Annotated in this window: 37 protein-coding genes and 8 pseudogenes; 21 read left to right on the top strand and 24 right to left on the bottom strand. The window is 44.3% G+C overall.

Annotated features, from left to right (window positions below; translation table 11 throughout):
- Positions 1-331 precede the first annotated feature (331 nt).
- Positions 332-1,513, top strand: coding sequence for an acetyl-CoA C-acetyltransferase (locus JCM19039_RS18320; RefSeq protein ID WP_304413214.1), 1,182 nt, complete (start codon positions 332-334; stop codon positions 1,511-1,513).
- Positions 1,514-1,551: 38 nt separating this feature from the next.
- On the opposite strand, the gene JCM19039_RS18325 is transcribed toward JCM19039_RS18320, so the two are convergent.
- Positions 1,552-2,349, bottom strand: coding sequence for a sulfite exporter TauE/SafE family protein (locus tag JCM19039_RS18325; RefSeq protein WP_042429951.1), 798 nt, complete (start codon positions 2,347-2,349; stop codon positions 1,552-1,554).
- Positions 2,350-2,402: 53 nt separating this feature from the next.
- Complete coding sequence (locus tag JCM19039_RS18330; RefSeq protein ID WP_042429954.1) at positions 2,403-2,897, bottom strand: hypothetical protein; 495 nt, start codon at positions 2,895-2,897, stop codon at positions 2,403-2,405.
- Between the two features lie 205 nt (positions 2,898-3,102).
- Between JCM19039_RS18330 and JCM19039_RS18335 the strand changes: the two genes are divergently transcribed.
- Positions 3,103-3,318 carry a hypothetical protein gene (locus JCM19039_RS18335; RefSeq protein WP_042429958.1) on the top strand — a complete coding sequence of 72 codons (216 nt, stop codon included), beginning with the start codon at positions 3,103-3,105 and terminating at the stop codon, positions 3,316-3,318.
- A 37-nt stretch (positions 3,319-3,355) separates the two neighbouring features.
- On the opposite strand, the gene JCM19039_RS18340 is transcribed toward JCM19039_RS18335, so the two are convergent.
- From JCM19039_RS18340 to manA, 4 genes are all read right to left on the bottom strand, one after another.
- Entirely contained in the window at positions 3,356-5,287 is a 1,932-nt protein-coding gene (locus tag JCM19039_RS18340; protein WP_042429960.1) for a PTS fructose transporter subunit IIABC, read from the bottom strand.
- A 91-nt stretch (positions 5,288-5,378) separates the two neighbouring features.
- Positions 5,379-5,807, bottom strand: a complete 429-nt coding sequence (locus JCM19039_RS18345) for a PTS sugar transporter subunit IIA (protein ID WP_081834612.1) — start codon at positions 5,805-5,807, stop codon at positions 5,379-5,381.
- Positions 5,783-7,249, bottom strand: a complete 1,467-nt coding sequence (locus JCM19039_RS18350) for a transcription antiterminator (protein ID WP_042429966.1) — start codon at positions 7,247-7,249, stop codon at positions 5,783-5,785. Before JCM19039_RS18350 ends, JCM19039_RS18345 begins: the two co-directional genes overlap by 25 nt.
- A gap of 11 nt (positions 7,250-7,260) precedes the next feature.
- Positions 7,261-8,220 carry a mannose-6-phosphate isomerase, class I gene (gene manA / locus JCM19039_RS18355; protein ID WP_042429969.1) on the bottom strand — a complete coding sequence of 320 codons (960 nt, stop codon included), beginning with the start codon at positions 8,218-8,220 and terminating at the stop codon, positions 7,261-7,263.
- 146 nt (positions 8,221-8,366) lie between these two features.
- Here manA and JCM19039_RS18360 point away from each other — a divergent pair, with 146 nt between their 5' ends.
- The 3 genes from JCM19039_RS18360 (at position 8,367) to JCM19039_RS18370 (ending at position 11,325) form a co-directional block, all read left to right on the top strand.
- A complete protein-coding gene (locus tag JCM19039_RS18360; RefSeq protein WP_042429973.1) occupies positions 8,367-9,227 on the top strand; it encodes an ROK family protein in 861 nt (286 codons plus the stop codon).
- Between the two features lie 15 nt (positions 9,228-9,242).
- Positions 9,243-10,001, top strand: coding sequence for an SDR family NAD(P)-dependent oxidoreductase (locus JCM19039_RS18365; protein ID WP_042429976.1), 759 nt, complete (start codon positions 9,243-9,245; stop codon positions 9,999-10,001).
- Between the two features lie 133 nt (positions 10,002-10,134).
- Entirely contained in the window at positions 10,135-11,325 is a 1,191-nt protein-coding gene (locus JCM19039_RS18370; protein ID WP_042429979.1) for an iron-containing alcohol dehydrogenase, read from the top strand.
- A 42-nt stretch (positions 11,326-11,367) separates the two neighbouring features.
- On the opposite strand, the gene JCM19039_RS18375 is transcribed toward JCM19039_RS18370, so the two are convergent.
- Both JCM19039_RS18375 and rbsK read right to left on the bottom strand, forming a co-directional pair.
- A complete protein-coding gene (locus JCM19039_RS18375) occupies positions 11,368-12,117 on the bottom strand; it encodes a C40 family peptidase (RefSeq protein ID WP_052398935.1) in 750 nt (249 codons plus the stop codon).
- Positions 12,118-12,270: 153 nt separating this feature from the next.
- On the bottom strand, positions 12,271-13,146 hold the full coding sequence (gene rbsK, locus JCM19039_RS18380; protein ID WP_042429981.1) for a ribokinase: 876 nt from the start codon (positions 13,144-13,146) through the stop codon (positions 12,271-12,273).
- Positions 13,147-13,222: 76 nt separating this feature from the next.
- On the opposite strand from rbsK, the gene JCM19039_RS18385 reads away from it, so the two are divergent.
- On the top strand, positions 13,223-13,828 hold the full coding sequence (locus JCM19039_RS18385) for a hypothetical protein (protein ID WP_042429984.1): 606 nt from the start codon (positions 13,223-13,225) through the stop codon (positions 13,826-13,828).
- Positions 13,829-15,314: 1,486 nt separating this feature from the next.
- Here JCM19039_RS18385 and JCM19039_RS18390 read toward each other — a convergent pair.
- From JCM19039_RS18390 to JCM19039_RS18420, 7 genes and pseudogenes are all read right to left on the bottom strand, one after another.
- Entirely contained in the window at positions 15,315-16,487 is a 1,173-nt protein-coding gene (locus tag JCM19039_RS18390; protein WP_081834613.1) for a M20 family metallopeptidase, read from the bottom strand.
- Between the two features lies 1 nt (position 16,488).
- Positions 16,489-17,847 carry a M20/M25/M40 family metallo-hydrolase gene (locus JCM19039_RS18395; RefSeq protein WP_042429988.1) on the bottom strand — a complete coding sequence of 453 codons (1,359 nt, stop codon included), beginning with the start codon at positions 17,845-17,847 and terminating at the stop codon, positions 16,489-16,491.
- Between the two features lie 12 nt (positions 17,848-17,859).
- Positions 17,860-18,854, bottom strand: a pseudogene (locus tag JCM19039_RS18400) (ABC transporter ATP-binding protein).
- Entirely contained in the window at positions 18,847-19,839 is a 993-nt protein-coding gene (locus tag JCM19039_RS18405) for an ABC transporter ATP-binding protein (protein ID WP_042429992.1), read from the bottom strand. Before JCM19039_RS18405 ends, JCM19039_RS18400 begins: the two are co-directional and overlap by 8 nt.
- 18 nt (positions 19,840-19,857) lie before the next feature.
- Complete coding sequence (locus tag JCM19039_RS18410) at positions 19,858-20,775, bottom strand: ABC transporter permease (protein WP_042429995.1); 918 nt, start codon at positions 20,773-20,775, stop codon at positions 19,858-19,860.
- 21 nt (positions 20,776-20,796) lie between these two features.
- Positions 20,797-21,713 (bottom strand): annotated as a pseudogene (locus tag JCM19039_RS18415) (ABC transporter permease).
- Positions 21,714-21,874: 161 nt separating this feature from the next.
- Positions 21,875-23,374: an ABC transporter substrate-binding protein gene (locus JCM19039_RS18420; RefSeq protein WP_238545138.1), complete on the bottom strand. Its 1,500-nt coding sequence runs from the start codon at positions 23,372-23,374 to the stop codon at positions 21,875-21,877.
- Between the two features lie 293 nt (positions 23,375-23,667).
- Between JCM19039_RS18420 and JCM19039_RS18425 the strand changes: the two genes are divergently transcribed.
- Positions 23,668-24,804, top strand: coding sequence for a M20 family metallopeptidase (locus JCM19039_RS18425; RefSeq protein ID WP_042429998.1), 1,137 nt, complete (start codon positions 23,668-23,670; stop codon positions 24,802-24,804).
- A 1,259-nt stretch (positions 24,805-26,063) separates the two neighbouring features.
- Here JCM19039_RS18425 and JCM19039_RS18430 read toward each other — a convergent pair.
- Entirely contained in the window at positions 26,064-26,390 is a 327-nt protein-coding gene (locus JCM19039_RS18430) for a spore coat protein (protein ID WP_042430002.1), read from the bottom strand.
- Positions 26,387-26,647 (bottom strand): hypothetical protein, encoded by a 261-nt coding sequence (locus tag JCM19039_RS18435; RefSeq protein WP_373976062.1) that lies wholly within the window; start codon positions 26,645-26,647, stop codon positions 26,387-26,389. Before JCM19039_RS18435 ends, JCM19039_RS18430 begins: the two co-directional genes overlap by 4 nt.
- Before the next feature lie 236 nt (positions 26,648-26,883).
- On the opposite strand from JCM19039_RS18435, the pseudogene JCM19039_RS18440 reads away from it, so the two are divergent.
- From JCM19039_RS18440 to gcvH, 5 genes and pseudogenes are all read left to right on the top strand, one after another.
- Positions 26,884-29,262 (top strand): annotated as a pseudogene (locus JCM19039_RS18440) (3-hydroxyacyl-CoA dehydrogenase/enoyl-CoA hydratase family protein).
- A gap of 13 nt (positions 29,263-29,275) precedes the next feature.
- Positions 29,276-30,453: pseudogene (locus JCM19039_RS18445) on the top strand (acetyl-CoA C-acetyltransferase).
- A 17-nt stretch (positions 30,454-30,470) separates the two neighbouring features.
- Positions 30,471-32,254, top strand: a pseudogene (locus JCM19039_RS18450) (acyl-CoA dehydrogenase family protein).
- Positions 32,255-32,390: 136 nt separating this feature from the next.
- Positions 32,391-32,786: an arsenate reductase family protein gene (locus JCM19039_RS18455; protein ID WP_042430005.1), complete on the top strand. Its 396-nt coding sequence runs from the start codon at positions 32,391-32,393 to the stop codon at positions 32,784-32,786.
- Positions 32,787-32,830: 44 nt separating this feature from the next.
- Positions 32,831-33,215, top strand: a pseudogene (gene gcvH / locus JCM19039_RS18460) (glycine cleavage system protein GcvH).
- Positions 33,216-33,249: 34 nt separating this feature from the next.
- On the opposite strand, the gene JCM19039_RS24600 reads toward gcvH, so the two are convergent.
- On the bottom strand, positions 33,250-33,423 hold the full coding sequence (locus tag JCM19039_RS24600) for a hypothetical protein (protein ID WP_193744290.1): 174 nt from the start codon (positions 33,421-33,423) through the stop codon (positions 33,250-33,252).
- Positions 33,424-33,643: 220 nt separating this feature from the next.
- Here JCM19039_RS24600 and JCM19039_RS18465 point away from each other — a divergent pair, with 220 nt between their 5' ends.
- Positions 33,644-34,003 (top strand): hypothetical protein, encoded by a 360-nt coding sequence (locus JCM19039_RS18465; protein WP_042430008.1) that lies wholly within the window; start codon positions 33,644-33,646, stop codon positions 34,001-34,003.
- The gene (locus JCM19039_RS18470; protein WP_042430011.1) at positions 34,000-35,451 is read left to right on the top strand and encodes a hypothetical protein; all 1,452 of its coding nucleotides are present in this window, start codon (positions 34,000-34,002) and stop codon (positions 35,449-35,451) included. Before JCM19039_RS18465 ends, JCM19039_RS18470 begins: the two co-directional genes overlap by 4 nt.
- 287 nt (positions 35,452-35,738) lie before the next feature.
- Here JCM19039_RS18470 and JCM19039_RS18475 read toward each other — a convergent pair whose 3' ends face one another.
- Positions 35,739-37,127, bottom strand: coding sequence for a YfcC family protein (locus tag JCM19039_RS18475; RefSeq protein WP_042430014.1), 1,389 nt, complete (start codon positions 37,125-37,127; stop codon positions 35,739-35,741).
- Between the two features lie 84 nt (positions 37,128-37,211).
- Between JCM19039_RS18475 and JCM19039_RS18480 the strand changes: the two genes are divergently transcribed.
- The 6 genes from JCM19039_RS18480 (at position 37,212) to JCM19039_RS18505 (ending at position 42,154) form a co-directional block, all read left to right on the top strand.
- Positions 37,212-37,679, top strand: a complete 468-nt coding sequence (locus JCM19039_RS18480) for a GNAT family N-acetyltransferase (protein WP_042430017.1) — start codon at positions 37,212-37,214, stop codon at positions 37,677-37,679.
- Positions 37,680-37,734: 55 nt separating this feature from the next.
- On the top strand, positions 37,735-37,899 hold the full coding sequence (locus tag JCM19039_RS24605; RefSeq protein ID WP_193744291.1) for a hypothetical protein: 165 nt from the start codon (positions 37,735-37,737) through the stop codon (positions 37,897-37,899).
- Positions 37,900-38,799: 900 nt separating this feature from the next.
- Complete coding sequence (locus JCM19039_RS18490; protein ID WP_042430023.1) at positions 38,800-39,390, top strand: cysteine hydrolase family protein; 591 nt, start codon at positions 38,800-38,802, stop codon at positions 39,388-39,390.
- Positions 39,341-39,823, top strand: coding sequence for an NUDIX domain-containing protein (locus tag JCM19039_RS18495; protein ID WP_152550277.1), 483 nt, complete (start codon positions 39,341-39,343; stop codon positions 39,821-39,823). Before JCM19039_RS18490 ends, JCM19039_RS18495 begins: the two co-directional genes overlap by 50 nt.
- A gap of 110 nt (positions 39,824-39,933) precedes the next feature.
- The gene (locus tag JCM19039_RS18500; RefSeq protein ID WP_081834615.1) at positions 39,934-41,520 is read left to right on the top strand and encodes a flotillin family protein; all 1,587 of its coding nucleotides are present in this window, start codon (positions 39,934-39,936) and stop codon (positions 41,518-41,520) included.
- Between the two features lie 76 nt (positions 41,521-41,596).
- Positions 41,597-42,154, top strand: coding sequence for a nucleotidyltransferase family protein (locus tag JCM19039_RS18505; RefSeq protein WP_042430028.1), 558 nt, complete (start codon positions 41,597-41,599; stop codon positions 42,152-42,154).
- Positions 42,155-42,418: 264 nt separating this feature from the next.
- Here the strand turns inward: JCM19039_RS18505 and lsrB are convergent.
- The 5 genes and pseudogenes from lsrB to JCM19039_RS18525 all read right to left on the bottom strand — a co-directional run bounded on the left by lsrB (position 42,419) and on the right by JCM19039_RS18525 (position 46,954).
- A pseudogene (gene lsrB, locus JCM19039_RS18510) lies at positions 42,419-43,470 on the bottom strand (autoinducer 2 ABC transporter substrate-binding protein LsrB).
- Positions 43,467-44,452, bottom strand: a pseudogene (locus JCM19039_RS18515) (ABC transporter permease). Before JCM19039_RS18515 ends, lsrB begins: the two co-directional pseudogenes overlap by 4 nt.
- 5 nt (positions 44,453-44,457) lie before the next feature.
- On the bottom strand, positions 44,458-45,411 hold the full coding sequence (locus JCM19039_RS18520; protein ID WP_042430039.1) for an ABC transporter permease: 954 nt from the start codon (positions 45,409-45,411) through the stop codon (positions 44,458-44,460).
- A gap of 53 nt (positions 45,412-45,464) precedes the next feature.
- Positions 45,465-45,713 (bottom strand): hypothetical protein, encoded by a 249-nt coding sequence (locus tag JCM19039_RS25955; protein WP_238545139.1) that lies wholly within the window; start codon positions 45,711-45,713, stop codon positions 45,465-45,467.
- Positions 45,714-45,715: 2 nt separating this feature from the next.
- The gene (locus JCM19039_RS18525) at positions 45,716-46,954 is read right to left on the bottom strand and encodes a sugar ABC transporter ATP-binding protein (RefSeq protein ID WP_238545140.1); all 1,239 of its coding nucleotides are present in this window, start codon (positions 46,952-46,954) and stop codon (positions 45,716-45,718) included.
- Positions 46,955-47,156: 202 nt separating this feature from the next.
- Here JCM19039_RS18525 and JCM19039_RS18530 point away from each other — a divergent pair.
- Positions 47,157-47,613, top strand: a 457-nt coding sequence (locus JCM19039_RS18530) for a sugar-binding domain-containing protein (RefSeq protein WP_304413215.1), incomplete at its 3' end; no start/stop codon positions are given.

Consider the following 47,613-nt stretch of genomic DNA (forward strand, 5'->3'; position numbering starts at 1 on the left):
TAGCCAGGAGACAAAAACGTGAACCGATGTTGCACTTATAGTTCGGACTGCAAGCATCCGCCTGCAGTGGAAAGCAACAACAAACTGCGCAATTAGGAAAATCTTAAGTTCATTCTATATAGATCGAGTTCGGTCGTTCGCGTTCACGAGTAACTTAGAGTGTGAGAAGCGATTTTTTCAGTGAGCTACATAATCGCTTTGATGGGACGGTGATATCCGAGAAAGGTTAAGAGTATCTAGAAAAGTATGCTACGTACATTTTTGAACTGATCTTTTTATATTATGATAAAATTATATCAATTCCGATATCTTTATTAGTAAATAAGGAGTGATGATCATGAATGACGTGTATATCGTAGATGCAAAAAGAACGGCTATTGCCACATTTTTGGGAACGTTAAAAGGACAATCAGCGGTTGATATCGCTGTGCCTGTTGCAGAATCGATACTAAAATCAACAGGAATCCCTTATGATGCAGTTGATGAAGTAATTGTTGGCAATGTGTTTAAAGCGGGCCTAAAGGGCAACCCTGCAAGGCAAATCGGTGTGCGCTCGGGGCTGAGTGTGGAAACGCCAGCAATGACCATTGATAAACAATGTGCTTCTGGGCTGAGGGCGCTGACGCTCGGTGCGACGCAAATTGCTGTTGGAGAAGCGGGACTCGTGTTAGCCGGCGGAACGGAGAGCATGACACGTGTTCCAAGACTGTTATTTGGTTCAAGAGATGGTCAGAAAATGGGCGACACGAAGCTCGTCGATGCGCTTACATACGACGGCTTGCACTGTGCGATGGAAAACTATCATATGGGTGTGACTGCTGAGAATCTCGTCGACCAGTACCGGATTTCACGTGAAGAGCAAGACGAGTTTGCGCTAAACAGTCAGAATAAAGCGCTAGCTGCTATTCAAGCAGGCAAGTTTGAAAAAGAGATTGTTCCGCTCGCGGTCCAACAGAGAAAAGAAACCCGCACATTTCACGTAGATGAAGGTCCTCGGGATACGACGCTCGAAAAGCTGTCGAGCTTATCACCGGTTTTTAAACAGGGAGGGTCAGTTACTGCAGGTAACGCCTCAGGCTTGAATGATGGAGCGGCGCTAACACTGCTTGCGTCTAAAGAAGCTGTCGAGCGTTACGGACTCACTCCGTTAGCGAAGATCACGTCGTATGCCAGTGCGGCTGTCGACCCAGCAATTATGGGAATTGGACCTGTACCAGCGACAAAGCGAGCATTGGAAAAAACGAAATTGAGCTTAGAAGACATTGATTTGTTCGAACTGAACGAGGCGTTTGCGGCACAGGTGATCGCTGTGAACCGTGAGCTTAAAATTCCTGATGAGAAGATTAACGTCAACGGTGGAGCGGTTGCACTGGGCCACCCTGTAGGCTGTTCGGGCGCAAGAATTGTCGTCTCTTTACTTCACGAGCTTCATCGGCAAAAGAAGTCACATGGGTTAGCTAGCCTTTGCGTCGGAGGTGGGCAAGGGGTTACCATCGTCGTGGAAGCTGTTTGATATCGAGCAGTGCTTGCTAAAAAACGGCAGGCACGCTTTTATCCGAAAATCATCATCATGACAACGAGCACTAACAGAAGTAAGTATATTTTGGAGAATAGACCATCTGGAAGTTTTTGCGCGATGATTCTCCCTAAAGGAACTCCTGCAAATCCACCAAGCGTGAAGCCGAGGAGCGCAGGCAAGTAAATAAAGCCGATCGTACTGCCAGGCATGCCTTCAGCTTGTAATCCTGTAATGAGGTACGTAATTGAACCTACAATGGCAATGGGTAAACCTAGCGGGGTTGCGAGTGCAACGGCGTGTAGCATTCGTAGCCCCCGCTTTCGTAGGTAGGGGATGGTCATTAAGCTGCCACCAATACCTAACAGTGTGGAAACAAAACCGATAACGATGCCGCTAATGGCGCCGGTGGATTTCTTCGGATAGGTGAAAGCATGTTCTGTAAAGGCATTTGTAAACGTCCGCTTTGCGACGTTTGAAATGATCACATAAATAAGAAATGCGATAAATACATAGCGTAATCCGTCACTCGGCACGTAACTGGCAATGACACCGCCAACGAATGCCCCCATTGAGATCGTCAACACGAAAAACCGAAAAATCGGCCATTTAACATTGTTTTGACGAGAATGATTAAGTGTTGAATTCAAGGAATTGATAATCATTACCGCGAGAGACGTTCCGATGGCTGTGTGCATGAGGTAAGATGCAGGGATTGATTCAGGTAATAATGCAAACAAAATCGGTACAACAATGAGTCCACCACCTAAACCAAACAGGCTAGAAAGCACCCCAATGAGTACGCCAATAATCGTAAAAATTAAAATGGACACCGGCCCCACTCCTTCCTACCCGAACGTTACAATACCCCTTGATTGTAACACGCCTATGATGAATAGCGATGGAGAATGAGCGGCTCACCTTGTGAGCGAACGAAACAAAAGTCGCGAGACAAAAGGTGATTCATATGTTGAGAGTCGTAGGACGAGTTGCGAAAAAAAACTTTTGCTGTCACGTATAAATGCTTCACGTTCATCCATTGAAAGTAGTGGACGATCTTTTTTAGAAATAACTCTCTCATCGTTAAGCTGTCAAAGCTCGTTTCGATATACATTTCTTCTACAACTGCGAAGTTTCCCCATTCCTTCACCCCATCATCTATTTGTGACAACACCTTCAATACTGAGGAAACATCTTTAGAAATTCCTTTAGAAGGCAATTTAGACATGCTCGTTTCATTGAACAAATAATACTGACAAGAGCCAATGGTAATCATTTCTTCAGCTCCGATGTCAAAATATTGCAATGTCAAATAGCCAATCATGTAATTGTCTTGAGGGTGAAGTGACATGGATCCGCTAATTTCAAGGTAATGGTCCATATTTGTCATCCTTCCCAATTTGGTACTGCCTGGACAGGCATAGATTACCTAGTTGTAAGAAAATACGATAAAACAATGCAAATGGATGCATCAATCGCACAAATTAAGCATTAAGACCTATTTTTCCGACAGTAATCGTCAGTACACTTCGGGGTGAGTTCGTGCATAGTTTAGCATCAAGGGGGCGTTTATCTGAGACATTCCAATGACTTTTTTTAATGATTTAAGACGCTCGTTAAAAACTTTTGAACGTGATTTTAATCATCGGTTCTCTGGAATGAACAAGAGAATTGATGAAGCAGACCGTCGCTTTCAACAAATCGATGAGCAGTTCGAAAAGGATACAGATGAACGATTTAAGCGAATAAATCGAGGGTTCGAACGGTCAACGGATTCTTGGTCAGATGAGTATAGGAACTAAAAGAACAAGCCGAGGTGAGTCCTCGGCTTGTTCTTTTTTAGCGTATTTCATCTAAGTGCTCGTAGATGTCGTCCATTGATGTTGCTTTGGACAAGTCTTCTCTGAATTCATCGTCCATTAGTTTTCGTGAGAGTAGTTGCAGGATTTTAAGATGGTCATCGCCTTCTCTTTCTTTTGGAACAGCAATCATAAAGATGAGTGTTGCATGCTCACCATCAAGACTGTTCCAATCGACACCGTCTCGTTGAATTCCAAAGGCAACAGCAGGTTCTTTTACGTGATCAGACTTTCCGTGTGGGATCGCAATCTGCATGCCTAACCCCGTTGATCCTTCAGCTTCACGATCAAGGATCACTTGTCTGAATGCTCCTACGTCAGTAATGACATCCTCTTCATGCAGTTTGTGGATGAGTTCATCAATGATCCCATCGCGTGTGTTGCTTTGGAGCGTAGGTACAATTAAATCTTTGTTGATCAGGTCTGTGAGTTTTTCGAAAGAGACCGTCGAAGGCTGAGCAGGTGCAATTTGTTCCTTCGCTTGATCATTAGACGCACTCCCAGCAGGGGCTGACCCGGTGTTCTCTGTTACGGTTTTCTTTATGAGGTTCACAAGTATAGCTGTAATGACAGAACCGATCAATATTGCCACAAAGAACATAATCACACCTTCGATTGCACCGAGCACACCGACGATCGGACCGCCGTGGGCAACGCTGCCGCCAACATCAGCAGCCATTGCAATCGCTGCTCCGGCCATCGAACCAATCATGATGGTAGGAATGACCCGAAATGGGTCTCTCGCAGCGAAAGGAATTGCACCTTCTGTAATTCCGAACAATCCCATCGTAAATGAGGCTTTTCCAGTTTCCCTCTCGGACTGGTCGTATTTTTTGCGGTTGATAAATGTTGCGAGACCGAGTCCGATCGGTGGGATTGCAATTGCAGTTGCTACAGCTCCCATAATGGCCAAGTTTCCTTCGGTAATCATCGCAGCACCGAATAAAAAGGCAACTTTATTGACCGGCCCCCCCATGTCAAAGGAAATCATTGCTCCAAGAATTAAGGCGAGTAATATGGCATTCGTTCCTTCTAATCCTTCTAGCCATTGGGTCAAACTATCAAAGACGAAGGCAACAGGCTCTCCGATGACAAAGACGAAGAGAAGTCCGACGATGAGTGAGGACAGAACAGGGATAAAAATAATCGGCATTACTGGCTGCACCGCTTTAGGTACAGGAATCTTCTTAATTAAGAGGGCAACATAGCCGGCGAGAAAACCGGCAATAATCCCACCGATAAACCCTGCTTCTGCTTCACTGCCGTAGATGGAACCGTCAGCTGCAAGCAAACCGCCGATCATTCCTGGCGCGAGTCCAGGCCGGTCGGCGATGCTCATTGCGATAAAACCGGCAAGAATTGGAACCATAAACGTAAAGGCACTTGCTCCGATGGCTTCGATAATGCTCCAGACGGAGTCTTCTGGAACAGCCATTCCATCTTCGGTAGGCACGCCACCTAGTGAGATGGATATGGCAATGAGTAACCCGCCGACGACGATAAACGGAATCATAAATGAAACACCGTTCATAAGGTGGCGGTAAATCGGGTTTTGTTGCTTGTCTTCATTCTTTGTTTCTTGTCCATTACCGGTTTGGATTGTCTTGGCATTACCTTGTAGAATTTGCTCGATAAGTTCTTTCGGTCGATGCACACCGTCTTGTACACCGACTTCCACGTAGGGGAGGCCTTGAAAACGGTCTTTCTCAATCGTTTTATCCGCTGCGAAGATAACGCCTTCTGCATTTTGAATATCGGAAGACGTGAGCACGTTTTCCGCACCGACAGAGCCTTGTGTTTCAACTTTAATTTCTACGCCGAGCTCAGCGGCTGCTTTTTGTAAGTTCTCAGCCGCCATGTATGTGTGGGCGATGCCAGTGGGGCATGCCGTTACAGCAACAATTTTCTTCATGTTTTCTCCCTCCTTGTTCCAATCATACTACTTCGTAAGAGGGAGAATGTAAGCGTTTTTTTACCGGAATGGTGTGCACTTACGGAAACTATTAAAGTAATTCAAAAATGGAAGAAGCATTTGTCATGACGGTAAATCGGTGAATACGGTCAGGGTGGTCACTCAATTGCGAGATCTCTCGGAACAACTGCTTCATGTCTTCACCGTATTGAAGATCAGCGGCGATCAAGAGAACGATACGGACTTGGTTGCCGTCCCAATCAATGGGTTCGGGTAAGATGCCCATTTTCACAGTAGGTGTAAACACGTGATCGGGACTTCCGTGAGGGATGGCGATGCCGCCGCCGATATATGTAGACGACCGCTGTTCTCGAGCGAATGTACTCTCCATGTAAACGGTATTAACTCTGTCCGTGTCTATGAGTGGTTGTACAAGGTCTTCTATTACTTGAAAACGATGAGTGGAAGATAAAAAATGGATATTATCGGCACTGCCTAACAACGTTTTGAGTGCAGACACTTCGGCTTTTGCGTGTTGACGATTGCCTGAGTTAGCATGTCATGCTCATGAGCTTTTAAAAATGGAGATACGACAATGACAGGTTTTTCAGCAGAGTTTATCGGTACGGTTGAGACAATCAGGTCGACTTCCGCGTACCGGATGTGCTCTGGCTCTGAATATGTTGAAACAATGGTGACAGAATGATTTAACTGTTTAATTTTTGCTTCTAATAGTTTGCTCATGCCGCGACCCTCTGGACATACAATCGTGATACGCACAGGGTCTTCAACCCGATCGTCCAAGTGCTCAAGCGCAACTTGGAAATGAATCGTTAAATACGCGACTTCATCATGATGCCAATTGAGGGACAGGTCTAATCGTTCTAGCGATTGCAAGATCATCTCAAACAAATACGGGTATTGTTTACGCACATCAAACACTAGCGGATTGTGCATACGGAAATTTTGCTGAATGCGGATTAAGCTTCCTTCTAAGTGGAGTGCAAGAGAACGAAATAGATTCTGGTCATTTCTGAATGGATACCCGGTTCGTTCGGTTACATCATCCATTAATTGGTTTGTAAATCGTAAGGTTGAATCACTCAAAGTGAGTGTTAGAAAGCTGTGCTCTGAAGAAGACTCATTCAATTCAATACGAGCACTTTGGAAATGGTAAAACAAATAGCGCTTCTCGGCACTTTTCCACCGAATGTTGAATAAAGATTCTAACTGGTGGATAAGGTCGTTCATGTAATCGGGGTAACAATTGTCATGTTTACCCATCATTATGAAGAATTTCTGTTTCATTCGTTTCTCTGATAAAAGAATATGAACGATGATCGAAGTTCTGGCTCGGTAGGTGAGCGTCCAATTCCGCTCTTTCTCAATAGACCGAATGACTCGTTCGACAGCGGCCCAGTCAAATGGGGAGAACCAGTCTCGAATCTGGCCCGAAGCCTGAAATGATCGATGGAACAGCTCGGCAAGAAAGGAGCGGTGATCTTTTTCTTCACCGGTGATGACAATGCCGACATTCGGTTTTCGTTCCAACCCGATGCCGAACTTCTGCATTTGAACGGCAACACCTGTTAAATCTTCACGAATAACGGAGCGGCTCACATAAAAATGGTCGGCAAGTTGTGTAACGGTCAGCGAATCACGCGTTGATACTAACATTCTCGCAAGTTCATCGTGACGGTTTGTTTGCTTAGGGGCTCGTTCAGATGAGAGTAACTCTCGTAAGCGATCGGCTTCTTCATCGGTTTGATCGAGGTACACGCCCTTACTCTGTTTTCTAACGACGCGTCCGAGCTGATGCGATTGAAAATATTCATCGATAGCCGACCACTCATTACGGACGGTTTTATCCGAGCAATTGATCGTCTCGGCAATTGCCTGAATGGATACAGGGCCGTTCTGGACGAATAGATAGAGAACAATGGCCACTTGTCTTGAAGTCATAGTGTCGCTCCTTAGTTTGGATGGCTACAAATGATCGTCATATCCCCGTCCATCACAATATTTCTCAAATCATTCGGTAGAAGAAAGTGGTCACCAGCCGCAAGAGAAAATGCTTGTTGATTCGTGTGACACGTTCCTTCCCCCTGGACGACCGTTGCGAGCAGATAAGATCCTGGGCGTTCAAATTGAAATTCTCCTCTGACCGATAATTCGTAAACGGAGAAGGATGGCGCTTGGACAAGTCGGTTGATAATGCCTCCAGCAGATGCAGAAATGGTCGTGTTATCTCGGCCTATCGCTTGTTTATCGGGTGTGTTCGTTACTTGAATGGCTTTGTCTAAATGTAATTCGCGTTTCTTGCCATCGGATTCAACTCGGTCAAAGTCATACACACGGTACGTCGTGTCGGAACTTTGCTGTGTCTCGAGAATGATAATCCCCTTGCCGATGGCGTGAATCGTGCCGCTCGGAACGTAGACGAAGTCTCCTTTTTGAACAGGCACTTTTTTCAATAAACCATGCCAGTCTTCTTCAGCAACTTTCTTCTGAAATTCTTCCGTTGTTTCGGCGTGATGACCGAGGATAAGTTCTGAACCAGGACGAGCATCGACGACGTACCAGCATTCTGTTTTTCCGTAGGCTTCATCGTTTTCGAGTTGTTTTGCTTCATCATCATTCGGGTGAACTTGCACAGACAGATCATCTGTAGCATCTAAGAGTTTAACGAGCAGTGGGAACTCCTCGCTCGTTAAGGATTCACCAAATAAGGCAGGTTCATCTCGGTATAAATCGCGAAGTGTCACGTTGTCATACCGCCCTCCCTTGACGATGCTCTCTCCATTTCGGTGCGCGGAAATTCCCCAGCACTCCCCTGTGCGTTCATAAGGGAGCGTATACCCGAAAGACTGCAAGTTGTTTCCTCCCCAAACACGGTATTTAAATACAGGTGTAAAAAATATTGGTTCATTCATGAGTTGGTCACTCCTCTGTTTAACAATCTATGTAGAAACTATCATATTTGTTTGGCAATTGCCTAATAGAAAACGTCCGAGTTGTTCTTGGAATCTCTGTTTGATATATTAAAACTCAAGGAACACGACGGCGGAGAGTGATGTGAATGGTTCGTATTGGTGGGTTAGAAGCAGGAGGAACGAAGATGGTCTGTGCGGTGGCAGACGCAAAAGGTCAGATTGTTGCACGGGAGACATATCCGACAAAAACACCGGAGGAGACACTTCCACAACTCGTTCAATTTTTCAAAGAGCAACAGATTGATGCGCTCGGAATTGGTTCATTTGGGCCCGTACATCTTCAAGACGACAATTACGGTGTGATCGGAAATACACCAAAAATTCCATGGATTGGAGTGTCGCTCTATCGAGTGTTTGCTGATGAATTGAACATTCCGGTCAAGATCACTACAGATGTGAACGCAGCCGCCTACGCTGAGCATCAAGAAGGAGCAGCCAAAGGGTTAGATAGTTGTCTATACATCACGGTAGGGACCGGAATTGGTGCAGGAGCGATTATGAACGGAAACGTTATGCAAGGGTTTTCTCACCCTGAAATGGGACATATTCAAGTGAAGAGAAACGTTGAAGATAATTTTGAGGGGATTTGTCCTTACCATAAAGATTGTCTTGAAGGTATGGCTTCTGGCCCTGCAATTGAAGCGAGATGGGGGAAAAAAGGGTCGGACTTGTCCGAAAGAGCAGATGTGTGGTCATTACAAAGTGATTACCTCGGACAAGCGCTCGCGCAATACACGTTCATGCTCATGCCAGAAAAGATTATCATCGGTGGCGGCGTGATGAACCAACCGGAAATTATGCCGAAGGTTCGTCAAGCGTTTCTTCGGCATTTAGGAGGGTATGTGGATATTCCTTCGGTGGCGTCGTTTATCGTTTCCCCTGGATTAAAAGGAGAGTCGGGGGCAAGAGGGGCAATTCTATTAGGAAACGAAGCGTATAACGAATAACGGAGGGATCCGAACATGTCGAGATTGGAAGGGCTAGCCGCCATCGTTACGGGAGCAGCGAGCGGCATCGGGCTAGGGACTGCCAGATTGTTTGCAGAAGAAGGGGCAAATGTTGTTCTAGCCGATATTGACGAGCAGCTACTGAAACAGGAAGTAGACAATTTGCAAAGCGAAGGATTGTCCGTCACACGGTCCACGTTAGATGTGACAAAAAAAGAAGCGTGGGCACACGCGGTGCAGTATGCGCTTAATACGTATCATCAAATCGATATTTTGGTCAACAATGCCGGTATTCATCGCCCGGATAAGCTGTTGGACACAGAGCTAGACGTGTGGCATAACGTAATGGATACGAATGCGACGAGTGTATTTCTCGGGATGCAGCAGACGATTCCACATATGCAACAATTAGGAAAAGGGTCAATCATTAACATCGTTTCAGTGGCGGCATTGACCGGCAGTGGTGCAGCTGCTGGAAACGGGACAGCGTACAGTGCTTCAAAAGGAGCTGTCCGTGCGCTAACGACACACGCCGCCAACCACTTTGCCAAAGATCAGATTCGTGTGAATGCGATTTTCCCAGGTCCTATAAAAACACCGATTATGGGAGAGCGCCAAAAAACGATCGCTGAACGGAATAAAGACGTTGTTCCTCTTCCACCTTACTACGGGGAAGCCCGAGATATTGCTTATGGTGCACTATATTTTGCTTCTGATGAGTCACGGTTTGTGACCGGAGATGAACTTGTGATTGACGGTGGTTCTGTTCGTTAAAAAAGAAGTCACTTTGCTACAACACTAGCGAAGTGGCTTGATTTTATTTAGGGATATGCTACAATGTTAAAATATTGATTTTTCAAACAATTAATAATTGAAAGCGCTTTACAAAGTAGTGAGGAGGAAAAGTATGCACACGATGCAGTTTCCAAAGGAACTTGTGTATGGCCAGGACTCGTTACAACAAGTAGGGCTTTTATCTAAGAAACTAGGAAATCGCGCATTGATCATTAGTGATGAAGTCATGAGAGAGTTAGGTGTCGTCGCTGAAGTTTCAGAATTATTATACGATCAAAACGTAGACTCGGTTGTGTATCTTGGGATTGTTGGTGAGCCTAAAGATACGTATGTGACAGATGCCTTACAACTTATTCGACAGCAACAGTGTGACCATATCGTTGCGGTTGGTGGGGGCAGTTGCATTGATACGGCGAAAGCTGCAGCTGTTGTGCATACGAACGGTGGTCAAATTCGTGACTATATGAATCAAGCGAAAATGGCTGTAGAGCCTGGACTTCCTTTGATTGCTGTTCCTACGACTGGGGGAACAGGTTCGGAAGTGACCGATGCTACGGTCATTACCGATGTTTCCGATGAAATGAAAATGATGATTAAGCAACCGGCATTTATGCCAGAAGTTGCGATCGTCGATCCGCGCCTAACGCTCACGACCTCTCCAGAGATTACAGCAGCAGTGGGTATTGATTCAGTTACGCATGCACTTGAAGCCTATTTATCAAAAGATGCCCATCCGTTTACTGATCAACTAGCCGTAAATGCATTATCGCTTTTGTTAGATAACCTTCGGGACGTCTATCACCACGGCGACCGTTATGAAGCGCGCCATCAGGTGATGTATGCAGCGATGCTTGCAGGTATGGCATTCTCCAACGCTTCTCTTTGTCTTGTGCACGGCATGTCTAGACCGATTGGCGCGAAATTCCATGTTCCTCACGGCATTTCAAATGCGATGTTACTTCCAGTTGTAGTAGAATATACGATGCCAGCGTGTGAACAACGACTATATGAGCTTGCCTGTAAGGTTAGTCCAGAAAGAAACAGCCTATCCCAAACAGATGGGGCGAAAGCACTCGTGAAAGATCTGTTGCGGTTATGCCAAGATTTAAATATCGGAAATTTTCAATCATACGGAATTTCTGAAGAAGATTACATGGGAGTGAGGGAGAGGATGGCAGAAGAAGCGCTATTGAGTGGCAGTCCAGGCAATAACCCGAGAGTTCCAGATAAAAAGGAAATCGTCACCCTCTACGAGCGAGCGTATGCTTATCAATACTTTGCATTGGAAGAAATAAACCGCTGAAGCCATTTGGCTTCAGCGGTTTATATTACATTGAGCGATAACCTAAGAAATGGTTTGGTAGTAGTTACTACTCAAGTTGTCTATACGAACTCCGCTAGAGCTTGCGTGAATAAATTCGTTGCCGCCAATGTAGATACCGGCATGTGTTGCCGTGTTAGACGTGTTATACGTTCCTTGGAAAAACACGAGGTCTCCAACAGCTGGAGCGGACACTGGCGTGCCTGCGTCATAGATCGCTTGTGTTGTTCTAGGTAATGATTGACCGTTTTGCGCGAATACGTAGTTTAAAAACCCACTACAATCAAATCCAGCTGGCGTCGTTCCGCCCCAAGAGTATGGAGTTCCTATTAACCCTTGTGCCGTGCCAATGACACCTGATGTACTCGATTCGGTTGAAGTAGACGTTTCCGTTGACACACTTTTCACTTCTGAACGACCTGTCAGCGCTTGGAACGTATTTGGCCCTGCAATGCCGTCGACAGAAAGACCTTGTGCTTGTTGGAAGCTCCGAACCGCTTCTTCAGTAATCGGTCCAAAAATACCATCGGCGTTTACGTGAGAATGACCGGAGTCTTGTAAAGCAGACTGAAGGTCTACTACTGATTGTCCACGATCTCCAATTTGGACAATGCCTGTAGCGCTCGCTTCCACAGCTACAGTTTCAACGGCTGCCGTGTCTCCTGCAGGAGCAGAAGCAGAAGCCGTTTCAGTGAACATAGAAGGTGAAAAAGCGAACAAACTAGCAGCAAAGCTAGTCGTAACGACAAATTTTGTTAGACGAGTATAACGCATGAATTAAACATCCTTTTTCTATGTATTTCCGTGACGAGGTAAATAAGCAACACCCTCATCATAAGGAAGATAGATTGCGAAAGAATGTCGGTTTCATGACATACGGATTACAATAATATTCCAATTTTAGTCAAAATATGACACAAAGTGACATTACTTTGTGCCTAGTCGCTCCCAAACCTGCGTGGCTGTTGGCATTCCTGCTTGCGCTCCGGTCTTTTCAATCGATAACGAGGCGGCAGCGTTCGCAAACGCGATACACTCTCGTAATGTCTGTTCAGTGTTTAGTGCAACAGCAAAGGCACCATTAAACGTATCACCTGCACCCGTACTATCCACCCCGTTTGTTCGGAAGCTAGACACGATAATCCGTTCGTTTCCATCGTGATACATTGCCCCATCTTTTCCCTTTGTGACGATGAGTTTATTCGGGTATTTTTCAACAGCTTCCTCAGCCGTTAGATCAAACAACGCTTTGCATTCCAACTCATTTGGCGTTAAATAATCAACACAATCAATCATCTTTTCGGACAGTCGTTGTGCTGGGGCAGGGTTTAAAATCGTCGTCGTCTTTTCTTCCCAAGCAACACGTACGACTTCTTCAACGAAAGGGAGAGGAACTTCAAGCTGAAGAAGGAGAGTCGTAGCGTTTTTAATCACACTTCGATAAGCTTCAGCGTCAGTTGCCGCCCAAGTAAAATTCGCTCCTGGGGCGACAATGATCGAATTGTCATTGTTTTGGACGGTAATCGACGCGATGCCTGTATGTTCTTCAACAGCACGAACGTTGTCCACGTTTACAAATTCTTGATGCAATTGTTCATATAAAGCGCGGCCGAACTCATCTTTGCCGATGCGTGCGACGAGTTGAACGTGTTCGCCAAGTCGTGCAACGGCTGTTGCTTGATTGGCCCCTTTTCCGCCAGGAGAGGTGGCGAACCGTTCGCCTAGAACGGTCTCGCCAATTGCGGGTTGTTGCTTTGTAGACGTAATCAAATCCATATTCACACTGCCAATAACGGTAATCATTATCCGTACCCCTTTTGAATGTTAAAGTCATGATTCCTTCTTTACCTGAATAGAAGAGAGTAGAGGAGTGGATCATTTGAAGAGATTCAGTTTTTTGTTTGTCTTACTCATACTTACGAGCTGTTCTTTTTCCTCACAAGCGGTTCGTGTGACAGAAAGAGATGTGATTGATTTTGAACAGCTCAACTTTTCGATGTATTTACCGACCGATGCGGTTACATTAAAATATGAAATGCACTATGAAGGGTCCAATGATCGAACGTTGAAAGAACGTAAAATCGAGCCGACAACAAGTATGCATTATACAATTACACAATCTGTGAATCAAGAAATGACGAGTCGCGGACAGTATGAATTGACGAAAGACTCGCTGCAAGGCAAGCGAACATTAAGGTCCGAAAAGGATGCTCCGCACACGTTACTTAAGTCTGAACCATGGGAAGATGAATTTTTTACATTTGAAGTAGACAAACATTTTTATGAAGTGAACATAAAAAACCAAAACTACGAAAAGTGTGTTGCCCAAGTACAGTCCAACGATACACATGTTGAAGTAGGCAGAACCTATTTCTGTCCAGGAGTCGGAGAAGTGTTCAGTGAAGTGAGATTAGAAGAATCCAAACCTAATTATATTACAGAGCTAGTTGATGTCGTGAGTTTTGGAGCGGAGAAAGGCAAGTAGATGGTGAAGGTAGTAGGGTGGGGCGTCCAGAGTGAGGGAAATGGACGTGTGATAAACGTTAAATTTTTCTGAATGGGACTGTCTTTCTAAGGGAGGCAAAACCAGTTGAAGTTCTCTCGGGTTTAACAATACCATTTTGTAAAACGTTTGTTTTCTATCTATAGATGATAATCGGGGATATGAGGGAATCTTATAACTGTTTTTTTAGCTGTTTCCAAAGTGCCTTGATTGCGAACCTAATCACCCACCCGTGCCCGGTTTGGCTGCGCTTTGTTCCCAATCGATGGCCGTCTAATTCCAAACAGGCGTTTATGAAAACAGATCAAGCACTTTAATGAGAATAACCGACAATCTATTTCCAAAGACTTGGACTATTCTCTCAAACACTTACACACTTTGCCTCACTCACGATGAGTGGGTCCAAAATCGTGAGAAATTCTGTAATCCAGCATATTTTAACAGTACTTAGTTGTTTTTAGCACGATCTAGATCATGATTCTCCTATAAATTCCCAGAAATGAGCAGCCATCGCCACCGCAGGTGCTTAAAACTGTGAAAAAACGATCTAGATCATCATGAAAACGATCTATATAAGTTGAACGAAAGAAATTCACTGAATCGGATGACCGAGAAGGGTCTTTGCGGGTGAGTGCTTGCATATTGTCTGTTGAAATTCATCTCGTTGCACTTCGACAACTTCGTTGCCGATCGTTGTTCGTCACTGCAAGGGTTGCGGGCAACACGAAAAACGTTTGCCGAAGGGTAAAAAGTCGTGACCGAGGCTCACTACTTGGCACAAGCATGTGATTGCCGGTCACGTATGTGACAATCCAGCCCTCAAACCGGGCACTTTCGGCACGCAACTGTCACAAATCGCACGATTTGTGACAGTTGACACCGTTTATGTGCGCATTCACGTTTAAAATCATGATTTTTCTTTCTCAAGTGTCACATTAATGAATATATGGGGCATTTGGACTTCTTTCCACACACCGTAGCCAGGAGGCAGAAACGTGTACCGATGTTGCCCTTGTACTCTGGAGTGTCAAGAAAACACGGTGGGCGTCTTTTGACCACCGATGTTGCCCTTATGCTGTGGAGTGTAAAGAAAACACGGTGGCTGTCTTTTAGCCACCGATGTTGCCCTTGTACTCCGGAGTGCAAGCATCCTCCTGCAGTGGAAGGCAACAACAAACTGCGCAATTAGGAAAATGTTAAGTTCATTCTATATAGATCGCAAAGTATCTGGAATAAACCATCGTTTTAACGCGATCTAGATCGTTCCGGGAGTGATCTAGATTGCCAATCTCCTAAAAAATCCCACACGATAAGCAAATCGCCGTTTGTGTGAGCAAACACCAATTCAACCGCTGTAGAGAGAGGTTGCACACTCAAACTTCTTCGTATGCTTGGATGTTTTGAGTTCTCGCTAGCATGGATTACCTAGCTAGATGCGAAAGCATGATCCTTCCACCATTACGCACGTTTAATGGGCAGCTAAATAACGATACGCCCATTCAGTGAGCAGGGCACTGCCGAGTGGCAAGGCATCCTCGTCGATATTGAAATCGGGGGAATGAAGAGAAGCATCAATGTTTTTGCTTTTGTTGCCAACACCGAGGCGAAACATCGTGCCTGGAATTTGCTCGGTATAATATGAGAAATCTTCTCCGCCCATGGACGGTTTTCCGTAATGAAGCGCTCCAGAACCGAGCACATTCTCGACCGATTGTTCAAGGACCGGGATGAGCTGTGGGTCGTTGTATACGGAAGGAAACCCGCGTCGGTAATCCATCTCATATTGCGCGTCAAATGCTTCGGTGATTCCTTTAACAATTCTGTGCATTTCCGACTCAACGAGGTCACGGGCGGAAGGTTCTAACGTTCGCACGGTACCACCAAAGACGACTTCGTTCGGAATGACGTTGTCTGCAGAGCCTCCGTGAATACGGGTAATTGACAAGACAGCAGAGGACAATGGGTCGACATGCCGGCTAACAATTTGTTGTAGCGAAGAGATGACCTCTGCCGTTATCGTGATTGGGTCCGTTGCAAGGTAAGGGTGGGCGGCGTGTCCACCCTTACCAATAATCTTTACAGAAAATACATCGACAGCTCCGGAGCTAAGTCCTTTTGTAACCGATGCCGTACCAATCTCATTTTTGGCATACACGTGTGTACCGGCAATCGCTTCAACTTTCGGGTTGTCGAGTGCCCCGTCTTGAATCATGCGCTCTGCCCCACGTAACCCTTCTTCTGCAGGTTGAAATAGCAACTTTACATTTCCGCGTTCAGGTGGCTCGTCTGCGAGAAGTTTCGCGGCCCCGAGCAACATTGCTGTATGCGCATCATGACCGCACATATGGGCGATGCCATCATGCTTAGAGCGATAGTCCAACTGCTCATTGGCTTCTTGCATCGGAAGTGCGTCCATGTCTGCGCGCAAGCCGACGGTCGGGCCGTTTGACTTTCCTGGAATGAATACAGTGAGCCCCGTCTTTGCAAGTCGCGTCGCGCTCAATCCAAACGATTGTAGCTGCTTCTCTACATAATTGCGCGTCTCAAACTCTTCAAAACCAAGCTCTGGATGTTGATGGAACTGTCTTCGCCACGTGATGAGTTCTCGTTTTATTGCTTCTGCGCGTGTACGTGTAGTCATGTTATTCCTCCGGATCGTTTGCGAATTCATGCACAATGGTTGCCATCATCTTAATGCCATCAATGTAGTCTTGGATGGCAATGTTCTCGTTTGGTGCATGATTTCTTGAGTTTTCATTGCCAACGCCGAGTGACACTGCTGGAATTCCTTGTTTTTGACAGATGTCATACATTGGACCGGTGCCTGGTGTGTTGCGAAGAACGACGGGTTTTTCACTGTATACTCGTTCGACATTGTTTACGATCGTTGAGACGAGTGGGTCACTCGGATCCGTCTTCGCAGGGTGGCATCCGGATAATTTCGTCACGTTGATGTCAGAAAACCCATTTTTATTCAAATGATTCTTCAGCAAATCAAGAATTTCATTCGGATCTTGGTCACCAACGAGTCGAAAATCTAGCTTTACTTTTGCTTTAGACGGAAGAACCGTTTTTGAGCCTTCCCCGGTATACCCTGACTCGATACCACAGATTGTACATGTCGGTTGGAATAACAACTTTTCTTTCAAACTCATACCAGATAAGCCTAGCAAGAAGCCGTCAAGGTCAAGAGCGGAGAGGGTAGCATCTTCTTCATAGTTCATGTCTTCGAGAATTTTCTTTTCAATCGGTGTTGGTGCATGCACACGGTCGTAAAAACCATCAATGAGGATTTCTTCTTGCGCATTTTTCAACGTGCTTAATGCCCATATTAATTTCCATGCTGGGTTCTCGATAACTGCGGCATTTGCCGAATGTAAATCGGTGTTTGCCCCTGTTGCTTCTAGTTCTACGTAGAGCATCCCTTTCACACCTAGAGAGACTTGCAACTGCCCGTTCGGATTTTTGTAGCCGAATTCCCAAATGCAACCATCGGACGCAAGTTTGTCCGGATAACGATCCGCGAATTCTTCGAGATGAACACTCCCGATTTCTTCCTCACCTTCAAAGATGAATTTCACATTCACAGGCGGTTTGCCATACACGTTCGTGTAGGCATGTACCGCACAAATTCTCGCCATCAAATTTCCTTTGTTGTCAGCGACCCCTCGTGCATACATTTTGCCATCGCGAATATCTGCAGAGAAAGGATCACTTTCCCACAACTCAATGGGGTCTTCTGGTTGGACGTCGTAATGATTGTAGAAAGAGAGCGTCTTTTCTGCACCGGTGTCTAGTTCACCAAAAACGACGGGAAAGCCACTCGTCTCCAATTGTTCTGATACGGCACCTGTCTTCTTTCGTAAGTAATCTTCAACCATAGTAGCGGTCGTCTCCATCCCACGGTTTTGGGCAGCGACGCTCGGTTGCCTACATAAATCGCGTAACCATTCAATGTACTCCTCACGATGATCGTCGATATACTGATACACTTCTTTCATATTATGAGCCTCCTAGTCTTTGTTTCGGACGGGAAAGTGACAAGCGACATAATGCCCAGCTTCTTTTTCTTCAAATTCTGGAATCTCGACTTTACATTTCTCCGCGGCCATAGGACAGCGAGTATGGAATCTGCAACCAGTTGGAAGGTTGATTGGACTTGGGATATCCCTTTAATTTCTGGCCGTTCGTGTTTCTTTCTTCTCGTTGGGTCAGCGATAGGGACGGCTTCTAGCAGTCCGATTGTGTACGGATGCATCGGCTGATCAAACAGCTGTTTCTTTGTCGTCATCTCTACAATTTTTCCAAGGTACATCACAGCGACACGGTCGCTGAAATGTTTAACTGCAGGCAGTCCGTGTGCGATAAATACAAACGTTAAGTCCATGTCTTTTTGCAGCTTTTTTAAAAGATTTAAGATTTGTGCTTGAATGGATACATCAAGTGCGGAGACGGGCTCGTCACAAACGATAATCTTCGGCTTTAAAGCAATGGCACGAGCAATACCGATTCGTTGTCTCTGACCGCCACTGAACTCGTGGGGAAAGCGATACGCTTGCGCTTCACTTAGTCCGACTTTTTCCATTAAATCAAGCACTTCGGATTTTAATTGTTTCGCTGAATACGAGTGATGAGTACGTAATGGTTCTGCAATGATGTCAAAAACTTTCATACGTGGATTAAGCGACGAGAACGGGTCTTGAAAGATCATTTGCATATCTTTTCGCTTTTCACGTAACGCCTTTGATGAAAGCTTACTAAAATCTTCACCATCGAAGAAGATTTCACCAGACGTTGGGGTGAGTAGACGCATGATCGCGTTGCCTGTTGTTGATTTCCCACAACCTGATTCTCCAACAATGCCAAGTGTTTCCCCGCGATTCACGAAAAAGCTTATGTCGTCAACCGCTTTTAATTGCTCGCTCTTTTGCCCGAACAGTCCTTTCTTAATGGTGAAATATTTCTTCAAGTTGTTCACTTCTAAGATTTTGTCTTCTGCGTTAGGCATTGGCAACCCCCTCACTTTCCTCCGCAAATAACCAGCAACGTACTTGCCCGTCTTCTTCGTCGAGCAGATGGGGTTCTTTTTGAGTGCAAATGTCCATCACTTGCGGACAGCGGGGAGCAAAACGACAACCCGTCGGCATTTCTAACGGATTCGGCACGACACCTGCGATGGATTCGAGCTCATCTTTTTCTTCATGTATTTTCGGGGTGCTATCAAGCAGCCCTTTCGTATACGGGTGCTTTGGCTTCGCAAAAATGCTGTACACATCAGCCATTTCAACGACTTGACCAGCATACATGACGACCACTTTATCAACCATTTCCGCAACGACCCCGAGGTCATGCGTAATAAAAAGGATCGACGTACCGAAGTTATTTGTCACTTCTCTCATGAGCTGCAAGATTTGTGACTGAATGGTCACATCAAGAGCCGTTGTCGGTTCATCGGCAATTAATAGCTTTGGATCACAAGAGAGTGCCATCGCAATCATCACTCGTTGGCGCATTCCGCCGCTCAGTGAATGTGGATAAGAATTGTAAATGTCACGAGCACGAGGAATTTCCACACGCTCGAGCATTTCAATCGCTTTTTCTTTTGCTTCACTTTTGGACATCTTTTTATGCAAGATGAGCATTTCAGAAAGTTGATTGCCGATTTTAAAAACAGGGTTTAATGAAGTAAGTGGTTCTTGAAAGATCATTGCGATGTCGTTGCCGCGAATTCGCCGCATTTTTCTTTCAGATTCTTTCACGAGGTCAGTGCCTTCAAATTCAATCTTCCCTCCGGCAATTTCACCAGGGTCTTCAATCAATTTCATAATGGACAGTGATGTAACGCTTTTCCCAGAGCCAGATTCACCGACGAGTGCAACGGTCTCTCCTTGTTTAATCGTAAAGGAAACCCCATCAACAGAAGGAACGATACCGTTTTCGGTATGAAAATGAGTACGCAAATCTTGGACTGTAAGTAAGGGCTGTTGTTCCATTTCTATCACCTTTCTTTCCTACCTTTTTGCTACTGATCGAGGGTCCAATACGTCTCGAAGCCAATCTCCTACGAAGATGACAGCAAGGACAGTAATGGTGATGGCAATGCCAGGGAAAGTCGCAAGCCACCAGCTCGTCGCAAGATAGTCTCTACCATCTGCTAAAATGCCGCCCCATGATACTTGTGGTGGTTGAATGCCCAAACCGAGGAAGCTAAGGGATGTTTCGAGTATGATCGTTGTCGCCACCGTAAGTGTTGATATGACGATAAACGAAGACATCACATTCGGTAAAAGGTGTCGGACGATAATTTTCCCTTTTCGCACCCCAATGGAAGTTGCAGCTTTTATAAATTCTCTCTCTTTTAATGTTAAGACTTCACCACGAATCAGTCTTGCATAATTCACCCAGTTTGTGACGCCGAGTACAACGATCAATGTCAACATGCCTGGACTAAATATACTCAAGATGACGAGGGCAAATAGAATATTAGGAATGGATAAAAATGAATCAACAATTCTCATAAACACATTGTCAATGAATCCACCGTAGTAGCCAGCGATTAAACCAACCGTTACGCCGATAAATCCTGCAACAACAACAGAACTAATGCCAACGAGTAAAGACACTTGAGCTCCATAAAATAACCGTGTAAGAATATCTCGTCCAAGGTGGTCGGTACCGAGAATATAAGTCATCGTCCCGCCTTCAAGCCAGACCGGAGGTTGGAGCCGATCGACGGCATTCACAGCGTCTGGCGCGTGTGGAGATAGAAGGGGGGCGAGTAGTGCAATGAGCGTAATAATCAGTAGCGTGAACACGCCCACGGTACCGGTCTTGCTTTTAAAGAGAAGGAATTTCCATCGTTTAAATGATTTTGAAAATCCGCTTGTCGGTTTTTTATCTATTTGGTTTGTTGCTTCTGATGTTTGCATTCGTGGACACCTCCTTCATGTCTAGTCATATTTCACACGCGGATCAAACAGTCGATAAAGAATATCTGCTACTAAGTTCATGAGAATAACAATGAGTGCAATAATGAACACACTCGCTTGGACGATCGCCATGTCACGCGTGTTGACAGCTTGAATAATGAGTTGTCCGATGCCTGGCCAAGCAAATACGGTTTCAGTAATGAGCGTACCACCTACAAGCGTAGACGTTTGTAAAAACGTGATCGTAATGACAGGAATAAGCGTATTTTTAAATGCATGTTTGAAAATAACGACTCGATTTTTCAGACCTTTGCTTTTGGCTGTTCGAATATAGTCTTGGTTAAGCGTGTCTAACATGCTCGAACGAATAAGACGAGTCATCTCTGCGAATATTCCGGTTCCAAGCGTGATCGCAGGCAAGATCAAATGGCTCATTGAATCCCGACCTGACACTGGCAACACACCGAGAGTGACGGAAAAGAAAAGAATGAGCATAATGCCTAGCCAGAAGTTTGGCATCGCTTTACCGAGTGCAGCAATTCCTGTTGCAACAAGGTCAATCGGGGAGTTTTTAACGGTAGCAGACCAAACACCGAGCGGGATGGCAATGATAATGGCAAAAGCGATGGCTGCGAGTGCGAGCTCGAATGTTGCGGGAAGTCGCTCAAGAACGATGCTCATGGCATCGCCACCGTAGTGGTAAGACGTCCCGAAGTCTCCTTGTAACATGCCCCACACGTAGTTTCCGTACTGAACGATAAACGGTTGATCCAGCCTAATGCTTCTCGGAGTACTTGTCGATCTTCTTCAGTTGCATCTTCTGGTAGCATCAACGAAACTGGATCTCCAGCTACATAGACGAGAAAGAATACAATGAAAGAGATGATGAACAGAACAGGAATGATCTGCAGGATCCTCCAAAATAAATACCGTGTCATCGGCTTCACCTCTTTTAGTATGTAGTAAATGAAGCACAAGGGAATACACACACCCTTGTGCTCTTCTTCGGTCAGGCAATTTTAGTTTCGTGTAATCGTATCTACGTAGAACATCTCATCAAACGTTGGGGTGTAATTTAGTCGATCGTTCACACCAACGTTTATGGACTCTTGATGAAGGTAAATATCAGGCGATCTTCAGCAATGATTTCTTGCACGCGCTGATGTTGCTCTGCTCGTTCATCTAAGTCCATATTTTGTCTAGCAGCGTCAAGTAGTTCGTCCACTTCGGCGTTCACATAATCATGTTCGCCTTCAGACTCGGTGGAGTAGTAGCGATCAAGTGCGTTATCAGCATCTGCCATTGAGTTTCCAAAGCCAATCATGAAGCTGTCATCGTGTGAACCGCTCTGTCTTAAATCAACGAAGTTGCTCCATTCCATAAATTCTAAGTTCACGTTCACGTTAATCGCTGCAAGCATTCCAGCGACAAGTTCTGCGACTTCAGTGTCTTGGAGGTAGCGTCCTCTTGGAGAGTGGAGAGTCATATCAAACCCATCTTCATAACCTGCTTCGGCCATGAGTTCTAGTGCTCGGTCGATGTCATACACATTCGTTTCGTAAAGGTCCTCATTGGCCCCATTATTTCCTGGTGTCACCCGCGTTCTCGTAGCGGTTCCAGCATCCATTAAAATGCTTTCAATAATGGCTTCGTTATCAATCGCAAGGTCAATGGCTTCTCTGACAAGCGGGTCAGAAGTTGGGTACCCTTCTGTATTTCGAAGCATGAGCATGAGTACACGGTTGGAAGATTCTGACATTAGCGATACGCCGTCTGCATCTTCTATTCTTTCCCATTCACTAGGGGGTACGTTTACCGCAATATCAACACCACCGGTTAAAAGTTCAGCGACACGCGTTGAGTTTTCTGGAATAATTCGGAATGTTAACGTATCCCATTCTTCGTTTTGGCCATCCCAATAATCTTCATAAGCTTCAAACACGACACGGTCGTCACGGGCCCACTCAACGAATTGGAATTCTCCAGTACCGACCGGGTTCTCTAGGAAATGATCCCAACCATTTTCTTCGATATAGTCACTTGGCAATATGCCAGACCCAATTCTCGAAAGTCGGTTAAGTAGAATCGGCTCTGGCTCAGCCGTAATTACGTTGAAATTTAGCTCGTCGATCACTTCAACTTCTTCAATGACGTTGTAGAGAGAATGTTCTTGAAGAGACTCATCGGTTGCCACTCGCTCCAATGTGTATTTCACATCCTCTGATGTTAGCGGGTCGCCGTTGTGAAAAGTAACCCCTTCACGCAAAGTGAAAGACCACGTATAATCATCGACGAGTTCGTAATCTTCTGCTAATTTAGGGATGAATTCTTCATTCTCATGATCATTTTGAACGAGGTAGTCAAACATGTTTACGTGAACAGCCTCGGTAGAAGTGTTGTTATGGTCATGAATGTCAAATGTGACAATGTCTGTACCAAGTGCGATCGTTAAGTCTCGACTATCTTCATCCACATCCATTTCAATATCTTCATCAATCTCACTTGAAGCGGCTTCATCTCCATCCCCACCATTACCACACGCAGCCATACTCAAAAGTGCAACAGGAGCAAACGCAACCATCCATGCATGTTTTTTCAATGTAATCCCCCCTAATAATTGTAAGAAAATCATAGAGCATTAATATTCACTAATAGCAGTGGGTTCTTTCGTCTCTGTAGTAATGAATGATGATTCTTTTCCCCTTGAGAAACACCGAATTTCGTTAGAATTTGCTGAAAATTCTTGCCAATACCCCCTCTAGTAAATCAAGTCTATACACTTTATTACGATTGTGTAATACTATATTAAAGTTAAAATATTCATTTTGCAATATTATATTTAGAAAATTATAATATCGCAGTAAGGAAATCTTACATATGGAGTGATTTTACATGAAAGCGTATATTCATTCACAAATTGAATTGATGATTGAGCAGTTAGAAACACTTGTGAACATTGACAGCGGTTCCCATGACAAAGAAGGAATTGACCGTGTCGGTAATCTTTTACAAGACTGGTTTAGCGAACTAGGATACCGTATTGAAGTGTTTGACGATGAGCAATACGGAAATAGTTTTTTGCTCTCCTATCCTGACGCAACACCTGACGTATTACTACTTGCGCATATGGATACTGTGTTTGCGAAAGGGACGGTTGCTGCCCGGCCATTTGGCATTTCTGGAGACCGGGCCTATGGACCTGGAGTCATTGATATGAAAGGCAGCCATATTTCCATGTTGTATGCATTAAAAGCGTTACTTGAGCATGGGGGAGAACAGGCGGTTAAACATACACAAATTTTATTTACGAGTGACGAAGAAATTGGTGCGCCTTCTTCGAGAAATATTATTGAACGCGTAGCCGAAGGGAAAAAGGCTGTTCTTGTGATGGAGCCGGCTAGAAAGGATGGATCACTCGTGACATTTCGTCGCGGAGGAGGTCGCTTCGTTTTAAATATCAAAGGAATCGCTGCGCATTCAGGCATCAATCCTGAAGAAGGAAGCAGTGCGATTGAAGCATTGGCGAGAAAAACGACTGAGCTTCATGCACTTTCCGACCATGAGAACGGTGTGAGTGTGAATGTCGGTATCATTTCAGGGGGGACGACAGTCAATACAGTCGCCGAGCACGCCCATGCAGAAATTGATTTACGAATTTCGAGCGCCGAGCAAGGTCCCGTACTCACGGACCAAATAACAGCAATCTGTAATAAACAGTCTTTAGATGGAACGAAAGCGACGGTCACAGGTGGGATTGGTAGACCGCCGATGGAACGTAATGAAAAGACCGTTCAATTGTTAACGCTCATCCAACAAGCGGGTGAAGAGATCGGATTACAAGTAACCGAGGTAGGGACAGGCGGAAGTTCTGATGCTTCTTTTACGAGTGCGATGGGGATCCCGACGATTGATGGTATGGGACCTGTTGGTGGAGGGGCCCATAGTAGTGAAGAGTATTTAGAGCTACCTACCTTGCCCGAGCGAACACATTTACTCGCTGAAGTGCTGCTGCGGTTGGCGAAAAAATAAAAAGACTATAGTACTGACCATCACCTTGCTCAGTGCCCAGCATCGGTGATGGGGAGGGGCTTAAAAGGCAAATTGGAAGACGAATACGAATCATTTTGCTTGTTTAAGATCAAAAATTAGCGATTAACGATTCGATGATGAAATTAGGCACATTCACAACGCGCCATGTTGCCTGAATCCTTGTATAGAGCAGACTCGTTAGCTGCGGTTAACGATTAACTTATAAAGTGATAAGTTAGTTTTTTTCTGAGTTATGGACCTTTACACTCCGAGCGAATGGGTCTGGTTCCTAAGCTCATCAATTGGTACCAGATTCACTCAGATGTGACCGTTTTGTCTCTTTCTAATTTCAATCAATGGGTATCTCCTTCCAAACATCTGTTTATGGAACCAGAATCAGCACGTTAAAGAAGATAACCGACATTCTATATAAGTTACACGAAAGAAATGCACTGAACTATGACCGAGATCGGTCTTTACGGGCAACACGGAAAACGTTTGCCGAGGGGTAAAAAGTTGGGATCTAGGGTCACCACCTGGCGCAAGCATGTGATGGCCTGTCACGTATGTGACAATCCAGCCCTCAAACCGGGCACTTTCGGCCCTTAACGGTCACATATATCGCGATATGTGACCGTTGACTGCGTTTATGTGCGCATCCACGTTTAAAATAATGATTTTTCTTTCCCAAGTGTCGCATAAATGAATATATGGGGCATTTGGATTTCTTTCCACACCGTAACCAATTAACAGAAAAGTAAACTATGTCGCCCTTGTGCTCTGGAGTGTAAAGAAAACACGGTGGACGACTTTTCGCCACCGATGTTGCACTTATAGTCTGGACTGTAAAGAAAACACGGTGGCTGTCTTTTCGCCGCCGATGTTGCCCTTATACTCTGGAGTACAAGCATCCGCCTGCAGTGGAAAGCAACAACAAACTGCGCAATTAGGAAAATGTTACGCTCATTCTATATAGACAAACTTGCGCGCAGAACGCGTAAAATGGCACCCAGCACCGCGCTACCCTCCAACCCAACAACTAACAGCACAAATTAGGAAGGTCTTAAGTTCATTCTATATAGTTCCAAAGCGCTGTACATGTCCATCCTCAAAGCCCTATGATGATTTGTCAACTGATGGCCGGGTCGATATTGAATAGCTAATCAATAAATCAAACCATCCGTAGATGGTTTGATTTATTGTCGAAAAAGCCAGGTTCACCTAACCTGGGCTTTTTCGATGCTTATTCCGCTGGATGATTAATGAGCCATCCCGTTTCCTGGAAGTTGGTTCGTCATGCCGGCATATTCTTGATGTGCTTGTTGAATGGCTTGACCTGGTGCAGTATCCAACGCATACCAGCCATTGGCGAACATTTGATTGTAAAGGTTGCGTTGACACTCAATGGTATCGTTGCAAATTGAAGAAATCTCATCATATAACGCTTTATGACTCGCTTCTGTCATCGCCGTTGTGTAGGACGATCCCATATATTTTTCAGTTGTTAACATGTCCGTCATAAAATCTTTGTCATTCATCTCTTTTGAGTTCGGTACTTCTGTTTTTGGGTTTTGGATTTTTGTCATTGTGTACCTCCTTGGCTATTGAGATGTGGAAGTAAGCGTTGGTAATGTTTTTCGTGCATCCCAGCCACTTGTTCGAGTGTTTCTTTGATTTTTGGGTCCATCGCATGTTGAGCATAAAAGCGTGCTTTCTTCGCGGCAGTTAAGTTCCAGTTCAACATATCGGACAAATACAGTTGATCTTTCGTTGAAATCATTGCAGGGGGTTGACTTATCGTTTCGTTTTGTTGGTTCATCGGTTGTTGATTGTGAAGATCCATCTTAGCCCTCCTAAAGAAAATCTAATCAACGTTTAGCATCACCGATATTAAAAAGGTGTATGCGCTTTACGCTAAAATTTTTTAGTTGTCAGACGGTTGAAAATCTTATATAGTGTAGATAGATAATATATTCGCAATTTAATCAATTTCGACGGATGAAGAGCATTTACAATCGTGAGTGCTCTTGTATTAGCGAATATAATGAATGAGGATTCATTCAAAAAAGGAGGCCGAACATGACTATTCACATTAGACGTGCTGCTGTACTTGGTTCAGGCGTGATGGGATCAGGAATTGCTGCACATTTGGCAAATCAAGGCATATCCGTTCTTCTCTTGGATTTACCAGTAGAAGACGTAACGGATGAAGAACGAGCAAAAGGGCTATCGGCTGAACATGCACCCATTCGCAATAAGCGTGCGATAGAGGCGAAGAAACAGCTATTCAAACAAAAACCAGCACCACTGGCGTCAAAGGTAAATGCTCATCGCATTGAAGTTGGAAACTTAGAAGACGATTTAGAGAAACTATCCGATGTTGACTGGATTATTGAAGTGGTCGTTGAGAACTTACAAGTGAAACAACAATTGTTTGAAAAAGTAGAAGCACATACAAAGCCTGGGACGATTGTAAGTTCCAACACGTCGGGAATCTCTGTGAATGCGATGGTAGAAGGTCGTTCAGAGACGTTCCGCAAACATTTTCTTGGGACGCACTTCTTCAACCCACCGAGGTATTTGCATTTGCTGGAGATCATTCCAACGAAAGATACCGATCCTGAAGTACTCGCTTCTATGAAAGCGTTTGCTGAGGATGCCCTCGGTAAAGGTGTTGTGGAAGCGAAGGACACGCCGAACTTTATTGGAAACCGGATCGGGACGTACGGTCTACTCGTATCCGTCGAGCAGATGGTTAAAAACGGCTTGTCGATTACAGAAGTTGATTCGATCACTGGACCGTTAATTGGTCGTCCGAAGAGCGCCACCTTCCGCACACTTGATGTTGTTGGACTAGATACATTCCTTCATGTCGCAAAAAATGTGTACGATCAAGTGGATGGCGAAGAGAAAAACATCTTTGATCCACCGAACTTTATGAAAGAGATTGCTGAAAAAGGCTGGATCGGCAGTAAAGCAGGGCAAGGGTTTTATTTGAAGAAGGGGAAAGGAAAAGATAAGCAAATTCTTGAACTTGATCCTGAAACCCTCGAGTACCGAGAAGGTAAGAAACTAAAAGCACCATCCGTTGAAATGGCGAAACAAGCGAAAGGCAAAGCCGCGAAGATTCAAGCGCTTGCTTACGCTGATGATAAAGCAGGAACATTTACGTGGGAGACACTTAAAGCAAGCTCCTATATTCAGCAGAGAAAACTTCCGAGATTGCAAATGACATCGTCGCTGTTGACAATGCGATGAAATGGGGATTCGGATGGGATCTTGGACCGTTTGAAGTATGGGATGCACTCGGTGTAAGAAAGTCTGTTGAAAAGATGGAAGCCGACGGTGAGACCGTTCCTACTTGGGTAAAAGACATGCTTGAAAGCGGATACGAGTCGTTTTATAAAGCGGGTGCTTTCTATCATAACGGTACGTATGTGGATATTCCGAAAAGCGAAAAGGAAATCGACATTAGCGTTCACATTAAAAACGAAACAAACGTCATTAAGAAAAATGCCGGAGCGGTTCTCACTGACTTAGGGGATGGTATTGCCGGGCTAACGTTTACATCACCAAACAACTCGATTGGTCTAGACGTTATTCAGATGGTGGAGAAATCCATCGATGAAGTGGAAAAAAACTATAACGGCCTAGTCATCTCGAATAAAGGTAAAAACTTCTGTGTTGGTGCGAACTTAATGATGATGCTCATGGAAGCACAAGACTTTGCTTTCGATGAGTTGGATCTTGTTATTCGTAAGTTCCAACAGATGACAGCGAAAATTCGCTATAGCAGTAAACCAGTTGTAACCGCACCATTCCAAATGTCTCTAGGTGGTGGTGCAGAGATTTGTATGCCATCAGCAAGTATTCAAGCGTCTGCAGAGACGTATATGGGTCTTGTAGAAGTCGGTGTCGGTCTCATTCCAGGTGGGGGTGGGAACAAAGAACTCTACCTGCGTGAAATTGAAAACGTTCCTAAAGGTACAGAATTGCAACCGATTGCGAATAAGGTCTTTGAACGTATTGCAATGGCAAAAGTCGGAACGTCTGCGCAAGAATCAGCTGAAAATGGTTATTTAGGTGAGCGTGACGACATTATTGCCAACCACCGTCATTTGACGTGGAGCGCGAAAAGAAAAGCGATGGAGCTTTCCGAGAAAGGATATGCCCCACCGGTTCGCAAGCCAATACCAGTCGTTGGTGAAACCGGATATGCAACAATGCTTCTTGGAGCAAAAGCCTTAAACTGTCGGGGCAAATTAGCGACCATGACCTAAAGATCGCAGAGAAACTTGCATTTGTCCTTGCCGGAGGCGTGTGGCGAAACATAGTGAAGTTGATGAGCAGTACTTGCTTGATCTTGAGCGTGAAGCATTCCTTAGCTTAATTGCTGAGCCAAAAACACAAATGCGCATGCAACACATGCTGAAAACCGGAAAGCCATTACGTAACTAGAGGAGGGAAAGCTGTGAGAGAAGCAGTTATCGTATCAGGAGCGAGAACAGCAGTTGGAAAAGCAAAAAAAGGGACGCTCGCACAAATGCGCCCAGATGATTACGCGGCAGAAACCATTAAAGAAACATTAAAGCGAGCAGGTGACTTTGACGCAAGTGAAATTGAAGATGTAATTATCGGATGTGCCATGCCGGAAGCGGAGCAAGGCATGAACATGGCGCGGAACATTTCCGGTTTAGCAGGCCTTCCGAATACAGCTGGAGCCGTAACAGTAAACAGGTATTGTGCTTCTGGTTTGCAAAGCATCGCGTACGCAGGCGAGAAGATTATGCTAGGGCATGCAAACACCATTCTTGCAGGTGGGGCAGAATCCATGAGTCTCATCCCAATGGGTGGGCATGTCATCGCCCCAAATGCGAAGCTTGTAGAAAACGCACCGGAATATTATATGGGTATGGGTCATACAGCAGAACAGGTGGCACAGGAATTTGGTGTGAGCCGTGAAGACCAAGATGCTTTTGCTGTAGAAAGCCACAAGCGTGCAGCAGCAGCTATCCAAGAAGGACGTTTTAAAGATGAAATCGTACCAATTGAAGTGACTCACCGCACGGTGGACACTAAGCACAAACTTCAAGAAAAGATCGTTACATTCGATACGGATGAAGGGGTAAGAGAAGGCACGACGAGTGAAACATTAGGCAAGCTTCGCCCTGCGTTTAACGTTCAGGGAAGTGTAACCGCCGGGAACGCATCGCAAATGAGTGATGGTGCCGCATCCGTGCTCGTTATGGATCGTGAGAAAGCTGAAGCAGACGGCCTTAAGCTATGGTGAAGTTTCTAGGTATGGCCGTTGCCGGTGTAAGACCTGAAGTCATGGGAATCGGTCCGGTTGAAGCGATACCTAAAGTATTAAAGAACGTTGGATTAAAAAAAGAAGACATTGGGTTGTTTGAATTAAATGAAGCGTTCGCATCCCAAGCGCTACAAGTCATTCGCTCATTAGACCTTGATTACGACCGTGTAAATGTAAACGGCGGAGCGATTGCTCTTGGCCATCCACTAGGCTGCACAGGAACAAGACTGACGTTGTCACTAATTCATGAAATGAAACGTCGTAACGAACAGTACGGCATTGTGACGATGTGCATTGGTGGCGGCATGGGTGCTGCTGGCGTATTTGAACTACTATAATTTAGGGGGAAATGATCATGACAGAAACGCTAAAAACAAGCATTAAAGGCGGAGGATTTTTACTTGAAGATGTGGAAACAACGGATGTATTCACACCAGAAGACTTCACATCAGAACACAAAATGATTTCTAAAACTACTCAAGATTTCGTTTTGAATGAAGTGTACCCATCATTGACAATATTGAAAATCACGAATTTGATTATTCTGTGAAGCTATTGAAAAAAGCTGGAGAGCTAGGTTTACTTGGCGCTGACGTACCCGAGCAATACGAAGGTCTTGGCCTTGATAAAATCAGTTCTACACTCATTACGGAAAGCATGGCAGTCGCAGGTGGATTTGGCTTGAGCCACGGCGCACACGTAGGGATCGGTTCCCTTCCAATCGTATTCTTTGGAAATGAAGAGCAGAAGAAGAAGTACCTTCCGAAGCTTTCATCTGGTGAATTGATTGCGGCCTATGCACTTACAGAGCCGAGCTCAGGATCCGATGCACTTGGTGCAAAAACAACGGCTGTCCTAAATGATGAAGGCACGCACTACATTTTAAATGGTGAGAAGCAATGGATTACAAACTCTGCGTTTGCTGATGTGTTTGTCGTGTATGCACAAGTGGACGGTGATAAATTCACAGCATTTATCGTTGATCGTGACTATGACGGCGTATCGACAGGCGTTGAAGAAAAGAAGATGGGAATCAAAGGTTCATCAACAAGAACCCTTCTCCTTGAAGACGCGAAAGTGCCAAAAGAAAACTTGCTCGGAGATATTGGTCGCGGACACATCATTGCGTTTAACATTTTAAACGTAGGTCGTTACAAGTTAGGTGTCGGTTGTCTCGGTGGGGTGAAACGTACGATTGAGCTTGCAGCAACGTATGCGAATGAGCGTAAGCAATTCAAAACACCAATTGCTAAGTTCACAGCAATCCAAGAGAAGATCGGCTCGATGGCGACGAAATCATTCTCACTTGAAAGTTCCATCTATCGTACAGGTGGCTTGTTTGAAAAGAACCTTGGTGACCTAACCGACGAAGAGCAAGCAGATGGAGAGAAAGTAGCAAAAGCCATTGCAGAATATGCGATTGAGTGTTCATTGAACAAATTCTACGGTTCAGAAGTGTTGGATTACTGTGCAGATGAAGCTGTACAAATTCATGGTGGATACGGCTTTATGGCTGAATATGAAGTCGAGCGCATTTACCGTGACTCCAGAATTAACCGAATTTTTGAAGGTACGAATGAGATTAACCGTATGCTCGTCCCGGGTACACTCATCCGAAAAACGATGAAAGGTGAACTTCCGTTCCTAGATAAGGCCATGGGGCTGCAAGATGAACTTATGTCAATGATGCCTGAAGAGCCAGGCGATGCGCCATTAGAAAAAGAAAAGTATATGCTGCAAAACGCAAAGAAACTCGTCATCATGGGCGCTGGCGCTGCCGTTCAGAAATACGGCAAAGCACTTAACGACGAGCAAGAATTGCTATTAAATGTCGCAGACATGGTGAGCGAGATCTACAACATGGAAGCTGCCATTGCAAGAACAGAGAAAGCCATCGAGAAAAACGGCGCCGATAAAGAAACGATGAAACTACTTTATACAGAAGTTATCGTTGAAGAAGGCCTACAAAACATCGAAGCAGATGCGAAAGAGTCCCTTATTCATATGGAAGAAGGCGACACCCTCCGCACGATGCTATCTATGGTAAGAAAACTGACACGTCGCACACCGGCAAACCTTATTAAAACAAAACGTGAAATTGCCGAGCGCGTTCTACAAGAGAAAAAGTATATCGTTTAATGAAAGAGGGGGATCTTCCCCTCTTTTTATTTTTCCCTATTGATGAGGATAATCATTGATCGGCTGTATAAAACAGTAGGATTTTATCGTATAATGTAAGGGAATGTTCGTACACATGAAGGAGGAAACAAGCAACATGCTTACACTTTATAGTTATCCGCCGTGTGGAACGTGCAAAAAGGCGAAAAACTGGCTGGATGCAAACGAGATTTCGTATCAGGAACGACATATTGTTAACGACCCACCTACGCGCAAAGAGCTTCAAGAAATTAAAGCGCTGAGTGGTTTAGAGTGGAAAAAGTTGTTCAATACGAGTGGCAAGAAGTACCGTGAACTTGGGCTTAAGGACAAGCTTCCAGATGCAAGTGAGGACACCATTATTGATTGGCTAGCATCAGATGGCATGTTGATTAAGCGACCAATTGTCACGGATGGTCATGCTGCAACAGTAGGATTTAAAGAAGACGAATTTGAAAAGCATTGGAAGCAGTACTTGGGGAATGTATCACCTGATATACTAGGTAAGTGGTAAGGTTACTTATACAACGTTTAATTAAAAATGGGAGGTAGTACAAAATGGGATCACCAAAAGAACTCAAATATTCAAAAGAACACGAGTGGGTTAAAGAAGAAACGGGCAACTTGCGAATTGGCATTACTTCTTTTGCCCAAGATGAGCTAGGAGATATCGTATTTGTGGAATTGCCAGAAGTTGGCGATGAAATTGCTGTAAATGAACCGTTTGGCAGTGTTGAGTCCGTAAAAACAGTTTCAGAGCTTTATGCACCGGTTAGTGGTAAGGTCGTCGAAATCAATGAAGAGCTTGAAGATTCTCCAGAGCTCGTCAAACGATTCCCCTTATGAGAAAGCTTGGATGATCGTTGTAGAACCAACAGATCGCGCTCAGCTTGATGACCTTCTTTCAGCAGATGACTATGACGAACTCATCAATCAAGAGTAAATGAAAAAGGCTGCCCAAAGTGGCAGCCTTTTTGTTATACTGTACCGGTTGGTAACGTAGGCAACGTTGGAAGGGTAGGCACAGTAGGTGTTGTAGGGACGGTTGGCAACGTACCTGTTCCAACGATTCCAGGTCCGTTAATGAGGTTGTTGTTAATTTCAATGCCTGTGCAATTCCCATCATTGTCATAAAGGTAACGATACGACACAAGATGACCTCCTTTAGCTTGTGTTCCTACTACAATATTCGACACCAGATCTTGGTGCTTGTATGATTGCCCTGCTTGTTTTGCTGATCTTTACATAGAGGGAACACATCCTTATTTCGACATGTATTTCCCGGGAAATGATGGATGAAGAAATCTATTGAATCTTTTTCGTAGTTTTTTCGTAAGTATGAGTTAGGAAACGGTGTAGGAGGAACGAAAGATGATGTACATTTGGATTTTGATACTAGGTTTAACTACTGTGGAGCTAAACCCAGTGGCTTGGAAACATGGAATGAAACGAAACACGAAAGCATGGCTCGCGTTCCAAGCGTTACGTTATGTGTTTGGGCTAGTGCTTAGCTTTTATATTGTTTATTTTCAATTGCTTGATCTATCTTGGTCAGGAATTCTGAACACGTTTGGATTTGTTGTAGCGATTAATTTAATTTTGTCAGGATTGTTTTTAGGTGCTGCGCGTGTACCTAAAACAGTAAAGAAGCTCAGCTGCAGGCAAAGAAAGCAATTAAAAACGTACCGAGTGCAATTGGGGGAACGTTACTTGTCGGGCTTCTTTTCATGAATTTTGTGTTTCCATTTACAGTGACCGAACAACTCTCTGAACTAGGAGATATTGAGACGAGCAGCGAGCAGATCGAATCTGTTACTGAAGAAGCGGTAAGAGCAGTTCCGTATACATATGCTCGTTATAAATCAGAAATTGTATTCGGGAACATTGACAACTTTTCATTCTATGATCTTGGGGAATCAACGATACAAAAGATTAATGACGAACTGTACTGGGTGTCACCCATTGAGTATGCAAACTTGTGGAGATGGTGGCGAGCGGATAGTGCGCCAGGTTACATTATGGTGAGTGCTGAAGATCCTAATGCAGAGGCGCAACTTGTGAGTGATCATGAGATGACGTATGTGCCAAGTGCTTTCTTTGGAGACAATTTGGAGCGACATGTGCGACAAGCATATGAAGATGTCATTCTTGTAGGTTATTCTTTTGAGCCTGATGATGATGGTCATCCATACTATGCTTATTCTTATGCGTATTACGACTATTACCGAACCGGGCCTCGTGCAGACGGTGTGATTGTCATTGATGCGGTCACTGGTGAGATGGAGAAATTTGCACTCGGCGACCAACCTGACTTTATTGACAATGCTATTGATTATCGCCTTGCTCTTCAATATGCCGATTGGTTTGGCCGATATAGCAATGGACTGTTGAACGCTTGGTTTGCAAAAGAAGGGGTGCACGAACCGACGAGTAATGAAGAGATGATTGGCGTGCTCGGACCAGACGATGAGATGTATTGGATGATTGACCATATGCGTCCGAATCAAGATTCAAACACGATGGTCGGCTTTACAATGGTCAATGCACAAACAGGTGAAGCAACGTATTACACCGGATCCTCAGGTCTTTTAAATGCAAGAGGAGCGCGAGAAGTCGTGAACAAATCATTTGTGCGTGAACAATGGAGCGGAACCCAACCGGTGTTATATTCGGTGTATGATCATTACACGTGGGTCGTCCCGGTCGTCGACCAAAATGGTCTCATGAGAGAAATGGCGATGGTTCATGCTGAAACGGGTAATATTGCGTACGCATCCTCTCGCGAAGAGGCATTTAATGAGTATCGTCAGCTTCTAGCTTCTAGTCTCGGCGCGGATGACTATGTTCCGACTGATATCTATGATGAGGAAACCGTAGAGGGCGAGATCTATCGCATTAGTGATACGTTCAACAACCAGTACATCCAAGCGCTCATGACCGGGGAGACGAGAGTGCTCGAATTTGATATTACCAGTGTATCCGATGCCGTCTTCATCCAAGAAGGTGATGAGATTGAAGCGACGGTTATTGATACAGATGAAAACATTTTGCAAGTAATTGATTTTAACAACCTAACCATCGACGATAATTTTGGAGAGATTGAAGAGTTTATTATAGATGAAGAAGATCTCGAAGAAGATTCGCCAGCAGAAAACGAAGAAGATGTCACGGAAGAATAGCATAACGCAAAAAGCGTACCGAGTTAGGTACGCTTTTCGCAGTATGTTCAGGCTACGCATGGACACTTTTTAACACAAGCGAACGTCCATCGTTTGATTTTTCCTCGAAACCGGCAGGGTTCTACGGTGGCACAGGAACTAAGCACATGGCTACACCGATGATTCGATCTGTTTTGTTAGCCTCTATGCCCGAGGAGCAAATGCTCAATAATGAGCCGGTCTCTAGGAGAGAAGGCACAAGTAAATTTACAATCGGATACGAATGTGGTTGAAGCTGCAACGATTTACTAGAACGGTCCGTATCCAAACCAGGCGGCAAACATGACAGCGATGACTGCGATTGTAAGTTGAATCAAGATAAAAGGCCAAATGAAACGAACCCATTTTGTCCACGGGATTCCTGCAAGTGCGAGTGCTGCCATGAAATACCCTGATGTCGGAAGAATAATGTTACCGATACCGTCAGCTAATGTAAAGGCAAGTACAGTCGTTTGCCTCGTGATGCCAAGCAAATCTGCAAGTGGGATCATAATTGGCATCGTGAGTGCTGCTTGACCGCTGCCTGACGGAATGAAAAAGTTAATGGCTCCTTGGATGAAAATCATCCCAACAGCATTTAATTCGGCAGGGATATTCTCCAAAAAACCAACGGCATAATAGAGCATCGTATCAATCGTGTTACCGTCTTCTAGAACAACTAAGATGGCACGAGCAAAACCGACGATGAGCGCACCAGCAAGTACACCAGATGCACCTTTTAGAAAGCTATCAACAACGTTGTGCACACCTAAGCGGGCAACAATGCCAATGATGACTCCGAGCAATAAGAACAATGATGCGATTTCAGTAATAAACCACTCAAATTGAATGACACCGAAAGCAAGAACAATAAAGTTTACACCAAACAGTCCTAATACAACTTTATGTGTACCGGTTAATGACTTTTCTGTTTTCATCTCACCCAGTTCGGTATTACCAGCATAATTGCCGTAATATCCGAGTTCAGGATTTCTTTTTACTTTCATTGCATACCGATAAACAAAGATGACGGCAATCGTATACATTAAAATGAAGAGAATGAGACGAAGCCACATGCCAGAATAAATATCTAACTCCGCAATTCCTTGAGCAACACCGACGTTAAATGGATTCATAATCGCGGTTGTAAATCCTATCGAACTACCAATCAGAACGATCGCAGTTCCTGTGATTGCGTCAAAACGTAATGCAAGGGCAAGTGGAATAAGAATGGGGATATATGCCAATGTTTCTTCGGCGAGACCCATAAGTGTTCCTCCAAGGGCGAAGATAAGCATCGTTATGGGGATAAACCACTTCTCTTGATTCACTAGTCTAAAAGAAGCGACGGTAACGAGTCGGTCAATGGCGCCTGTACGATTCAAGATCCCAAACGTACCGCCGATAATTAATATAAAGAAAATAATATCTGAGGCCTCGACGAGACCGGTATGTATAGAGGTGAAAATCTGAAACGGATGTACTGGATTTGATTCTACTTCGGTGTATGAACCAGGGTCTACCACTTCTCGACCATCCTGCTCTACTCTTTCATAGCTACCTGCTGGAATCAAGTAAGTCAGAATAGTTGCAAAAATAATCACGCCAAAAATTAAGGCGAAAACATTCATTCCCCGGTTATTTTTCTGTTCGGACATTTCTCATCCCCCTATTGTTGTATTTCATTATCGTATAGAATGATGGTCATAAACGCAAACCATTTCTTAGGAGGAACGACTGGAATGCAGACGATTCATGCCACACGAAACGACGCCGATATGATATGTACACTTATGCATGAAGCATTTGCTGAGTATAGAAACGCCACCCCACCATCAAGCGCTCTAAAAGAAACACCAGATACAATTGCTGAAGGATTTGATGCTGGAGAACAAGCCATAATTGCGTTTAAGAGTGGACAAGCTGTTGGAGTGATCCGTTTTCGGGAATTAGAGGATCATATCTATTTCTATCGCTTGTCAGTCCCCCCTAGTCATCAAGGAAAAGGTGTTGCCAAACAGCTAATCCATGCACTTGAAACGTATACACAGTCGGTCGGCTATGGAGAAATTCGCTGTCGAGTTCGAGCTTCTGTTTCTCGCAACATGCACTTGTACGAAAAGCTCCACTATGTAACAAAGAAAATTGAAGCTAAAGAAGTGAATCATCGCACCATTGACGTTGCAACCCTTTCTAAAAGTTTAGTATAGCTTTGCTCACTTCGCATAAACTAGCCTTTAATTCATTTAAAGGAGGATAAACTGTATGAATGATAAGAAAAGAGAAGATCATAAAGATCGACCAAAAGAAGTGCAGTACGAAACCGAACATCCAGGGCATGAAGAAGTAAAAATGAACGACCAAGTACACCGAACACAAGAAAACAGTCGTTTAAACGAATACATGAGCGCAGAGGATATCGAGGAATAAATCTAAAGCCTAGCCGCCCATTTATAAGACAAAAAGTGTATGACCCATAGCTGGTCATCCACTTTTTTTCCTATCCATTTATGGTGTAGCGCGGATCTCTATTTTTTGATCGTCGCCGTTACGTCCTGAACTAGATAGAATGAACTTAAGACTTTCCTGATTTGCGCTGTTGAGTGTTGGGTTGGAGGGGTAGCGCGGTGTCTGGTGCCATTTTGTTCCAACTGGAGCGCAGATTCAATGCCCATAAGCGAGCACCCTGTCGGCCCCAGCAGGCCGAATCCAAATCGGACTCGATTCGGCGCGGTTCGCGCAGCATGTTGGTACTTCAGGGCGAGGGTGTACACATGACCCGGTGATCTGTTACCGAGTTTGCTCATTCTGTTACCTAGTTTATGAAAATATATCGCTTTTCTTGTGATTTTCCCCAACTTGAGAACAGTTCGGTCGAAACTCGAGCACAGTTTCCACTTTCCCAAGTTTACCATTGGTTCTTGAAGAAATTCTTTCGTTCAACTTATTTAGATCGCCCAGTTTTTGATAAAGAGAGGTGATCTGGAGCGATCTAGATCACCAATCCCCTAGAAATTCCCCAAAATGAGTGACCGTCACCACCACCGGAGCTGAAACTCGTGAAAAACGATCTAGATCGTTTCGGGGGTGATCAAGATCGCTGAATTCCATTGTATGTAATATTATTAAGTCGCGTATGTGTGGTTTTAAAGTGAAACGAAATGGAAGTAAGTATATTCCCTGCACAATGACGTGTCGAACGTGTTTCGTGTTAACTCCGAATATACGCTAGCAGATTGTACCTCTACTTCGTCTGTCCACTGGATTTTTCAGGATGGTATGTTATATTCAAATTTATACGTACATAGGTTGAACGGGGGAGGCGAAGACATGATAACGAAAAATGATGTATTGCTTCTAATTGATATTCAGAAAGGGTTTCACAACCCGAAGCTGGGAACACCTCACGATTTGGGTGCTATTGAAAATATGAGAGGTTTACTGAAGCTATGGCGAAAGAACAAAAGCCGTGTGATTCATATCCAACATACTCCAAAAGAACGAACGTCTTTATTTCACTCGAGTAAAGAAGGGCACGACTTTATGGATGGATTTGTCCCGGAAAATGATGAAATTTGCATTCAGAAGCCGACGAACAGTGCGTTTATCGGCACTGATCTTGAACAGGTGCTCAACGATAACCATGCGGAAAGGGTGTATGTGATTGGACTAACGACCCCTCATTGCGTTTCAACGACGGTGCGCATGAGTGGGAATTTGGGCTTTTCAACGGTGATTATTGAAGATGCGACGGTTTCTTTTCCAATCGGAGAGTATGATGGGGAAACGGTTCAAAAGCTAACGATCGCTACACTTAAAGATGAATTTGCGAGTGTAAAAACAACTGAACAAATCAAGGAGTTGTTTATGATTGAAAACGAGACAGATGGCCGTCGCCCTCATCAACAATCAACAAGATGAATACTTATTTCTCAATAAAAGGAATGACCACGACTTTCTTGCCGGTTTCTATGTGCCGATCGGCGGTCATATTCGGCCCGAAGAGCTGATAAACGTGAAACAGGCGTGCCTTCGTGAAGTATATGAAGAAACTGGTTTGGAGCAAAAAGATTTACACGATATAAAATACAAATATTTGCTCGTCCGGCACGTTGATGATGAAATCCGTTTGCAATATGTTTTTACGATGTCGACGAGTGCGATTCCAACATCGAGTGAGGAAGGCGATCTTTACTGGCTCACTTCTGAGCAATTACTAACACGACGCGTGACGCCTCCGGTTAAAGCAATGGTCGAGCATTTTGAACGCGGTGGCAAGGAGACGAACGACATGTTTGTTGGTACGCTAGGAACTGGCGGGTTGATGCAGTGGTCGACATTAATTGATTGTTGAATGTTGTCAAATGACATGGAAATTCGATACAATTGGTAAGAGTTTTCAGTAATTGCGAAACCTTGCAGTAGAAAAGTACGTAATAAGAATAAAAAAGGAAGGTGATTATTTTGGACATCGTATTTATTTTCATTATTTTAGGTGTTGTCGCTGCACTTGTCCTAATCTTTGGACTTATCGGTTTTATCTATGTGAAGAGACGTTATAAAACAGCGACGTCCAATGAAGCACTTATTATTACAGGTCCGAATTTAGGTGACCCAGAAAAGGACAACCGCATTTTCCAAGACGATAATGGAAGAAGTATGAAGATTATTCGTGGTGGTGGGCAACGTTTAAAGTTTTTCCAAACGAGTACACCTGTTGATTTAAATTCATTTCAAATTAAACTCACGACACCAAAAGTGTACACTAGCCAAGGAGTACCTGTTGTTGCAGATGCGATTGCTTCCGTAAAGATTGCAGATTCTCTTCACGGTATTGCAAACTATGCAGAACAATTTCTCGGTAAGAAAGAAGGAGAAATTGAGCAAGAAGTTTCAAAAGTACTCGGTACGAACCTTCGTGCGATTTTATCAAAGCTCTCAGTTGAAGCGATTAACAATGATCGTGAATCTTTCTCTCATCAAGTTCAAGACATCGCTCAAGTTGAGCTCGATAACATGGGTTTTACGATTACATCATTCGGCCTTGATGATTTACGTGACGCCGATGAAGAGAACGGATACTTAGAAAATCTCGGTCGTCCGCGCATTGCTGAAATTCGTAAGAAAGCGGACATGGCAGAGTCAGATGCAGAAAAAGAAACGAGAATGTACAAAGCGAAAAACGATCAAGAAGCGAAAGAAGAAGAAAATACACGTGCGACGACCATTGCTGAATCACAAAAGAACAAAGACATTAAAGATGCAACATTTAAACAAGAAACCGAACGTGCGCGAGCGCAATCTGAGCAAGCGTACCAGTTAGAACAAGCTCGATTAAATCAAGAAGTGACAGAAGAAGAAATGCAAGTGCAATATATCGAACGCCAACGCCAAGTTTCGCTTGAAGAAGAGGAACAAAAGCGACGAAAGGCGCAAGCGGATGCGAATGCATATGACATTAAAGCCAAAGCTGAAGCAGAAGCCGACAAAGCAAGAATTGACGGTGAAGCAGAAGCCTCCATTCAACGTGCCGAAGGTTTGGCCCAAGCGGAAGTCATCCGTGAGAAAGGTCGCGCCGAAGCCGAAGCGAAAGAGCTTATGGCCGAAGCAATGGAGAAGTACGGGGAAGCCGCTATAATGGAAATGATGATTCGCTCGCTACCAGACATTGCAAAAGAAGTTGCTGCCCCACTTAGCAAAATTGACGGCTACAAAGTCATTGATATGGGTGGCTCCGACTCCAAAGGTGGTGCTCATAAAATTGCCGGCAATGTAACGCAAACGATGCTCGGTGTGCAGGAAAGTTTGAAAGAAGCAACGGGAATGGACTTAAAAGAGATGCTCGAAAGTTTCGTTGCTCGTGGCAATTCTAGCGTAGGCAATACCGTGCGTGAAGGCCAACCTCAGTTTGCTGCTGCTAAAGACGAAACTGCGGCAGAAGCCGATGCGAAAGCAGAAGAGTCGTCCGAACCGGAAGCGTCAGAAGACACGTATTCCACATCAGCAGAAGAAAACCTTGAATCCCTTTATGACCGTGACAAAAACGACTAGAAAGTCTCATGCCCGTGTTGAGGTTTGTTCTTAACACGGGCATTGTTATGAGCTTTCGAGAATGGAGAAATGTGTAATGAAGAAAGAGGATATTGAACAACTTATTAGTCAAGATGAATATATGGTGAAATGTTTACGCACAGTCCGAAAGCTAAACTTACCTGATTGTTGGATCAGTGCAGGCTTTGTTCGAGCAAAAGTGTGGGATCGTTTGCACCAATTCACAAAAAGAACAGAGACGGATGATGTGGATGTTATTTATTATGATCCCGATCACGTCACGGAGTCGTTTGAAAAGCAGATCGAACAGAAACTGCACGCCGCCTGTCCGGATGTCCCTTGGTCTGTCAAAAACCAAGCGCGTATGCATACGCTTAACGGTACAGACCCGTATGAATCATCGTTCGATGCTGTCAGCCAATATCCTGAAACCGCTACTGCCGTTATGGTAAGAATGACAAATGATGGCGCAATTGAGGTCGCTGCTCCTCATGGCATCTCTGATTTGGTCAACTGTGTAATAAAACCGACACCGATGGCAAAAGAACACCCCAGTGTGCAGTCGGCTTATAATCATCGGGTCAAACATAAACAATGGGACAAGCGTTGGCCACAAGTGCGAATAGAAAGGTAAGAGTCGACGAGGTTAATCATGGAATATATGAATGAATTTTTATAACTTGACTTCGGTACCCTTCTCTCGAAACGCTCGTACCCATTTCTCAATGAGCTCCTATGTTTCTTCGCCACATGTTAATACCCGTCGACGCCGACTAGATATTTTCGGGCGACGATCTCTTTCAGTTCATTACTATATTTAGCCATAAAAACACCCCAAAAGTAAGATTTAGCTCTAACTTTTGGGGTGCGGCTCCACACAGGTCTTTTTTCGTCTTATTTAATAATCATACTCGTCAATATTCTCTTTCGTAAAGATGACTCGCTCTGGCAAAAGAATAATGCCACTGTCATCGGCTTCATACTCATAGCCTTGTACGGCGTTTGACTCAATGGTGACTTCTCCGATATCAGGAACTTCAAAGCTGTCCCCGACACTCAACTCCTCTCCTTCTGCAGTCATCAGATAAGCTGTGTAAGCAGCAATCGCACCTTGCTGCTGAACATCCCAAAGTCCAAACTGTTCTACTGTACCGTTTTCAATATAATCCCGCATCACATTCGGTGTGGAGAAGCCAGTAATCACGACGTCTCCGTCGCGTCCGAGGTTTTCTGCTGCTTGTGCCATCGCCGGAAGAGCCGTGGCGTCAGGCGCTAGGACAGCGTCCAAATCAGGATATGTTTGTAGAATACTTTCACCAACATTTAAAGAGTTTTGCGCATCGGATTCTCCGTATTGAGTCGTGACGATTTCCCAGCCAGGGTGTTCTTCTTCAATATAAGCCGTTGCGGCCTCAACCCATTGGTTTTGGTCGGTCACAGTTGGACTTGCATAGAACAAAGCGATTTCAGCCTCATCAGTATCAATTTGCTCTGCAGCCATATCTACGAGCATCGTTCCTAATTGCTCCGGTGTTCCTTGGTTAATATAAAACGATCGATTTTCCGGATTCACATCGGAATCCCAAGTGAGCACCTTGACCCCTTGATTACGCGCACGATCAAGCGCTTGGTTCAATCCATCCGCAGACACGGATGAAACAATAATTGCGTCAAACCCTTGGTTGATGAAGTTATTTATATATTTCACTTGTTCACTGACAGAGGCTTCACTGGAACCGTCATAACGAACGTCGACGCCAAGGGCATTCCCCATCTCTTCGGCCCCCTTGCTCCAGCTGTAAAGAACCCGACACCGGTTTGTTTAGGAATGAATGCAATGGATACATCTTCCGCGCTTTCTACATCACTTTCCGCACCTTCCTGCTCACCACAAGCAGCAAGCAACAACATCGAAAGCATGACTGACATCCCAAGTTTTCTCACATTCATCGTATTTCCCCCTCAATTTTCTCCTTTTTACGGCGGTACAATTTGTGAAGATTGGATTGCCGCATAAATACAGCGAGTACCAATATGAATCCCACAATGAGTGTCGTCTGTTCTCCAGACATTCCGGACATTTGCAAGCCATAATTCATAAATCCGACAATGAGGCTGGCAAGCATCGTTCCTAGTACTGTTCCCCGTCCTCCTAATATACTTGTTCCGCCTAGAACGACGGCAGTAATAACGGGTAAGATCGCATCCGAGCCAAGATCTGAACGAGCTGAACTGAAGTAAGACGTTAGAATAACTCCGCTAATTCCACCCCCTAACCCGGCAATCATGTATGTGCTCATCATCGTCCACTTCGATTTAATGCCGCTGTAGATTGCGGCCTGTTTATTAATTCCTACTAAAAATACATGCCTGCCGTATTTCGTGTAATGAAGCAAAAAGCCAAAAACAACAAAAGAAGCAGCGATGAAATACAATTGGTTCGGAATGCCGAATGTAATCCCATTTGCAATTTGGACGAAAGCATCCGGAAAACCGCTAATTCCTTCGTATCCGCTCGTACTGGCATGACCTGACAGCACAAGAGCAATCCCCGAGTAGAGAAACATCGTACCTAAAGTGACAACTAACGCTTGCACTTTGATTAAAGCAACAATCATGCCGTTGAGTAAGCCGGCGATCGAACAAATGAACAAGGTAAGGAAAACCGCAAGCCATAGATCAACTCCATTCACCCATAGCACACCAATAAGAATGATGATAGTCCAATCATTGAACCTACAGATACATCAATGCCACCGGTGACAATGACAAACGTCATCGGAATAGCTGCAAGCGCAATAAAAGCAAAATCGTTGATGCTGAACATTAAGTTAGTTACATTTAAAAACCCGGGCGTAATTAAACCGAAAATTAGGATCTCCAACAGGAGAAATATGAACAAAAACAATTCCCAGCGAAGTAGTTTTTTAATAACTTTCATTCAGAATTCACCCCCTGTTTAAGGGAGGGAGATGGTTTGGGCACTCGTTTTTTTGCCCGTTGTCTTATAAAAGTTTGGAACTTCGTATCAGCGATGACAATAATGAGCAACAACAATCCTGAAATTGCATTTGTCCAATAGGCAGGAATCATCAAGTAAACGAGTGATTGATTAATAATAGTGAAAAATACCGCTCCTAGTGCCGCACCGACGACCGAACCGACGCCGCCTGTTAAGCTAACGCCACCTAACACAGCTGCTGCAATGACCTGAAGCTCTAAACCGCTGCCTGCTGTGTTTGGCACAAACCCAATATTCATGACGAAAATAAGGCCTGCAATGGAGGCAGAAACACTTGAAATCATAAATGCGATCAGCGTTACTCTTCGTACCGGTAAGCCAACTGACTTCGCTCCTTCGGCGTTATCTCCTACAGCATAAAAGTAGCGCCCTCGTTTCGTTTTGGTGAGTAGCAAGTAACTGATGAGTAGAATGGCTAAAGCGACCCATACGGGAAGTGGGAGGGTCATAAGTTCCACTCGGGCAAGTTGTTTATAACTATTCGGTATACCGTCAATCCACATCCCTTCTGTGTAAAGAAGCATTGCCCCCCTCGCCATTCCGAGCATCCCTAGTGTCATAATGATGGCTGGAATTTTTAAAAATGAAACGCCAATACCATTCAGCAAACCGATGGTTGCTCCGACTGCGATTACAGTAAGAAAGACAATCCATGTGCTGACGCCTTGCATGAGAAGCGTTCCACAAACAGCAGCTGACAGTCCCATGGTAGACCCAACCGACACATCTATGTTGGATGTGATGAGCACGAATGACTGACCAATCGCCATAATGAACAAGATAATACTGGCACTTAAAAGCAAACTCATCGAGTTAAGTTGTAAGAAATCATCGTTTACAGTGCCGACGAACAAGACAAAAATCACCATAAAGCAGACGATGGAGAGTTCGCGTCTTTGCAGAAGGTAGAGGAGGAATGTTTTCACATTTTCTCCTCCCTGCTTACGCCAAATGCTGCCGAAGTAATCGTATCAATGGAAATATCATGATTTTTTATTTCTTCAATAAGAACACCTTCGTGCATGACAAGAACACGATCGCTAAGTGAGACAATTTCTTCAATATCAGAAGAAATGAGTAAGACCGATAACCCCTCTTGTTTAAGATCCGAAATGAGCGCATAAATATCATCACGGGCATGAGCATCAATGCCTCTTGTCGGCTCATCCAAAATTAATACTTGAGGGATAACGCCAAATATTTACCGAGCACCACTTTTTGCTGGTTACCACCAGATAATTGCTGAACACGTTGCAAGGCATGTTCTGTTTTGATTTTAAGCTTGTCAATATAGTGCAGTCCCGATAACCGTTCTTTTCTTTTAGATATTAAAAATCGTGACAGCTGGTGAAGTTGGGCAGCATTCAGGTTTGATTGAACCGATTGAATAGAAAAAATTCCGTTTTTGTGACGATCCTCTGGTATATATACCATGCCTTCATTCATGCGTTTGCGAACCGACAGACGATTCATTTTTCGCTTATGAAATTGAATCGTTCCTTCCTTTACAGAAGTGATGCCAATCAGCGCTTCTGCCAATTCGGTGCGTCCGGCCCCGACGATACCGGCAAGACCGAGCACTTCTCCTTTAGATAAAGAAAAACTAATGTTATGAAAAGATTCATTGGATAGGTTTTGTACGTCTAAGATCCGATCTTCATTCTTAGGTGTCGTCTTCTGTGCAGGAGCATTGGAAAGCCCCATGCTCTGTTTCGCCGTAAGAGCATCTAATAGATCGGTATACTCAAAATCCCTTACCGGTCCTTTTAATGAGACCTTCCCGTCACGTAGTACAGCGACTGTATGAGCAATCTTAAAAATTTCAGAGAAGCGATGGGTAATGTATATAATACCGATGCCTTGCGTATTTAATTGTTTCATCGTTTCAAACAGCATACGCGTCTCATGAAACGTTAAGGTGGACGTCGGCTCATCTAATATTAATAATTTCGCTTTGCGAACTAATCCTCTTGTAACTTCAACGAGTTGTTGTTCTGCAATTGATAGCTCGATCGCTGTTTGTTGAAGATTAAAATCCCAACCGACATTTTTGATTACCTCACGGACATTCTTCTGAAGCGTCTTCTGGTGACCTTGAATGCCAATGGTGATATTTTCTTCTACTGTTAAATTTGGAAAGATCAAAGGTTCCTGTGGAACGAGATGAACGCCGTGCCTGTGAGCTTCATTAGGGCTTGAAAACGTGACAGGCACCTGGTTCATACGAATTTCACCGTGATCACTGTTCTCAAGTCCGCTAATGATTTTCATAAGTGTAGACTTTCCTGCACCGTTTCCTCCAATGAGAGCGAAGGTTTCCCCGTGGTGTATGTGTAACGTCACTCCTTTAAGAACTTTATGCTTTGAAAATGCCTTGTGCATATTCTCAACTTCTAGTAAAACATCCCTCACAATCCTCACTCCCTCCAACCTAATGAGTAAGCGTTTACATAATTTCGTCGCGATCAAAACTGTTAATCTCCGAATCAATATTTATTGTATTTAGTAACAATTAATCATATGACAAAACTTATAATTACTTTTTTATACAGGTGATAATCCAAATCCATTTAACATATGATCACTGCAAGTGCATATGTTGAAAGGGGTGGGAGTGATACCTCAGGAGATCTACTCGAATAGTAACCTTACGAAGGTAGCTTGGTATTACTACAAAGAGAACGTCACACAGAGTGATATTGCCAATTACATGGGTTTGTCGAGAAACCAAGTGGTAAGAATGTTGGAACGTGCCCGAGCAGAAGGGTTTGTTGAGTTCCAGATTCATGGCGTTGAATCAAACAGTATGAAATTGAAGGAAGAGTTAGTCCGAATATACGATCTGCAAGATGCCGTCATCGTTCCATCTCCCATGAATAAAGAGAATCAACGTGTAACGTTAGCAAAAGCGGCTGCACAATATCTTCAATCTCGCATTGAAGATAATGACTTGATTGGTGTGGGATGGGGAGAAACGATTTCTTTAACTATTGATGATTTGTCCATTCAAGAAGAGAAATGCTTCGGTTGTGACACTTACCGCGGAGTAAATCACTATTATCAGTATCAAC

The sequence above is a fragment of the Geomicrobium sp. JCM 19039 genome (assembly GCF_000698145.1).
In the GTDB taxonomy this organism is placed as follows: Bacteria; Bacillota; Bacilli; order Bacillales; family Marinococcaceae; genus Geomicrobium_A.

Coding starts and splice junctions, on each gene's coding strand:
- JCM19039_RS18320 (WP_304413214.1), top strand. CDS start 332: ATGATCATGAATGACGTGTATATCGTAGATGCAAAAAGAACGGCTATT.
- JCM19039_RS18330 (WP_042429954.1), bottom strand. CDS start 2,897: ATGGACCATTACCTTGAAATTAGCGGATCCATGTCACTTCACCCTCAA.
- JCM19039_RS18335 (WP_042429958.1), top strand. CDS start 3,103: ATGACTTTTTTTAATGATTTAAGACGCTCGTTAAAAACTTTTGAACGT.
- JCM19039_RS18340 (WP_042429960.1), bottom strand. CDS start 5,287: ATGAAGAAAATTGTTGCTGTAACGGCATGCCCCACTGGCATCGCCCAC.
- JCM19039_RS18350 (WP_042429966.1), bottom strand. CDS start 7,249: ATGACTTCAAGACAAGTGGCCATTGTTCTCTATCTATTCGTCCAGAAC.
- manA (WP_042429969.1), bottom strand. CDS start 8,220: ATGAATGAACCAATATTTTTTACACCTGTATTTAAATACCGTGTTTGG.
- JCM19039_RS18360 (WP_042429973.1), top strand. CDS start 8,367: ATGGTTCGTATTGGTGGGTTAGAAGCAGGAGGAACGAAGATGGTCTGT.
- JCM19039_RS18365 (WP_042429976.1), top strand. CDS start 9,243: ATGTCGAGATTGGAAGGGCTAGCCGCCATCGTTACGGGAGCAGCGAGC.
- JCM19039_RS18370 (WP_042429979.1), top strand. CDS start 10,135: ATGCACACGATGCAGTTTCCAAAGGAACTTGTGTATGGCCAGGACTCG.
- JCM19039_RS18375 (WP_052398935.1), bottom strand. CDS start 12,117: ATGCGTTATACTCGTCTAACAAAATTTGTCGTTACGACTAGCTTTGCT.
- rbsK (WP_042429981.1), bottom strand. CDS start 13,146: ATGATTACCGTTATTGGCAGTGTGAATATGGATTTGATTACGTCTACA.
- JCM19039_RS18390 (WP_081834613.1), bottom strand. CDS start 16,487: ATGACTACACGTACACGCGCAGAAGCAATAAAACGAGAACTCATCACG.
- JCM19039_RS18395 (WP_042429988.1), bottom strand. CDS start 17,847: ATGAAAGAAGTGTATCAGTATATCGACGATCATCGTGAGGAGTACATT.
- JCM19039_RS18405 (WP_042429992.1), bottom strand. CDS start 19,839: ATGGAACAACAGCCCTTACTTACAGTCCAAGATTTGCGTACTCATTTT.
- JCM19039_RS18410 (WP_042429995.1), bottom strand. CDS start 20,775: ATGCAAACATCAGAAGCAACAAACCAAATAGATAAAAAACCGACAAGC.
- JCM19039_RS18425 (WP_042429998.1), top strand. CDS start 23,668: ATGAAAGCGTATATTCATTCACAAATTGAATTGATGATTGAGCAGTTA.
- JCM19039_RS18430 (WP_042430002.1), bottom strand. CDS start 26,390: ATGACAAAAATCCAAAACCCAAAAACAGAAGTACCGAACTCAAAAGAG.
- JCM19039_RS18435 (WP_373976062.1), bottom strand. CDS start 26,647: ATGGATCTTCACAATCAACAACCGATGAACCAACAAAACGAAACGATA.
- JCM19039_RS18455 (WP_042430005.1), top strand. CDS start 32,391: ATGCTTACACTTTATAGTTATCCGCCGTGTGGAACGTGCAAAAAGGCG.
- JCM19039_RS18465 (WP_042430008.1), top strand. CDS start 33,644: ATGATGTACATTTGGATTTTGATACTAGGTTTAACTACTGTGGAGCTA.
- JCM19039_RS18470 (WP_042430011.1), top strand. CDS start 34,000: ATGAATTTTGTGTTTCCATTTACAGTGACCGAACAACTCTCTGAACTA.
- JCM19039_RS18475 (WP_042430014.1), bottom strand. CDS start 37,127: ATGTCCGAACAGAAAAATAACCGGGGAATGAATGTTTTCGCCTTAATT.
- JCM19039_RS18480 (WP_042430017.1), top strand. CDS start 37,212: ATGCAGACGATTCATGCCACACGAAACGACGCCGATATGATATGTACA.
- JCM19039_RS24605 (WP_193744291.1), top strand. CDS start 37,735: ATGAATGATAAGAAAAGAGAAGATCATAAAGATCGACCAAAAGAAGTG.
- JCM19039_RS18490 (WP_042430023.1), top strand. CDS start 38,800: ATGATAACGAAAAATGATGTATTGCTTCTAATTGATATTCAGAAAGGG.
- JCM19039_RS18505 (WP_042430028.1), top strand. CDS start 41,597: ATGAAGAAAGAGGATATTGAACAACTTATTAGTCAAGATGAATATATG.
- JCM19039_RS18520 (WP_042430039.1), bottom strand. CDS start 45,411: ATGGTGATTTTTGTCTTGTTCGTCGGCACTGTAAACGATGATTTCTTA.